The sequence below is a fragment of the Bombilactobacillus apium genome, assembly GCF_013385145.1.
Classification (GTDB): Bacteria; Bacillota; Bacilli; order Lactobacillales; family Lactobacillaceae; genus Bombilactobacillus; species Bombilactobacillus apium.
In genome coordinates, this window is the sequence record NZ_JABZEC010000004.1 from 115,344 (window position 1) to 173,014 (window position 57,671).

The 57,671-nt window shown below is 40.6% G+C and carries 54 protein-coding genes and 2 pseudogenes (1 of these 56 only partly in view); 23 read left to right on the forward strand and 33 right to left on the reverse strand.

The genetic code is table 11. The features are described from left to right. Positions 1-849 carry the 5' portion of a hypothetical protein gene (locus tag HU830_RS05355; RefSeq protein WP_176942752.1) on the reverse strand. Its footprint begins 36 nt before the window's first position, so the window shows 849 of its 885 coding nt (coding positions 1-849); its start codon is at positions 847-849; its stop codon lies off the left edge, out of view. A gap of 753 nt (positions 850-1,602) precedes the next feature. Between HU830_RS05355 and HU830_RS05360 the strand changes: the two genes are divergently transcribed. Genes HU830_RS05360 through HU830_RS05375 form a run of 4 tightly spaced genes read left to right on the forward strand, consistent with a single transcriptional unit; the run spans position 1,603 to position 4,094 of the window. Then, a complete protein-coding gene (locus tag HU830_RS05360; protein ID WP_176942753.1) occupies positions 1,603-2,418 on the forward strand; it encodes a hypothetical protein in 816 nt (271 codons plus the stop codon). A gap of 2 nt (positions 2,419-2,420) precedes the next feature. After that, entirely contained in the window at positions 2,421-3,002 is a 582-nt protein-coding gene (locus tag HU830_RS05365; RefSeq protein WP_176942754.1) for a hypothetical protein, read from the forward strand. 11 nt (positions 3,003-3,013) lie between these two features. After that, positions 3,014-3,613, forward strand: coding sequence for an ATP-binding cassette domain-containing protein (locus HU830_RS05370; RefSeq protein WP_176942755.1), 600 nt, complete (start codon positions 3,014-3,016; stop codon positions 3,611-3,613). Further along, positions 3,606-4,094 (forward strand): hypothetical protein, encoded by a 489-nt coding sequence (locus HU830_RS05375; protein WP_176942756.1) that lies wholly within the window; start codon positions 3,606-3,608, stop codon positions 4,092-4,094. Before HU830_RS05370 ends, HU830_RS05375 begins: the two co-directional genes overlap by 8 nt. 169 nt (positions 4,095-4,263) lie before the next feature. On the opposite strand, the gene HU830_RS05380 is transcribed toward HU830_RS05375, so the two are convergent. The 12 genes from HU830_RS05380 to dnaA form a co-directional block, all read right to left on the reverse strand. Next, the gene (locus HU830_RS05380; protein ID WP_176942757.1) at positions 4,264-4,377 is read right to left on the reverse strand and encodes a type I toxin-antitoxin system Fst family toxin; all 114 of its coding nucleotides are present in this window, start codon (positions 4,375-4,377) and stop codon (positions 4,264-4,266) included. A gap of 297 nt (positions 4,378-4,674) precedes the next feature. Next, on the reverse strand, positions 4,675-4,770 hold the full coding sequence (locus HU830_RS09200) for a type I toxin-antitoxin system Fst family toxin (RefSeq protein ID WP_176942859.1): 96 nt from the start codon (positions 4,768-4,770) through the stop codon (positions 4,675-4,677). A 653-nt stretch (positions 4,771-5,423) separates the two neighbouring features. After that, on the reverse strand, positions 5,424-6,101 hold the full coding sequence (locus HU830_RS05390; protein WP_176942758.1) for an ATP-binding cassette domain-containing protein: 678 nt from the start codon (positions 6,099-6,101) through the stop codon (positions 5,424-5,426). Next, positions 6,091-6,591, reverse strand: coding sequence for a stage II sporulation protein M (locus tag HU830_RS05395; protein WP_176942759.1), 501 nt, complete (start codon positions 6,589-6,591; stop codon positions 6,091-6,093). The genes HU830_RS05390 and HU830_RS05395 overlap by 11 nt, the downstream gene beginning before the upstream one ends. Next, the gene (locus HU830_RS05400; RefSeq protein ID WP_176942760.1) at positions 6,592-7,863 is read right to left on the reverse strand and encodes a hypothetical protein; all 1,272 of its coding nucleotides are present in this window, start codon (positions 7,861-7,863) and stop codon (positions 6,592-6,594) included. Between the two features lie 919 nt (positions 7,864-8,782). Continuing rightward, on the reverse strand, positions 8,783-9,112 hold the full coding sequence (locus tag HU830_RS05405; RefSeq protein WP_176942761.1) for a hypothetical protein: 330 nt from the start codon (positions 9,110-9,112) through the stop codon (positions 8,783-8,785). A gap of 84 nt (positions 9,113-9,196) precedes the next feature. Further along, entirely contained in the window at positions 9,197-11,695 is a 2,499-nt protein-coding gene (gene gyrA, locus HU830_RS05410; RefSeq protein WP_176942762.1) for a DNA gyrase subunit A, read from the reverse strand. A 20-nt stretch (positions 11,696-11,715) separates the two neighbouring features. Next, positions 11,716-13,632 (reverse strand): DNA topoisomerase (ATP-hydrolyzing) subunit B, encoded by a 1,917-nt coding sequence (gyrB, locus tag HU830_RS05415; RefSeq protein ID WP_176942860.1) that lies wholly within the window; start codon positions 13,630-13,632, stop codon positions 11,716-11,718. 47 nt (positions 13,633-13,679) lie between these two features. Further along, the gene (gene recF / locus HU830_RS05420; RefSeq protein WP_176942763.1) at positions 13,680-14,786 is read right to left on the reverse strand and encodes a DNA replication/repair protein RecF; all 1,107 of its coding nucleotides are present in this window, start codon (positions 14,784-14,786) and stop codon (positions 13,680-13,682) included. Between the two features lie 2 nt (positions 14,787-14,788). Further along, complete coding sequence (gene yaaA, locus HU830_RS05425) at positions 14,789-15,001, reverse strand: S4 domain-containing protein YaaA (RefSeq protein ID WP_176942764.1); 213 nt, start codon at positions 14,999-15,001, stop codon at positions 14,789-14,791. Between the two features lie 172 nt (positions 15,002-15,173). After that, positions 15,174-16,313, reverse strand: coding sequence for a DNA polymerase III subunit beta (gene dnaN / locus HU830_RS05430; RefSeq protein ID WP_176942765.1), 1,140 nt, complete (start codon positions 16,311-16,313; stop codon positions 15,174-15,176). A gap of 177 nt (positions 16,314-16,490) precedes the next feature. After that, a complete protein-coding gene (dnaA, locus tag HU830_RS05435; RefSeq protein ID WP_176942861.1) occupies positions 16,491-17,834 on the reverse strand; it encodes a chromosomal replication initiator protein DnaA in 1,344 nt (447 codons plus the stop codon). A 493-nt stretch (positions 17,835-18,327) separates the two neighbouring features. Between dnaA and rpmH the strand changes: the two genes are divergently transcribed. The 8 genes from rpmH (at position 18,328) to HU830_RS05475 (ending at position 26,350) form a co-directional block, all read left to right on the forward strand. Continuing rightward, entirely contained in the window at positions 18,328-18,468 is a 141-nt protein-coding gene (gene rpmH / locus HU830_RS05440; protein ID WP_046317949.1) for a 50S ribosomal protein L34, read from the forward strand. Between the two features lie 64 nt (positions 18,469-18,532). After that, entirely contained in the window at positions 18,533-18,883 is a 351-nt protein-coding gene (rnpA, locus tag HU830_RS05445; protein ID WP_176942766.1) for a ribonuclease P protein component, read from the forward strand. Next, a complete protein-coding gene (locus HU830_RS05450; protein WP_176942767.1) occupies positions 18,884-19,720 on the forward strand; it encodes a membrane protein insertase YidC in 837 nt (278 codons plus the stop codon). Positions 19,721-19,747: 27 nt separating this feature from the next. Further along, complete coding sequence (jag, locus tag HU830_RS05455; protein ID WP_176942768.1) at positions 19,748-20,440, forward strand: RNA-binding cell elongation regulator Jag/EloR; 693 nt, start codon at positions 19,748-19,750, stop codon at positions 20,438-20,440. A 30-nt stretch (positions 20,441-20,470) separates the two neighbouring features. Further along, positions 20,471-21,820, forward strand: coding sequence for a phosphoglycerate transporter protein PgtP (gene pgtP / locus HU830_RS05460; protein WP_176942769.1), 1,350 nt, complete (start codon positions 20,471-20,473; stop codon positions 21,818-21,820). A gap of 142 nt (positions 21,821-21,962) precedes the next feature. Beyond that, positions 21,963-23,348, forward strand: a complete 1,386-nt coding sequence (gene mnmE / locus HU830_RS05465; protein ID WP_176942770.1) for a tRNA uridine-5-carboxymethylaminomethyl(34) synthesis GTPase MnmE — start codon at positions 21,963-21,965, stop codon at positions 23,346-23,348. Positions 23,349-23,368: 20 nt separating this feature from the next. Continuing rightward, a complete protein-coding gene (gene mnmG, locus HU830_RS05470; protein ID WP_176942771.1) occupies positions 23,369-25,276 on the forward strand; it encodes a tRNA uridine-5-carboxymethylaminomethyl(34) synthesis enzyme MnmG in 1,908 nt (635 codons plus the stop codon). A 48-nt stretch (positions 25,277-25,324) separates the two neighbouring features. Beyond that, positions 25,325-26,350 carry an NAD(P)H-dependent glycerol-3-phosphate dehydrogenase gene (locus tag HU830_RS05475; RefSeq protein ID WP_176942772.1) on the forward strand — a complete coding sequence of 342 codons (1,026 nt, stop codon included), beginning with the start codon at positions 25,325-25,327 and terminating at the stop codon, positions 26,348-26,350. A 194-nt stretch (positions 26,351-26,544) separates the two neighbouring features. Here HU830_RS05475 and HU830_RS05480 read toward each other — a convergent pair whose 3' ends face one another. After that, positions 26,545-26,961: a winged helix-turn-helix transcriptional regulator gene (locus HU830_RS05480; protein WP_176942773.1), complete on the reverse strand. Its 417-nt coding sequence runs from the start codon at positions 26,959-26,961 to the stop codon at positions 26,545-26,547. Between the two features lie 116 nt (positions 26,962-27,077). Between HU830_RS05480 and HU830_RS05485 the strand changes: the two genes are divergently transcribed. The 6 genes from HU830_RS05485 (at position 27,078) to HU830_RS05510 (ending at position 31,893) form a co-directional block, all read left to right on the forward strand. Next, positions 27,078-28,037, forward strand: coding sequence for an NAD(P)-dependent oxidoreductase (locus HU830_RS05485; protein WP_176942862.1), 960 nt, complete (start codon positions 27,078-27,080; stop codon positions 28,035-28,037). A 221-nt stretch (positions 28,038-28,258) separates the two neighbouring features. After that, entirely contained in the window at positions 28,259-28,585 is a 327-nt protein-coding gene (locus HU830_RS05490) for a GyrI-like domain-containing protein (RefSeq protein WP_176942774.1), read from the forward strand. Positions 28,586-28,747: 162 nt separating this feature from the next. Then, positions 28,748-29,203: a hypothetical protein gene (locus HU830_RS05495; protein WP_176942775.1), complete on the forward strand. Its 456-nt coding sequence runs from the start codon at positions 28,748-28,750 to the stop codon at positions 29,201-29,203. Between the two features lie 625 nt (positions 29,204-29,828). Continuing rightward, on the forward strand, positions 29,829-30,494 hold the full coding sequence (locus HU830_RS05500) for a hypothetical protein (RefSeq protein ID WP_176942776.1): 666 nt from the start codon (positions 29,829-29,831) through the stop codon (positions 30,492-30,494). Positions 30,495-30,561: 67 nt separating this feature from the next. Beyond that, positions 30,562-31,017 (forward strand): hypothetical protein, encoded by a 456-nt coding sequence (locus HU830_RS05505; RefSeq protein WP_176942777.1) that lies wholly within the window; start codon positions 30,562-30,564, stop codon positions 31,015-31,017. A 201-nt stretch (positions 31,018-31,218) separates the two neighbouring features. Continuing rightward, the gene (locus HU830_RS05510; RefSeq protein WP_176942778.1) at positions 31,219-31,893 is read left to right on the forward strand and encodes a hypothetical protein; all 675 of its coding nucleotides are present in this window, start codon (positions 31,219-31,221) and stop codon (positions 31,891-31,893) included. Here the strand turns inward: HU830_RS05510 and HU830_RS05515 are convergent. Then, complete coding sequence (locus HU830_RS05515) at positions 31,890-33,950, reverse strand: glycoside hydrolase domain-containing protein (RefSeq protein WP_176942779.1); 2,061 nt, start codon at positions 33,948-33,950, stop codon at positions 31,890-31,892. The genes HU830_RS05510 and HU830_RS05515 overlap by 4 nt on opposite strands. Before the next feature lie 266 nt (positions 33,951-34,216). On the opposite strand from HU830_RS05515, the gene HU830_RS05520 reads away from it, so the two are divergent. Both HU830_RS05520 and HU830_RS05525 read left to right on the forward strand, forming a co-directional pair. Then, the gene (locus HU830_RS05520; protein ID WP_176942780.1) at positions 34,217-34,543 is read left to right on the forward strand and encodes a helix-turn-helix domain-containing protein; all 327 of its coding nucleotides are present in this window, start codon (positions 34,217-34,219) and stop codon (positions 34,541-34,543) included. Continuing rightward, positions 34,536-34,928 (forward strand): ImmA/IrrE family metallo-endopeptidase, encoded by a 393-nt coding sequence (locus HU830_RS05525; protein WP_176942781.1) that lies wholly within the window; start codon positions 34,536-34,538, stop codon positions 34,926-34,928. Before HU830_RS05520 ends, HU830_RS05525 begins: the two co-directional genes overlap by 8 nt. Before the next feature lie 136 nt (positions 34,929-35,064). Here HU830_RS05525 and nagB read toward each other — a convergent pair whose 3' ends face one another. Further along, entirely contained in the window at positions 35,065-35,766 is a 702-nt protein-coding gene (nagB, locus tag HU830_RS05530; RefSeq protein WP_176942782.1) for a glucosamine-6-phosphate deaminase, read from the reverse strand. Between the two features lie 137 nt (positions 35,767-35,903). After that, complete coding sequence (locus HU830_RS05535) at positions 35,904-37,085, reverse strand: NAD(P)/FAD-dependent oxidoreductase (protein WP_176942783.1); 1,182 nt, start codon at positions 37,083-37,085, stop codon at positions 35,904-35,906. A 174-nt stretch (positions 37,086-37,259) separates the two neighbouring features. Here HU830_RS05535 and HU830_RS05540 point away from each other — a divergent pair, with 174 nt between their 5' ends. Next, complete coding sequence (locus HU830_RS05540) at positions 37,260-38,459, forward strand: acetate/propionate family kinase (RefSeq protein WP_176942784.1); 1,200 nt, start codon at positions 37,260-37,262, stop codon at positions 38,457-38,459. 136 nt (positions 38,460-38,595) lie between these two features. Here the strand turns inward: HU830_RS05540 and HU830_RS05545 are convergent. The 11 genes and pseudogenes from HU830_RS05545 to HU830_RS05595 all read right to left on the reverse strand — a co-directional run. Next, positions 38,596-39,082: pseudogene (locus tag HU830_RS05545) on the reverse strand (RNA-guided endonuclease TnpB family protein); the annotation flags it as partial. 229 nt (positions 39,083-39,311) lie between these two features. Then, positions 39,312-41,114, reverse strand: a complete 1,803-nt coding sequence (locus HU830_RS05550) for an oligopeptide ABC transporter substrate-binding protein (RefSeq protein ID WP_176942786.1) — start codon at positions 41,112-41,114, stop codon at positions 39,312-39,314. A 76-nt stretch (positions 41,115-41,190) separates the two neighbouring features. Further along, positions 41,191-42,126 (reverse strand): ABC transporter permease, encoded by a 936-nt coding sequence (locus HU830_RS05555; protein ID WP_176942787.1) that lies wholly within the window; start codon positions 42,124-42,126, stop codon positions 41,191-41,193. Between the two features lie 13 nt (positions 42,127-42,139). Further along, on the reverse strand, positions 42,140-43,099 hold the full coding sequence (locus HU830_RS05560) for an ABC transporter permease (protein WP_176942788.1): 960 nt from the start codon (positions 43,097-43,099) through the stop codon (positions 42,140-42,142). Positions 43,100-43,112: 13 nt separating this feature from the next. Next, the gene (locus HU830_RS05565) at positions 43,113-44,066 is read right to left on the reverse strand and encodes an ATP-binding cassette domain-containing protein (RefSeq protein WP_176942789.1); all 954 of its coding nucleotides are present in this window, start codon (positions 44,064-44,066) and stop codon (positions 43,113-43,115) included. Then, positions 44,063-45,064 carry an ABC transporter ATP-binding protein gene (locus tag HU830_RS05570; RefSeq protein WP_176942790.1) on the reverse strand — a complete coding sequence of 334 codons (1,002 nt, stop codon included), beginning with the start codon at positions 45,062-45,064 and terminating at the stop codon, positions 44,063-44,065. Before HU830_RS05570 ends, HU830_RS05565 begins: the two co-directional genes overlap by 4 nt. A gap of 558 nt (positions 45,065-45,622) precedes the next feature. Then, the gene (locus HU830_RS05575) at positions 45,623-45,766 is read right to left on the reverse strand and encodes a hypothetical protein (RefSeq protein WP_176942791.1); all 144 of its coding nucleotides are present in this window, start codon (positions 45,764-45,766) and stop codon (positions 45,623-45,625) included. After that, a complete protein-coding gene (locus tag HU830_RS05580) occupies positions 45,766-46,134 on the reverse strand; it encodes a hypothetical protein (RefSeq protein ID WP_176942792.1) in 369 nt (122 codons plus the stop codon). The genes HU830_RS05575 and HU830_RS05580 overlap by 1 nt, the downstream gene beginning before the upstream one ends. Further along, the gene (locus tag HU830_RS05585) at positions 46,131-46,418 is read right to left on the reverse strand and encodes a LytTR family DNA-binding domain-containing protein (protein ID WP_228765833.1); all 288 of its coding nucleotides are present in this window, start codon (positions 46,416-46,418) and stop codon (positions 46,131-46,133) included. The genes HU830_RS05580 and HU830_RS05585 overlap by 4 nt, the downstream gene beginning before the upstream one ends. Positions 46,419-46,683: 265 nt before the next feature. Continuing rightward, positions 46,684-47,330 (reverse strand): annotated as a pseudogene (locus HU830_RS05590) (type 1 glutamine amidotransferase). A 32-nt stretch (positions 47,331-47,362) separates the two neighbouring features. Further along, positions 47,363-48,277 (reverse strand): 1,4-dihydroxy-2-naphthoate polyprenyltransferase, encoded by a 915-nt coding sequence (locus tag HU830_RS05595; RefSeq protein WP_176942794.1) that lies wholly within the window; start codon positions 48,275-48,277, stop codon positions 47,363-47,365. A 71-nt stretch (positions 48,278-48,348) separates the two neighbouring features. Here HU830_RS05595 and HU830_RS05600 point away from each other — a divergent pair, with 71 nt between their 5' ends. Next, a complete protein-coding gene (locus tag HU830_RS05600) occupies positions 48,349-49,326 on the forward strand; it encodes a polyprenyl synthetase family protein (protein ID WP_176942795.1) in 978 nt (325 codons plus the stop codon). A gap of 63 nt (positions 49,327-49,389) precedes the next feature. On the opposite strand, the gene cydC is transcribed toward HU830_RS05600, so the two are convergent. From cydC to HU830_RS05625, 5 genes are all read right to left on the reverse strand, one after another. Continuing rightward, the gene (gene cydC / locus HU830_RS05605; RefSeq protein ID WP_176942796.1) at positions 49,390-51,129 is read right to left on the reverse strand and encodes a thiol reductant ABC exporter subunit CydC; all 1,740 of its coding nucleotides are present in this window, start codon (positions 51,127-51,129) and stop codon (positions 49,390-49,392) included. Beyond that, positions 51,129-52,859 (reverse strand): thiol reductant ABC exporter subunit CydD, encoded by a 1,731-nt coding sequence (cydD, locus tag HU830_RS05610; protein WP_176942797.1) that lies wholly within the window; start codon positions 52,857-52,859, stop codon positions 51,129-51,131. Before cydD ends, cydC begins: the two co-directional genes overlap by 1 nt. 3 nt (positions 52,860-52,862) lie before the next feature. After that, positions 52,863-53,876, reverse strand: a complete 1,014-nt coding sequence (gene cydB / locus HU830_RS05615; RefSeq protein ID WP_176942798.1) for a cytochrome d ubiquinol oxidase subunit II — start codon at positions 53,874-53,876, stop codon at positions 52,863-52,865. After that, a complete protein-coding gene (locus HU830_RS05620; RefSeq protein ID WP_176942799.1) occupies positions 53,876-55,330 on the reverse strand; it encodes a cytochrome ubiquinol oxidase subunit I in 1,455 nt (484 codons plus the stop codon). The genes cydB and HU830_RS05620 overlap by 1 nt, the downstream gene beginning before the upstream one ends. 420 nt (positions 55,331-55,750) lie before the next feature. After that, positions 55,751-56,530, reverse strand: coding sequence for a hypothetical protein (locus HU830_RS05625; protein WP_176942800.1), 780 nt, complete (start codon positions 56,528-56,530; stop codon positions 55,751-55,753). A gap of 162 nt (positions 56,531-56,692) precedes the next feature. Between HU830_RS05625 and HU830_RS05630 the strand changes: the two genes are divergently transcribed. Beyond that, positions 56,693-57,454, forward strand: coding sequence for a pyrroline-5-carboxylate reductase family protein (locus HU830_RS05630; protein ID WP_176942801.1), 762 nt, complete (start codon positions 56,693-56,695; stop codon positions 57,452-57,454). Positions 57,455-57,671 lie beyond the last annotated feature (217 nt).

A 57,671-nucleotide genomic window follows, 5' to 3' on the forward strand; every position in this document is an offset into this window, starting at 1 on the left:
CCAATTCGGTAAAAGCGACGGAACGACCACCCCTTGACCACCTATAGGTGCAGGTTTAAGAACGGGTAGACTACCACTACTATAATAGTAAGCTTGATAAACCAGCTTAGAACAATAATTAGGATCAAAAACTCTTAATTGTGTATTAATTAAATACCGAATATGTCGATCCTTAATCCAACCATGTGTCGAACTATAAAAACGCCAATCACCCCAAGTAGCGGCTTTACTTGCGATATCCTGATCTTTTAATCGATAAATACGCAACCAGTTATTTATATGACGAGGAGAACCATCTTCTCCGCGTAGCCAATCTTTAACAAGAAATTGATTATTATTATCTAGAATGCCCTTATACCAATCACTACCACCAGTCATTTCTAGAACAATATTATTGGTAGTGGCTATCGCAACGTGTCCAATAAAAGGTCCAGATGAACTAGTCCCTCCTTCAATTATGATATCCCCTTTTTGTACATCTTTTTCAAATTTCACCGCATTATCTTCCTGAGATCGCATTAGAGACTTTGGCTTATTATAATCATATACGGTTCCATCAGGAAAAGCGCCATAGTTATTTTGTTGAAGCCACTGCTCAAATGTAATATTACTGACATCAAGTTGTTTATTTTTCACTAAATTCTGATACTGCTGTTCAAACAAATAGATATTATCTTTAAAAACTTGATAACTATATTTGTAAGATACAACTTTACTGTTTTTCACCGCATCTTGATATAAATTATCAACTTCCTGCTCACTAATAGCTAGAGAACTATTTCGGACATAAATTAATCCGAAAAACAGGCCTAAAACACTTAAAAAAATGATCTGACGCGATTTTAACATGTTACTTCCCCTTTTAAAAATAAAAATACTGTAGTAACTTTAAATTAACTATTAGATATTTAATATTACATTATAAATTTCCAGCAGTAAATAAAAATCATTAAATTCATTTTTACACTTAAATAATCTAATAACAAAAAATATTTTTAATTTTTTATGATTAATTATTGACAAAAAAACTATTAATAAGTATTCTAAAAAACGGAGTTACATTTGTTCTAACATTTTAATTTTTTGGAGGAAAGAAGATGGATTTTTTTAATCTCAAAAGCGTCTGGGTAAAAGTCTTAGTGGGAGCGGCTGCTTTATTTTTACTAACAGAAGCAACAGTCACAGTTGCTTCTGCATCAGCCTACTGAACTATTTCTCAAGAATGGGTTTCAGGCCACGGGGAATGAAGTACTTTTGGTGCTTCTAATCGAGTTACTCTAGGTACACTTCCTTTAACGGTGACGTACAACCATGCACCTATGGATATAATACTCGATTGATTAATGGTAATGGTGCAAATAGATCAAATTGGGTAGGCTTATATGTTGACTACACTACAAGAGCTGGAAATAATACAGGCTTACCAGGTTACAATTATTTTGCTGATGTTCGTTCTAAGTGGTATGAACCCAATGGAAGCACTGTCAAATTGCACTTTAACTCTGACTGGCACTAGTTAAAAATTTAAAAATATTGTTTTAATAGGAGTGCAGATATTATTCTGAGCTCCTTTATTATTCTACGAAAAAAGGTAAATTAAAAATGCTTACACGCAAAAAATGGCTAACACTTGTTAGTATCGGCATTTATATTTTAGTTATCACGGGATTAACTCTTTATCAAATCAAGAAGAATATGGGTGCAGGGGTCGATGGAACAACTCCCTTAACTAATTTTTGGTATTTCCAATTTGGCGGCGTCGGTGATTCTCTGATATCAGCAACCTTAACTTTAATTTTGTTCACGACAATTGCTTCAATGGAAAGTATCTATCTGAAAAATAATAATACTTTCTACAACGTTCAAACTAGAATTGGTTTCGGGGAATTTTTACGTCGGAGCGTTGGGAAGGTTTTAGCGTTAACTTTCTCCCTAACAGTAATCATCAAGCTTTACCAATTAGGGCTGATTAGTTTAATCTTTGGCCAATTACCTTCCAATATTATCCTTCCCGAACCAATTAGATATGGCTTAGGTCCTTTTGATGATAATTTACTGACTAGCTGGTTAATATTCACTCTCTTATCTGCTTTAGGTTGGGGCATCTATGCGATATTCGTTTTTGCAGTGGGCCTCTTTGTTCCCAAAAATAGTGTTTATCTGGTTCTGGGAGTGGTTTTGGGAATCATAGCTTTAACTATCCCAGGGATCTTGTCGAGAATTAATTCAATTCTCACTTATCTGATGTATTTTATTTTTATTCCCACTTTAATTGCTCCAGGTCAGGCTACTTTTGGGGTTTGGGGTGGAAAATTCCCTCCAGTGTATCTGACATTTTCTAGTGCAGCTTTAATTTATCTAGGAAGCGCCTTTCTTTTAATGCGAGTTTGGGTTAGCCGCCAAAGAAGAGGAGGCTAAAGATGCAATCAAGTGCAGTTCGCAAACTTGTCTGGCGCCAATTAGGAATAGTTATGCTTTTGGCGATGGTGGTCAGTATTTGGGTGGGAACAATTAACGGTGATCACCACGACATCATTCGAGTTTTAATAAAAAATAATTTACCGGTTCTTTTACCACAAAGCTTAATTTTAATTGTAATCTTACGACAAGTTTTGACTTTTAAGTCCGCTGCTCTTTTAATTGGCGTTCGTCAGCAGAGTGATCTAATTGAAAAACAATTATTACTTTTAGCAATTTTGAGTGTCAGCCTTTACTTTGGAGTTTATTATGGCTCTTTTCTCTTGAGTGGAAATCAACTTTTCCAAGATGGTTCAATCGTTTTAGGCTGCCTGATCTTAGGATTACGTTTTCTATTCTTGCTTATCTTAGCGATCCTACTTATAGGCGGCTATCGTTTCTTTAATCCGGGTTTGATTCTAGTAATTACGCTTCTAGCTAATTTTATTTATCACTACAGCTTTGAGATGACTTATCTGTTAATTAAGTATGCCCAGATTTATGATCCTGTCTATCGCGCCATTCACCATATCTATATGACCTAAAGGAGAAAACTATGCTCACTCTGAAAAATATTGCCAAATCATTTCAACAACAAACTGTTTTGGTAGATATCTCTCTAACCGCATCAACTGGCTGCCTGATTCACATTGCTGGACCTAATGGTTGCGGAAAATCAACTCTTTTCAAAATTATTACGGGTCTCTTAAAGCCAGATCAAGGGACAATTGCCTTGGCCGAAGGAAGTATTTTAGGAGCTCTAATTGAAAATCCGCAATTTTTAGAATATGAAACAGCCCTCACCAATCTGCGCTTTCTAGGTGATCTAAATCAACGTTTTAATCTGGAACGGACCCAGAAGCTACTACAACAATTTGGCTTAGATCTGGAGAACCGGCAACGAGTATCTAAATATTCTGTTGGTATGCGGCAGAAGTTAGGCATCATTCAGGCCGTCATGGAGGAACAAAACATCATCTTATTGGATGAACCAACTCGCGGATTAGATCCAGAAAGTATTCAGCAGTTTATTCAACTCTTAGAAAAGCTAAAGCAAGAACAAAAATTAGTGATCGTCGCTAGTCATGATGAAATTCCTGGTTTAGTTTATGACCGGGCGCTAGTTTTAAGAAATGGTCAATTAAACGATGTCTAAAAAGTTGGGTTTTGGTGGCTACTTTTTGCTGGTTCTACTTTTATTTTATCTGGTTCCCACTATTGTCCCGCAGATTTCTGTTCATGATCACGCTAGTCTTGTCTTAGGTTATCAAAATAGTCCTTTTCTAATCGCGATGATTGCTGTCTTTAGTTTTTTCTTCGATTACCTCTCCTTAGTCTTACCTCAAAGTGAGCTGTTGGCCATCCGAACCTCCTTATTAGTACGTCGCCCTTCACTTTGGCGCCTCTATCGGGGGTATGGTCGTTTCTTGCTCCCATATTTACTTTCTTTTATGATCGTCAAAGGGGTCTCCCTGTTCCTTTGGCCACAAACAATAACCGTCTTTTGGTTTAGCCTTTACTTGTTAGAATGGCTCTGTTGGCTTGCTTTGAATTTAAATCGGCGAGTAACTTTGCCCAACGGATTGATTTTACTGATGTTTGGTCTGACAAGAATTTTAGCGCATTATTTATTTTAACTTTTGGGCAAATTTTGGCTTGGTAACAATAGACTTTTATTCATTGGATATGCTACAATGAACTTGTAAAAATCAAGAATGGATCCATTTAGACATCACAAAAGCCATACCTACTAACGATAGGTATGGCTTTTTTTATCATCTATAATTAATAGACGTATGGGTTAAGTCAACTGCCCTTATTATCGTGATCACTTAACCAACGATCGAATAATTTCACCAAAACTCCTGAAATAATATTCACGAGAATTGGGACGACAATAAGTATCAAGAATGAAGCCATAATTAGACACCACCTTTCGAGGCAGTTGCCACTATTTAACTTACCATAACTATCTTCTCGATAACAGCAGGTCTTTAATTAAATAAATTATAAAAATAACAATAAAATGATACAAACTAAGAGATTATATTAAGCGTTTTGGCTTTTATTATTTAGTTAATAATCCACGAAATACTTATCCAACAAATAATGACTTATTGCCCATGATTAAGCGTTTTTTCAGTTGCTATCAGCAAGTCATTCCTCTTCTTTTCCCCTGACAAAAACAATAATTTTCATTATTAACTTATGGGTAAATCAACTGCCCCTATTGTCACAATCATCCAACCAATGATCAAATAGTTTTACCACAATTCCCGAAATAATATTCGAAATAGTAAAAACCAGCTTAATCCGGAATTCCGGAACTAAGCTGGTTTTTGTTTGGCTAACTTTTAGTCTTCACTTGTGTCAGACTGATCCGTTTTTATAGAGCCGATCTTGAATGAAAGTTTTTCCCGCTAAAGATGTTTTGTCCCCCACAAGTAAAACTTGTGGTTTATTCGATCATATTAAAACAAAAAATGAACTCTACTTTTGTGTAAAGTTCATTTCTAGCCATCAATACGATTTGACTTAGACCCGAGATTAATCTCCAAAAAGAGAAACCGATATCAGATTTTATAGAGCCATTATAACTCATCAATACCAGAAAATTTAGGCCCAATAATTTATGAATCATCAAGCTTTAAGAAAAAATTCCAGTACGCATGTTATTAAAACTGATCACACATAACTGGTAAAAAAATTTTAACTATAGGTTGAAGATGGCAACAGCTTTGTTAATTTTAAACCTTCCCCAATATATCATTTTGGTTAGCAAGTTATATACAAATTAGATACTAATGCCGGTGTAACTTTATAGCATTCAGTAAAGGCTTCCCAAATAAAAAAATTAACACTGTAAGAATCAATGCAATAATTGTTGCAACCCAGAAAGACATAAAGAACCTTAAAATGAAAGATAACCCAATATAAACAACCATAAAGAAAAATGTAAACATTTATCACATCTCCTTATTTTCTAACATTAAATCTCTTAAATATCTTTCCAACATGTGAGGAGATTCAAATTGGGAAGTACGCGCACTAATGATTCTATTGCTTTCCAAATATAAAATTTGTTCACTATATTGAATAGCTAATTCAGCAGTATGAGTTGAAAAAATAATTGTCCCAATACTACTGGAACCTAGTAACTTTGATAGTTGCATATTTGTCTGTAAATCAAGCGCAGTAAAGGGCTCATCAAGTAATAACAACTTTGGTTTTGCCAAATATACGCACACCATAAGAGTCTTATATTTCATACCTTCTGAATACGTATCAACGTATTGCTGCAACTGGTGGTGACTCAGTCCTAGTTCATCAGCCACACTAAAAATAAGCTGTTGCTGGCATTCGATTTTTTTTAAGAAAAGTATATATTCTATAAATTCCAATCCAGAAAGATAATTAAATGGAATATCTGACCCTAAAATAAACATTCTTGATTTTGGAATATTAATAAAATTTCCTCTTCCAGGCTCAAGATCACCGTTTAATAAACGTAGTAAGGTTGTTTTTCCTCGACCATTTGGACCAAACAGTGCGAATATTCTCCCGTCAGAAAAATTAAAGTCAAGATTAGAAAAAACGGGAGTTTGATCATATGAGAATGATAAATTAGATATTTTAATTTTCATGATTAATCACCATTGTTTCAACAAGTGCACCACATATAAGTAATAACAAAGTAAGGCAAGCACATACAACTAAAATAAGCTTTTGGATATCTTTTATTTTTTTTAATTTTGTTCCAATAGAAGCAGCTAAACAGTACGCAAGAATTTCTAGCCAACAGAAAGGCATGAGCTGAGTGACAATTGAAACCCAAGAATACGTTGCAATAGATATGAGTAGTGGAACTACGAACCTGATTGCGACAATTGCAATAGTTACGTATGGAAATTTTTGGTGCAAAACTCCAGAAACAATTATGATGCTAGCAACTACTAGATTATTTAAAAATATTGCAATCCAATTAACATTTCCAGGTGGAATCGTCCGTATATTTTGAAGAAACTGTCCTTGATCAATCAACATATAAATTGATATGGCTGAGAAGACTACGCCCATAAAAATAATCAATGAATAGGTAGCTTCGCTTAATAATACACGTTTAAAAAATTTCATTTATTGCAATCCAATCCATAATCCAGCAATAAATTCAACAGCGGTAATACCACCACTTAAAATTTCGATTTGATGCATTTTTGTACTAGTGGGTATCCTAAAAGAAAGTATAATACTGTATGCTGCCAATTGAAAAAGCACTGTCATCAAGAAAGCGGAAACTATTAATACCGTCCATACTATATTTCCACTCACCATAAGACAAGCACTAATTATTACCTGAGGTAGCTGAAGTGGCAACAATGACAAAGTAATGCTTGAAAGAGATCGGTTTTTTATCGCCGGGAACATATTAAGAAACTCGATATATTTTATATTTAATAAATATCGCTGATTAAATTGAGTGTAGAGAAAAGTAAACATTGAGATAAGTATCAAGACTTTTGATGTAGGGAAGATCGGAATTTTAGCTAATATAATGGCGATGTATATCGGTAAGAAGAGGCGATACTTTATTTCACGATTGAGAAAATCTCGAGCTATTCCTCGTCCCTTTGTGATATCCAGTACAAGATGCTGTGTACTAGATTGATGATGGATTATTCTTCCAATTATTGGAGAAGCTAATAGAAAAAAAACACTTAACAATACAATTAGTAAAGTACTTGAATTTTCGATATATCCAACGAATTCATTTAGGTGAATACTCTCGAAGTTTGGGACCTTATAGTATATGAATATAAATACAAACATACACAAAAGTTTATTGACCAGATTGAAGGATGGTTGTTGAGACGACCTATATAATAGGTTTAAAAATATTTGCGTTGGAAGTATAGCAATTGCGCAGATAGAAAGGATGACACTTCCCACTGTTATATATATAGGAACTTTTGCTGTTGCTACATATACTACATTTAATAATTCTAATGGTACCAGATATATAAGCTTCTTAATTGCATAAACAGATGACAATTCTTTAATATATTGGGCAAATTCTTCAATAGTTAATATTCCCATTTTAAAAAAATCTAAATGATGAAGCTTTGTATTATCACTCAGGGCCTTGAAATCTCCTGTTTTCACTACTACTAGTAAAAGTATAGTATTAAAAGATTCTATAGAGTAAATCGAATTCTGTGGAATAAATTGATACACTAATTCTAAGTAACACGTAAATAATGTAATTAAACCGCTAATTACAAATACAATATACTTTTTCCATTCGAAAATTTTTTGAATTAGCCCTGAACTAATAAATCCATTTAGAGACCAGATTCGTTGCCTAAGGAGCAGATAGTCAAGTGTTCTCGCTGATTTACTTGAATTCATTTGAATCACCTCATTTATATTAATGAACTAGGTGAATGTATCTCATAACACGAATGTTTCATCATTCCTCAAAACCCTCCTATTTAACTAAAGTCTGACAACCAAACCTCGCTCACTGATGTAGAAGTTTACTGCTGATTCAGCATTGCCGGTTTCCTTTGCCGAAGTCAAATTTTCAAACTGTATTCATGTTTTCTACACGTTTATTAATATGATTGTTAAGAGGATTCATGAACATAAGCAAGCTAGAAGACAATTGTAGAAAAACATAAACGAACTTAAAAATCTTTTAAACAGTAGTTTAGCATTATATAAAGTTACTTGGCATATACCATATACCTATAGATTCCAATTACTGTAACTTTTTATAAAACAATTACTGTAATCACTGATAATATAATTGCAAGAATCTCATTTACAGAAATACAAAGAGTAACAATACGCCGAGAAACATTGAAACGTTTTAAAAATATATATATAGCTATTTGACTAAAGGTGAAGACAACCATAGATACCAATTGCTGTACCATAATACTACTTGAAAAAAACGAAGTTAATACCACTGATACTAAAATGCTGAAACTGTATATTACCCTTATTCCACTGTTTGTTTCTTTTCGTCTAAGAAATATATGCGCAACGAAAGAATAGAAAATTACGTAGAATACAAATTGCAAACTTGAGGAAAGTACAGCAGTGAAAATTGAAATAGTTATTACTGCTGACTCATAGTCACCACTATACGTTACATGTTGAATTTGCAGAAGCGTAGTCCAAATAATTAATAATACATAGGTAAGTAATAAATATATATTGTACTTTCGACTATGCATGTTGGTACCTCCTTCGGAAAGAAAAAGAGAAGAGGTCATAGGGGCCATTTTGACCGCAGTGATCTCTCCTCTAGTGCCGAGTTAAATTACATACCCTTCAACCAAGCTGAACCTAATACTCTGTTAACGCCCCAGCCGAGAATAAAAGAAACTGCAATGCCAACAAGGCCAGCACCTGCTGCCGCACCAACGGCTGCGCGAATACTTTGGCCGGCTCTCCAAGCATCATAAGCTGCTTGAGCAATAGCCGCCGCTCTCCCAACACTAACGCCAAGAGCAGACGCTAATAGTGCTGAATGTATAAAAAGGCTAACAACTAATACCGAAACGATTGAAATCGGAATTATTTTCTTTAATTCCTTAGAAAATCCGCTGAGTTGGTAACCAACCACAAAACGAGAAATAACTGTATTCATAATTTATCACCTCTTGTGGTCTAGCCGAGTAAGATAGAGCTCCAAAAAGGGAAACCAAGATCAGATTTTATAGAATCCTAACTTTTAGTCTTCACTTGTGTCAGACTGATCCGTTTTTGCTGGTTCAGGATCATCTTCTGGAGTTTCTTGGACAATCGCCATTGTTGAAACGACGGCATCATCGTTGGTCTTAATTAAGCGGACTCCCATCGTTGCCCGACCCGTTTGGGAAACATCTTGGACTGCGAAACGAATCAAGACACCTTGATCAGTAATCACCATCACATCTTCATCCCCTTCAACAGTCGCTAAACCGGCCAAGGGGCCATTTTTCGAAGTAATGTTTAAGGTCTTAACCCCTTTAATACCCCGCCCCTTAATCGGGTATTCTGTGGCCGCTGTGCGCTTGCCATAACCGTTCTCTGAAATTGCTAGGACTTCCCGGTCGGGAGCTAAGATTGCTGAACCAACAACATAGTCGCCAGAACGAAGGTTGACCCCACGAACTCCGCTCGCCGTCCGACCCATGACCCGAACTGCAGTCTCCGAGAAGGAAGCGGCGTAGCCTTGATGGGTTCCCAAGATGATATTTTGATCACCATTGGTCAACAAGACATTGCTCAAGCTGTCGCCTTCGCGCAAGGTCAAAGCTCGCAAACCATTCTTGCGAATGTTCTGGAATTCGCTAATCGCCGTCCGTTTGACCGTTCCTAACTTCGTCACGAAGAAGAGGTTCTGGTGAGGAGCAGTTTGATTGACAATCTCTTTTTGGAGATGAATTACGGCTTGAACCCGTTCTTGATCTTCAATTCCCAACAAGTTGATAATCGGAATTCCCTTGGCGCTGCGGCCATATTCGGGAATTTCATAACCTTTAGCCCGATAAACCTTGCCGACATTGGTAATGAACAACAAGGTATCGTGGGTCGAGGTGTAAATTAAACGTTCGATGAAGTCATCATCGTTGACCCCCATCCCCCGGATTCCCCGGCCACCGCGGTTTTGAACTTTAAAGTCGGCCGCCGGGAGACGCTTGATATAACCGTTATGGGTCAAAACAACTAAGATATTTTCTTCGGGAATTAGGTCTTCGTCTTCAATACTCAAGACTTCGCCGACCATTAATTCGGTCCGGCGTTCGTCGCCATATTTCCGTTGGATTTCTAGTAATTCTTCATAGATAATCTGATCGATTCGCTCTGACCGGGCCAAAATATCCCGGTAATCGGCGATTTTCGCCATCAAATCTTGGTATTCACTTTCGATCTTGTCGCGTTCCAAACCGGTTAAGCGAACTAAACGCATGTCCAAAATTGCTTGAGCTTGCTTATCCGATAAATTATAGCGGGTAATTAAGGTACTCTTGGCAATTTCGGCGGTTTTAGAACTACGAATAATATTAATCACGTCATCAATATGATCAAGAGCAATCCGCAAACCTTCTAAGATATGGGCTCGCGCTTGCGCTTTTTTCAATTCGAATTCGGTCCGGCGACGAATTACGTTTTCTTGGTGCTGCAAGTAATAACGCAAAATATCTTTTAACGATAGAACTTGAGGAGCCCCTTTGACAATCGCCACCATATGGAAACCAAAAGAAGTCTGCAAGGAGGTTAATTTATATAAATTATTTAAAATTACATCGGCACTCATATCCCGACGCACATCAATCGCAATCCGCATCCCGGTTCGGTCAGATTCATCAATCAAGTTGGTGATTCCTTCAATTCGATGGTCCCGGGCCAGTTCAGCAATATGCTCAATTAATTTAGCCTTATTGACCATATATGGCAATTCCGTAATCACGATTTTTTCGTGACCAACCTTATTGCTTTCGATGTTCACTTTACCCCGTAAGGTAATGTTTCCGCGGCCAGTTTCGTAGGCTTTTTTAATTCCGGACTTGCCAATGACGACACCGCCGGTTGGAAAATCTGGTCCAGGAATAACTTGCATCAATTCCGGAATTGTAATATCCGGATTTTTCATCAAAAGATGAATTCCGTCAATCACTTCTTTTAGATTATGTGGCGGGATATTGGTGGTCATCCCTACCGCAATCCCAGTAGCCCCATTGACTAAGAGGTTGGGGAAGCGGGCCGGCAAAACGACTGGTTCGCGTTCCGTCCCATCGTAATTATCAACGAAATCAATCGTATCTTTATTGATATCCCGCAACATTTCGGTCGCAATTTTGCTCATTTTAGCTTCGGTATACCGCATCGCCGCTGCGGGGTCGCCATCAACGGATCCAAAGTTTCCGTGACCATCAACAAGGACGTTGCGGTAACTAAACTTTTGGGCCATCCGGACCATGGAGCCATAGATGGCAGAATCCCCGTGGGGGTGGTACTTCCCCATAACATCCCCCACAATCCGGGCGGATTTCTTATAGGGTTTATCAGGAGTTACCCCTAGTTCGTTCATCCCATATAGAATCCGGCGGTGAACCGGCTTCAAGCCGTCGCGGACATCTGGCAAGGCCCGAGCCACGATGACACTCATGGCATAATCTAGAAACGAGCTTTGCATGGTTTGTGATAGATCTACTTTCTGAATCCGATGATCCTGCGTTTCACTCATTAACTACCAACTCCTCTACCCTAAAAGTCTAATTCTGCATATTGTGCATTTTCTTCAATAAATTGTCGCCGCGGTTCAACCTTATCGCCCATCAACATCGAAAAGATTCGCTCAGCATCAGCCGCTTCTTCACCGCTAACTTGATCTAAACGCCGGTTTTCCGGATTCATGGTCGTATCCCACAATTGTTCCGCATCCATTTCTCCTAAACCTTTGTAACGCTGAATCGCCGGCTTCGGACTTGGTTGTAAGGTCACTAAGAAATCTTTCAATTCTTCGTCAGAATCAATATAGCGGGATAATTTTCCTTGGCGAACTTGATATAGCGGTGGCTTCGCAATATAAACATAGCCGGCTTCTAAGATTGGCCGCATATAACGATAAATTAAGGTCAACAATAAGGTCCGAATATGGGCGCCATCGACATCGGCATCGGTCATGATGATTAGTTTATGATAACGCGCTTTGGTCACATCAAAGTCGGAACCAAAGCCAGTTCCCATCGCGGTAAAGAGCGTTCGAATTTCGTCATTGGCTAAGATGCGATCCATTGAAGCTTTTTCGACGTTCAAAATTTTGCCCCGAATCGGCAAGATGGCTTGGGTCAAACGGGCGCGACCTTCCTTAGCAGAGCCACCGGCGGAGTCTCCCTCGACGATAAATAATTCGGAAATTTCTGGATCCTTGCTGGTATTATCGGCTAATTTTCCCGGTAAATTACTAATTTCTAGACCGGATTTCTTCCGGGTAACTTCCCGGGCTCTTTTGGCCGCTACTCGGGCTCTAGAAGCTAACATCCCTTTTTCCACAATCTTGCGAGCTTCACTCGGGTGTTCCAACAAGAATTGATTGAAGTGGTCACTAAAGGAACGATCGGTCACGCTGCGGGCATCGGAATTACCCAGTTTGGTCTTAGTTTGACCTTCAAATTGAGGATCCGGGTGCTTGATGCTGACAACCGCGGTCATCCCTTCCCGGACATCATCACCGGAAAGTTTTTCGTCTTCTTTTAAAATCTTATTGCGGTGGCCGTAATCATTAATTACCCGTGTCAAAGCCGACTTAAAACCGGATTCGTGGGTTCCACCTTCATAAGTATGGATATTATTGGCAAAGGTCAAGAGATTGGAATGATAGTCATCGGTGTATTGAAGCGCAACTTCGACAGTAATTCCATCTTGCTTACCTTCGACGTAAATTGGTTCTGGGAAAATAACAGTTTTATTTTCATTCAGATATTCAACGTAACTCTTAATCCCCCCAACGTAATGGAATTCTAGCTTTTCAGCAGTTTCCTTGCGTTGATCGGTAAAGGTTAGTTTTAAGCCTTTATTTAAGAAAGCTAACTCGCGAATTCGCGTTTCCAAAGTATGATCATCGTAAACCGTGGTTTCGGTGAAAATATCGGGATCAGCTTTAAAGTGAACTTTAGTTCCATGGGGATGACCAGCCACCGGGGCAATTTCGTGCATGGGATGGTTGACCTTGCCACGCGTAAAGTCCATATAGTAACGGTGGCCGCCCCGAGCGACTTCAACTTCCAAACTTGTACTCAAGGCGTTGACAACGGAGGCCCCAACCCCATGCAAACCACCAGAAACCTTATATCCGCCACCGCCAAATTTTCCGCCGGCGTGTAAGACGGTAAAGACGGTTTCCAAAGCAGATCTTCCTGTTTTAGCCTGGACATCGACCGGGATTCCCCGTCCGTTGTCGGTAACTACGACACTATTATCAGCTAAAACCTCGACATTGATTTCGTCGGCAAAACCGGCTAAGGCTTCGTCAATCCCATTATCAATAATTTCCCAGACTAAGTGGTGCAGTCCTTGGCCACTAGTGGAACCAATATACATCCCGGGACGCTTACGAACAGCCTCTAGTCCGGAAAGAACTTGGATTTGACTAGCATCATATTCTTGGGCTTTTTGCGCCATGCTTTCGCCAGCAGCCTTCTGGTCCTCTAAATTCATATCTTCTGCACTCATACTATGCCTCCCGCTTTGATTTTAAAAATTCGTGGTTGTTCAATTGCTTGCAAGTTAACATTATCCAAACTCGTCGTCGTAATAAAGGTTTGAATTCGATCTTCGATTGTTTTCAGTAGCTGGGTTTGCCGCTCTTGATCTAATTCCGACAAGACATCATCCAATAAAAGTAACGGGTAATCCCCTACCACTTGTTGAAAAAGATCAATTTCGGCCAATTTCAAACTCAAAACGGCGGTGCGCTGCTGCCCTTGAGAACCAAATTTTTGTAAATTATTGGCATTAACTTGAAATAAAAAATCATCTCGATGAGGCCCAACAGTTGTCGTTCCTAAACGCAAATCATGCTCTTGTTGGGCTTGCAATTTAGTCAGCAATTGTTGGTATAACTGCTCAATGGAGGTGGTTGTCTCTTCTAGACCACATTGATAATTCAAACTTAAATGTTCGCTTTGCGCCGTGATTTGTTGGTGAATCGGCTGGATTAAGCTTTCCAGTTGCCCCAAAAATTTTTGCCGCGCCCGAATTACTTCTGCTCCGTAACCGGCCAATTGGTCCGTCAAAACTTCCAAATATAAACGATCTTGACTTTGATGCTGGCGTAATTTCTTGAGATAACTGTTGCGCTGCTTGAGGACTTGGCGATATTTGGCACTATTTTGTAAATAGACGGGGTCAATTTGACCGAGTTCCATATCAATAAACCGCCGCCGCAGATTGGGCGAACCTTTGACCAAATTCAAATCTTCGGGAGCGAATAAGACAACATTTAACTGCCCGACATATTGTGATAGCCGGGGTTGTTCTAGGTGGTTGATCACCGCGTGAGGTCCCGCCGCACTTAAAACTAATTCTAGAGTTAAACGCCCTTGGGCCCGCTTAATTTGGGCTTGGAGACGGGCAAAATCTTGCTCCCAGCGAATAAGTTCTTGATTATTATTGGTGCGGTGCGAGCGCACTAAAGCTAAGACATAAATTGCCTCTAAAAGGTTGGTTTTGCCTTGAGCATTAGCACCGATGAAAATATTTGTCCGCGGAGCAAACTCCAGTTCTAGCTGGTCGTAGTTGCGAAAATTTTGTAATTTAAGTCGCTGTAATTCCATTGTTAGACAAGGCTAACAAGTGTGCCATCAGCTAACAAAACTTGATCGCCTACCCGCAATTTCTTCCCGCGGCGGGTTTCACGCGCCCCATTAACTTGGACGGTCTGATCTTGTAAGTACCATTTAGCTTGACCACCGGTTCCGATAGCTCCGACTTCTTTAAGAACTTGAGTCAAAGTTAAATATTCCCCGTGAACTTGTATTGTTTGCTCCATAAGTTCTTCTCCATACTCTCTGAAAAGGTTCAAATCATAGTTTAATTATACTTTTTTTAGGGCCAATAAGCAATTTTACGACCGCTGAGCCATTTTTATAGGCTTGAGACAAAAGTATCAAGCAAGCTCCAAAATGCGAAAAAAAAAGAACCCTGCGGTTTGAGGATTCCTTTTAGAAGGTGCGAACGGGGGTAATTAATTGAATGAAATCTTCCGTAGCTGGCTCGGGCTTCAAAGTGAAAGGATGTAAAGCTGAAGTGAATTCCATTTGAATTTTGGTCTCTCCAAAAGCCCGCAGAGCATCTTTCAAATAGTCCGGATTGAAGGAAATTTCCAGATCTTCGCCAGTCACAGCCTGAGTTTGGACATTTTCTTCCACGGTTCCAATTTCGGGAGAATTACCATATAAAGTAACTTGCGCTGGTTCAGCCTTGATGGTCATTTTGACCACATTGTTGCGGCTAGCATGCGAAAGTAAGGAAGCCCGTTCCACGGAGGCCAGCAAAGCCTTAGCATCAAAAGTTAATTGGGTTGTGGAGTGATCAGGAATTAAACGATCGGTGGCTGGATAGTTTCCCTCCAAGAGTCGTGAATAAAAGAGAGTTTGCGCGAATTTGAAGAGCACTTGGTTTTCCGAAATCGCAATCGTCAATTCGGTATCCGTATCATTGAAACAACGAACTAATTCGGCCAAGCTCTTAGCCGGAATCACAAGATCGTAGTCATTTTGGCTAGCGTTTTTAACCGCAACTTGGCGTTGAGCTAGCCGGTGACTATCGGTGGCGACGGCTAATAATTGATCCGCACTAATCTTGAGATGGAGTCCAGTAAGGATGGGGCGATTTTCCTGAGTAGAAGCCGAGAAGACGGTTTCTGTAACTAATTGTTGCAAAATAGCGCTAGAAATTTGGAGTTGATTGCTGCCGTCAACTTCTGGTAAATGAGGATAGTTGTTGGCGTCAAGTCCGTTAATTTTGAATTCGGAGATCCCAGAAGAAATAATCGCTTGGCGGTTATCTAAAACTTCCAAGGTGAAATCACTATCTGGTAATTTTTTGATAATTTCATTGAAGAAACGAGCGGGTAAGACAATGGCTCCGGCGGATTCAATTTGCAATTCATTATCCGCATCTTGTTGATCAATAAAAGTTTGGACGGAAATATCAACATTACTGCCCGTAACGGTGAGACCCTCTTCTCTTAGATCTAATTTGATCCCGGTCAAAATTGGAATGGTGGATTTAGTTGAAACGACCCGTTGGACATTACTGATTTGGTGACTGAATTGGTTACGGTTCATTGAGAATTTCATAGTGTCAACTCCTAATTAATTAATAAGAAAAAATAGTAGTAATAGTAGTAGGCCCTGTTTAAATTGTGGATTCCGGGGGAAATTACTTTTAAGAATAGCAATTATGCTGTGGATAACTTGTTGAAAAAATGGGGGATAACTCGGAAACTTTTCCTTTTTTATCCACAAGGGAAAACTTTAGGATTTAAGTCCGGCCCGCAAATTCGTCAAGTCATGTTGAATCGTTAGATCCGATTCTAAGAGTTTGGTGATTTTTTCGCAAGAATGTAAAACAGTTGTGTGATCTTTGCCGCCAAATTCTTGCCCAATTTTCGGCAGGGAACTGTCGGTTAATTCGCGGGCTAGATACATAGCAATTTGCCGCGGAACCACAATCCCCTTGTTGCGTCGTTTCCCCTTGAGATCTTCAACGGTGACTTTGTAGTATTTAGCAACGTGCATTTGAATTTGGCTAATACTTAACCCCGCTTGATGTTGCGATTCTTTGAGATCTTTCAGGGCTTCGGCTGCTAAACTAACGGAGATATCAGCATTTTTCATGGTGGAATAAGCTTGCACTCGCACCAAGGCCCCCTCGAGTTCCCGGACATTACTATCAATTTGACTAGCAATATAAGATAAGGCATCGTTAGGAATTTCTAATTTCTCAGCGATGGCTTTTTTGCGTAAAATAGCGGTCCGGGTTTCCAGATCAGGTGCCGTAATATCTACGGATAGGCCCCATTTGAAGCGGGAAACTAGCCGTTCTTGGAGTTTGGGAATTTCGTTAGGCAGGCGGTCGCAAGTTAAGACAATTTGTTTCTTATTATTATAGAGAGTATTGAAAGTATGGAAAAATTCTTCCTGCGTTCCTTCTTTATCCGCAAAGAATTGAATATCATCAACTAAAAGTAAATCAACGGTGCGATATTCATTACGAAATTCTTCTTGAGTGCGATTTTGAATGGAATTGATGAAGTCGTTAGCGAAAGATTCGCTAGAGATGTATTTGACATTGGCATTGATATTGCGTTCGAGGAGGCGATGACCGATGGCTTGCATTAAGTGAGTTTTACCTAAACCGACGCCGCCGTAAATGAAAAGCGGATTGTAGGTTTCTCCGGGTTCTTCAGAAACAACCAAAGCCGCGGCATGGGCCATTTGATTACCTGAGCCGGTGACAAAGGAGTTAAAAGTATATTTACTATTTAAATGGGCCTCGGCTAAAGGAGAAGGGGTCGCTGCCGCAGTCGGGTGGGGAGATTTTTGCAGGCGTTGTTTTTGCAGATCACTAGTCAATAAAATAACGGGGACAATTTCTTGATTGCCGTATTCGTAAGCCGCCTCGACCACCTTGGTGCTGATGTTGCGTTCCCAGTATTCTTTATGTAAAGAGGAAGGAACGGTAATGTAGATTTTTTGGTCTTCTAACTTCAACGGATGGGCACTTTCGATCCAAGTTTGGTAGCTGACGGCTGCAAATTCTTGTTGGAACTTCTGTTGTAAAAACTTCCAAAATGAATCCAGCTCACTGTTGGTAATTTCCTCCACAAATTTTCCTCCGCTAAAATTTTCCTGTCGATATTAACTGGAATATTTTAGCATGTTTAGAAAAAGTTTTCCACAGATAAATGAAGTAATTATCAACATTTTCCCGCTTCACGGGATAACTTTCTTTAGAGTCGGTGGAAAAATAGAAGAGAAAACCTACTTTTAGACTTTTCCACAAGATAAAAGATCGTGAAAAAGCGTTGAGAAATAAGAAAAGTGAAAGAGTTTTCCTCAACTGTGCATAAGCTGTTAACAACTTGTTAAAAAGTTAATTTCGCGGGGATTTCCTTGTGGATAAAAAAAGAGCTATGAAAACGAATTTGGTTATCCCCAACTTTGTGCACAAGGGGATAACTAAAAAGTTTGGTCAAAGAGGGAAAATTTTAGTTGCTTTCAATAGTAGATATGCTAAACTAGACAGGTGATTGTCATTTAATAATAAATAGTATTCTTTGATAAGATGAAGTCATGGAGGTGTAATTACATGTCTACAAAGAGAACTTATCAACCCAAGAAGCGTCATCGTGAACGTGTCCATGGATTTATGAAGCGAATGAGTACCAGTAACGGTCGAAAGGTTTTAGCACGTCGTCGCAAGAAAGGTAGAAAAGTTTTATCTGCCTAAGACCACTGAATAGTTCAGTGGTTTTTTTATTGTGGTGGGAACTCTAAGTAATTGAGGCTTATTTATGAAGAAAAGTTATCGGGTTAAGAAGGAAGCAGAATTTCAGGCCGTCTTTGATTATCATCATTCGGTCGCTAATCGAGCCTTTGTCTTGTATCAAATGCCCAAACCCCAACAAAAGCACTTTCGGGTGGGCTTGTCGGTCGGAAAGAAAATTGCCCATACGGCGGTTTTGCGTAATCAAGTAAAACGATATCTTCGTCAATCCATCTTAGAATTACGGTCGGAAATTCAGCCTGAATGTGACTTTTTGATTATTGCGCGCCCCTTGGCGACCCAACTAGATTTTCACGAAACCAAACAAAACCTGATTCATCTCTTAAAGTTAGGTAAAATTTTGATTGAGGATAAATAAATGGTAAAAAGAAAACGTTCGCTCTTACTCTTATCAGCTCTACTCCTAGTCGTTTTGGTGGCCAGTGGTTGTTCTAATCTGAACGAACCGATCACCCAAAATAGCTCTGGTTTTTGGAACCACGCGGTTTTATATCAATTTTCTCGTTTCATCTTATGGTTGGCGAGCTTAGTCAATAATAGTTATGGTTGGGCAATTGTCCTCTTTACAATTATTGTGCGGATTATTTTGTTCCCCTTAAACTGGTGGCAAATTAAGAGTATGCGCAAGCAGATGTCAGTCCAACCACAAGTTAAGGCACTCCAAAAGAAATACGACTCTAAAGATGTTGAAACTCAACAAAAATTACAAGCAGAAACCAAAAAGTTATATGCCGAAGCGGGGATTAATCCGATTGCTGGCTGTTTACCGATGGTGATTCAATTACCGGTGATGTGGGCTTTATACCAAGCCATTTTTCGGACCGCCCAATTGCGGAACGGAAGTTTCTTATGGATGGAATTAGGCAAGCCGGATCCAATTTATGTTTTACCAGTTTTGGCCGCGGTCTTTACTTTCTTAAGTACTTGGATTGCGAACTTATCGCAACCGGATCAACCCCAAGCTACCAAGATGATGATGTGGTTTATGCCAATTGTCGTCTTTATTCCAGCAGTTAGTTTCCCGTCCTCGATTAGTGTTTACTGGGTAATTTCCAACGCTTTTCAAGTTGCCCAAACCTTGATTTTACAAAATCCATTTAAGTTCCGGCGGGAACAAAAAGAAAAAGAAGCCGAAGCAAAACAAAAACAAAAGGCCCTACGTAAAGCCCGGAAAAAGGCCTTTAAAAAACGGTAAGATTATTGAAGGAGTTTTAGAAGAATTATGACACAGTTTCAAGGGGCAACCATTCAAAAGGCTATTGCAGCAGGATTGCAGGAACTCCAAGTGGAGCGTGAGCAAGTTGCAGTTGATGTGATTGAAGAGGGTCGTGGGGGATTCTTAGGTTTTGGTCGCCGGGCCGCGATTATAGATTTGAAATTACGGAAGACGGCTAATTTTGCGGTGAAAGAACCGGAACCAGTAGTTGAGTTGCAACACTATTTGGAACAGATTTTAGCGGCCTTAAACTTGGATTATCAACTGCAAGTTCAAGTGACGCCGACTAATCTTTATTTTGAAATTCAAGTCGATCCCGAGTTACAGTCGCGGATCATTGGGCATCATGGCAAGCATATTAATGCCTTACAAACCTTAGTCCAAGAATATGCCTACTATTTAAATTTTCGTAATCAGCCAGTTTTATTGGATTCCGGTCAATACCGCAAGCATCGGCAAGAAGCTTTATTAGCTTTATCGAACTTTAAAGTGGAGCAAGTTAAGGCAACTCATAAGCCAGCTTATCTAGATCCGATGCCGGCTTTAGAACGAAAGATTATTTACCAAAATTTGGCTGGTGAACATCAAGTGATTGTCCGCACTCAGGGACAGGGTCTGCGGAAGTATTTAGTTTTACGACCGCGCCGAAGTCGGCGGCGACCGCAGCAAGTTAAATCAAGCTGTCCCGTAAATAGTTAGTCTAGTTTTAAAAGGTCAGGGGGAAATCTTATGAATTTTTTGCGGCCACCCAAGGCTTCAAAAACTTTAGCAGCCGAGCAAATTGATCCGACCTATCGACGTTTACGTGGCCAAGTCTTTGTCGGTATTTTTATCGGTTATGCCGGTTATTATTTGCTGCGGAACAATTTCTCGATTGCGATGCCGCAATTAATGCAGGCCGGTTTTACAAAAACTCAATTAGGCAGTGTCTTTGCGGCAGTCTCAATCGCCTATGGATTCAGTAAATTTGTCATGGGGACGGTCTCAGATCGCAGTAACGCACGGATTTTTTTGCCACTGGGTTTGGTCTTAACGGCCGTCATCAATTTGGTTTTCGGCTTAATCCCCCAAGTCAGTCAATCTTTAAGCTTGATGTTTTGTTTGTTATTCTTAATCGGTTGGTGCCAAGGAATGGGCTGGCCCCCGTCAGGCCGAGTTTTAACTCATTGGTTTTCTTTAAGTGAGCGAGGGAGCTGGACTTCCCTTTGGAATGTGGCTCATAATGTCGGTGGGGCCTTGATGGCGCCGCTGGCGACTGGGGGAGTTGCTTTCGTAGCTTGGGCTGGTTGGCAGTTACCATCTTTTACCGGAGCATTCTTGATTCCCGCTTTAATTGGAATTGTTTTGGCAGTTGTTGCCTGGCTTTTGATTCGGGACACGCCGGAGTCGATGGGGTTGCCCCCGATTGAAGTTTACAAAGATGATTATCCTAGCCAAGATCACCATCTCTACGAAGAGGAACTTTCGACCAAGGAAATTCTCGGTCACTATGTCCTCAATAATAAATGGGTTTGGTTGATTGCTTGTGCCAATATTTTTGTTTATTTCGTTCGCTATGGCGTCGAAAATTGGGCTCCAGCGTATTTGACCGAAGTACAACATATTTCCTTAGCAGCTTCCAGTAATTCTTATTTCTTATATGAAATTGCGGGAATCCCGGGAACGATCTTTGCGGGCTGGGTTTCCGACAAGATTTTCCATGGCCGGCGCGGCCCAGCTGGGGTCGTCTTTATGCTGGTGGTCAGCGTCTTTGTCTTGTTATACTGGCAGGCGCACAGCTTGATTTTGATTAATTTTTATTTAATTATGATTGGCTTTTTGATTTACGGTCCAGTGATGTTAATTGGTCTGCAAGCTCTCGATTCGGTACCGAAAAAGGCCGCGGGAACCGCAGCTGGGTTAACGGGCTTGTTTGGTTACCTCTTTGGCTCCGTGGCCGCGAATGCGATTATGGGCCTGATTGTCGATCATTGGGGCTGGGGCGTTGGTTTTTGGACGATCTTTGCGGCTAGTCTTTTAGCTGCCGGAATTTTCGCCTCAACCTGGAATTTACGGGGACAAGAGACGGTTAGCAACTAGTTTTGACAAAAGTTATTAAAAAATTTATATTAGCTTATTAGTTATTAAAAAGTAGTCAAAGTGCTTTTTATCAATTGAATCCCCTTAGGGGGTGGTGGTTGATTAATCGCGCTTTTTTTGTACTTTCAAGGAGGTTGGCTTAATGCCCGAAATTACAGAGTTTGATACGATTGCCGCTATTTCCACGCCGGCGGGTGAGGGGGCAATTGCGATTGTTCGCTTGTCCGGACCGTCAGCCGTCGAGATTGCTAATCGAGTGACCCGGGGAGTCAATTTGACCCAGGTGGCTAGTCACACCATTAATTACGGACATGTGATTGACCCGCAGACGCAAGCGGTGGTCGATGAAGTGATGATTTCCGTGATGCGTGCTCCGAAAACTTTCACCCGCGAAGATGTGGTCGAAATTAATACTCACGGGGGAATGGTTGCCACTAATTTAGTCCTACAAACGGTCCTCAGCCACGGAGCTCGGCTGGCAGAACCGGGTGAATTTACCAAGCGGGCTTTTTTGAACGGCCGGATTGATTTAACTCAAGCCGAATCCGTGATGGATGTGATTCGCGCCCAAACTGATCGAGCGATGCAACAGGCTTTAAATCAGTTGGATGGATCCTTGCAGCGCTTGATCAAACAATTACGGCAAGAGTTGATGGATTTATTGGGCCAAGTTGAGGTCAATATTGATTATCCAGAATATGATAATGCGGAAGTGACCACCAAGCAGCTTCAAGCAGCCGTTCAAAAAATTATTCAGCAGCTCGATCATTTACTAGCTACGGCCCAAGAAGGTCAAATTATTAACGAAGGTTTAAGAACGGCAATTATTGGTAAGCCTAATGTTGGTAAGTCAAGCTTGTTGAATCTCTTGGCCCACCAAGATCGAGCGATTGTGACTGATGTTGCCGGAACGACGCGGGATGTCATTGAACAAGCCGCGAACGTGCACGGAATTCCTTTACAACTGGTCGATACTGCCGGAATTCGCGAAACCAGCAATAAAGTTGAAAAAATCGGGGTCGATCGGAGTTTACAAGCCGTTCAACAGGCTGATTTAGTTTTACTAGTTTTGGACGGGAGTCGGTCCCTAACAGCCGAAGATCAAAGGCTCTTACAATTAACCGCTGACCAAAAACGAATTATTATTATTAATAAAAATGATTTAACGCCCGCTTTTGCCCCCCAAGATGTCCCGGAGTTAGCTCAACAAGAAGAGTTGATTTTTATTTCGGCCCAGGAACAAAAAGGGATTGAACAGATTGAAAAACAAATCCAAAAATTATTCTTCCAAGGAATTGCGACGGCGCAAAAACAAGCCGTAGTCACGAATGCGCGCCAAGTTGGTCTTTTGAAGCAGGCGAAAGCTTCCTTGGAATCAGTCTTGGCCGGAATCGCGGCCCAGATGCCGATTGATTTGGTCCAGATTGATTTAACTAATTGTTGGGAGCAACTCGGGGCGATTACCGGGGAAACAGCTCCGGATGAATTAATTACCCAGCTATTCAGCCAATTTTGTTTAGGTAAATAAAGGTATCAGAGGAGAAAAGTATGCGTGAGTATGATGCAAAAGAAAAATATGACGTAATCGTCGTTGGTGCCGGTCACGCCGGTTGTGAAGCGGCCTTAGCCGCTGCGCGAATGGGGTCAAAGACCCTCTTGTTAACTTTAAACTTGGATATGGTGGCTTTCATGCCTTGTAATCCTTCAATCGGGGGGCCGGCTAAAGGAATCGTGGTCCGCGAAATTGATGCTTTAGGGGGCCAGATGGGTCGCAATATCGATGCTACCTATATTCAAATGCGGATGCTAAATACCGGCAAAGGGCCGGCAGTGCGCGCTCTCCGGGCTCAAGCCGATAAGAATGCCTATCATGCCGTGATGAAGCAGACCTTAGAAACGACGCCCAACTTAACTTTACGGCAGGGATTAGCTCAACGTTTATTAGTTGAAGATGGCGTTTGTCACGGAATCGAGACCAACACTGGCGCCCGCTATCAAGCGCAAGCCGTCATTTTAGCTGCCGGGACTTCCTCGCGGGGAAAGATTATTATCGGAGAATTAATGTATTCTTCGGGCCCTAATAACTCTTTGCCTTCAGTCCAACTTTCGGAAAACTTACTAGAAAATGGTTTTCACTTAACCCGTTTTAAAACCGGGACGCCGCCACGAGTGGCTAAGGATTCAGTTGATTTTTCAGTGATGGAAGAACAACCGGGAGATCGCACACCCCGTTCCTTCTCCTTCACCACCGATCCAGCTAGTTATTTGAAGGATCAAATTTCTTGTTGGATGACCTATACCAACGCGCAAACGCATCAAGTAATTCGGGATAACTTAGATCGGGCGCCCATGTTTTCCGGAATTATTAAGGGGGTCGGTCCACGTTACTGTCCTTCTATTGAAGATAAAATTGTCCGTTTTGCCGATAAGCCGCGCCACCAAATTTTTATGGAACCCGAAGGCCGTCATACCCAGGAATATTATGTTGGCGACTTTTCGACTTCGATGCCGGAAGAAATTCAACAAAAGATGTTGCACACGGTTGCTGGTTTAGAGCACGCGCAATTAATGCGGCCCGGTTATGCGATTGAATATGATGTTGTGGAGCCTTGGCAGTTAAAACAAACTTTGGAAACCAAGGTGGTGGACCATCTTTATACTGCTGGACAGATGAATGGAACTTCCGGTTATGAAGAAGCTGCTGGGCAAGGTTTAATGGCGGGAATTAATGCGGCTTTACAGGCCCAAGGCCGCAAGCCCTTTATTTTAGGGCGCAATGAGGCTTATATTGGAGTAATGATTGATGACTTGGTCACTAAGGGGACTAATGAACCTTATCGCTTGTTAACCAGTCGGGCCGAATATCGCTTAATTTTACGCCATGACAATGCTGATTTGCGTTTAACCAGTAAAGGCCATGCCTTAGGCTTGATTGACCACCAACGTTATCTGGATTTTCAAACCAAGGCCGGGGAAATTTCCCGGGAAATGGAACGTTTAAAGACGGCGCGAGTTAAACCCAGTCCACTAGTTAATAATTTCCTAGCCGAGAATGGAATGCCACCTCTACAAGATGGCGTTTTAGCAGCCGATTTCTTGAAGCGACCGCAAGTTCACTATAGTGATTTGGAACGTTTTGTTCCCGAAGCCGCTCCCGAACTAGATTCATTAGTGATCGAACAAATTGAAATTTCCGTTAAGTATGCCGGCTATATTAAAAAACAAGCCGCCCAAATTGCCCATTTACAAAAATTAGAAGCTAAGAAAATTCCCGAACATTTGGATTATGCGGCTGTGCCCGGTTTAGCGACAGAGGCGCGGCAAAAGTTGGAAAAAATCAATCCAACGACGATTGCCCAAGCAAGTCGGATTTCGGGCGTCAATCCCGCTGATATTAGCATCTTGATGGTTTATATTCGGCGCGGACAGATTGCTAAAACCCAGCCGGAGTCCTAAAAAGCCTGTGTTATAATAAAGGCAAAAAGTGGAAGTTAGGATAAAAAAATGACAACGACAAAAATTGCGGTTTTGGGAGCTGGTTCTTGGGGAAGTATTTTGGCGAGCATCTTAGTCCAAAACGGGGGCCAAGTTCAGTTATGGACGCGGCGTCCGGAACAGGCTGCCGAGATTAATGAGCAGCATACTAATCAGCGCTATGTCCAAAATTATCATTACCCAGAAGAATTAACAGCAACCAGTGATTTAAGTCAAGCCTTGGCCGGGGCACAAGTGGTCTTATTCACGGTACCCACGCCGGTAGTTCGTTCAGTAGCCCAACAAGTTTCGCCACTGTTGGGGACGGGAGAAGCGGCGCCAATTATTGTCCATGCCAGTAAAGGATTGGAGCAAGAAACACACTGTCGGATTTCAGAAATTTTAGCAGCAATGATTGCCCCAGAAAAACGTCAAGGAATCGTTGTTTTGTCTGGTCCGAGCCATGCTGAAGAAGTGGCGCGGCAAGATTTAACTTTAATTACGGCGGCAAGTGCGGACCTAGCTTGTGCGCGCCAAGTCCAAAAATTATTTATGAATGATTATTTTCGAGTTTACACCAACACCGATGTTATTGGGGTTGAATTAGGAGCCGCCTTTAAAAATGTGATTGCTTTAGGAGCCGGGGCTTTAGCTGGGCTAGGCTATGGTGATAACGCCAAAGCCGCCTTGATGACCCGGGGATTGGCGGAGATTAGTCGTTTAGGGATGGCTCTCGGGGCTAAGCCAGAGACTTTCATTGGTCTCTCCGGAGTCGGTGATTTAATTGTCACTTGTACCAGTGTCCATTCCAGAAACTGGCGGGCGGGCCAGCAGTTAGGTCAGGGCCAGTCTTTAGAAGCCGTGGTTCAAAATATGGGCATGGTGATTGAAGGCGTCAAAACCTGTCAATCGGCCTATGAATTGGCTCAGCAAGAAAAGATTGAAATGCCAATTACCGCCGCTATTTATCACGTTTTATATGAACAAGCGGAGATTAAAAGCGAGATTGCGGCTTTAATGCGTCGAGAAGGCAAAGCAGAATTATCTTGGGACTAAAAGTTAGAAATTAAAAAACGAGCTTTTACTTGCAGGACTCTCAAAAGTTTAACTTTTGGGGGTCAAGACAGGTGGAGGTCGTTTTTTTGAATTTTGGAACAAGCTGACTTTTAGCTTAAACTTAGGAAAGCTATTCAGATAGTAAATTTTCGGATAATTAGGCTGGAAAATCGACTTGCTGCCGAAACTTTTTTCTAGTCATTTTCGCTGGGATGTCCGTGGGTTTTGCCCAAAGCAAAAGCAGTAGCGTCTAATTGGAGATCTTTTAGGCGTTTGCTGCCCCAAGTGTACATTTGATCAATAATCGGGATTAAAGTTTGTCCCAAAGGGGTAATTGAATAATTAACTTTGACGGGGCGAGTGGATTCGGGAGTTCGGGTAACCAAGCCATCGGCGATTAATTCTTGAAGTTTAAGATTGAGTTCCTTGTGGGAAGCCTGCGGCAGTAATTCTTGAAATTCATGAAAATAATAATCGCCGTCGTGGCTCAAATGATAGAGGAGATTAATTTTCCATTTACCATTAATCATCGCCAAAGTGATTTCTTTGGGACAATTATATTCTTGGCGTTCTAATTTTTCTAAGACAGATTTTCGAAGTTCATCAGTCATGATGCCAAGCCTCTCTTTCTAGGTTACTAAAAAGTGCCCTATTGCTTCTTGAGGAAAAGGCTTCCATAATAAAGAAGGTAAAGATAAATTTTGTTATGGAGGCCAGTTTTATGACAATGCCCAAAGTTTTCATTACAGCTCAAGTACCGGATAATCTCTTGCAAAGCTTGCAGGATGCTGGCGCCAAAGTGCGCGTTTATCCTCAAGAAGGCGCTATTTCCCAGGCCGAATTGTTGGCGCAGATTCAGGATGCTGAAGTTTTAATTCCATCCTTAAGTACTAAAATTGATCGGGAAATTATGGATCAAGATCCGAATTTAAAAATGATTGCTAACTACGGGGCCGGTTTCGATAACTTGGATCTCGTTGCGGCCAAAGAAAAAGGAATTAAGATCACCAATACTCCCGGAGTTTCTACCAATGCGGTTGCTGAGTTGACTCTTGGCTTGATGCTGGCTTTAAGTCGCCGGGTGGTTGAAAGCGATCATTTGATGCATGGCCAAGGCTTTGAGGCCTGGTTGCCTTTGTTCTTGTTAGGTCACGAACTGAAAGGAAAGACTTTGGGGATCGTGGGCTTAGGAAGTATCGGCCAAGCGGTGGCCAAATTAGCACAAGCCTTTGAAATGCAAGTTAATTACTACAAACCAACGCCTTTAGCTCCCGCCAAGGAAACTGAATTAGCTGTACACTATCAACCTTTGGATCAACTCTTGGCTCAAAGTGATTTCGTCAGCCTCAATGCTGCTTTGACGGAATCTAGTCGGCATTTGATTAACGCTGCTAAATTAAAGTTGATGAAGCCAGAAGCCGTTTTGATTAATGTTGCCCGGGGACCAGTTGTTGATGAAGCCGCCGTTTTGGAGGCTTTGAAGAACAAACAAATTGCTGGAGCTGCTTTGGATGTTTATGAACACGAACCCCAAGTTGCCGCAGGTTTCAAGGAATTAGATAATGTAATCTTGACGCCCCATATCGGCAACGCCACCGTCGAGGCCCGGGAAGCCATGGCGGCTTCAATTGCCGATAGCGTTTCGGATTATTTGAATGGTCAAACGATTCGCCATTTGATTAATTAACCCTTCTAGAATCGAAATAGTGTTGGTGCAATAATTGCGCCAACGCTTTTTTTATGCTTGAAAAGCTACTCCCTCTAAAGTCGATTTTAGTTAATGAACTTGAAAAAGCAAGCAGTAATTGCGACTGGGAAAAATTATTTAAAAAAAGAGCTGAATTTCATTTTAACTGAGGATAGTCTAGAACCAGTAGTAATTCAAATTCAAAGTAAATGAGGAAGAAGATGAAAATTAAGTATTTACCAGGGCAGCGAATCGCTTATCGGCGACAATTAAGAGCTTATGGGCCTCAGAATCGGACTTTCATGACCGATTTTAAGGCTTGGGTAGAGGCAAAAAATTTATTTCTCGGGTCGACAATTTTGGGGCTAGCCTTAGATAATCCCCAGCAGACACCAGCGTCAGCTTGCCGTTATGAAGTTGGTCTAGTTACTAAACGGACTGATTTTTTATTGCCAATAAAGCAGCGAATTATCCCGGGAAATAAATATGCTATTTTTTCAATTGCCCATACGGTTGGACCTTCTATCGTAATTTGCCAGCTACTTTAGACCGCTATCAACTGGGGCTATTAGATCAACCAATAGTTGAATGTTATCAGCAGGAATTAGTGGCCCAAGGTTTTTGTCAGATTTTGCTGCCAATTCAATGATAGATCAAATTACTCTAATTTTAATTTATTTACTATACTTCAAAAGTGGCGAGGTTTCTTAATGTTAATTTGGCTCATTGTTGCTGCACTAATTCTCTTTATTTTATTAATTGGGGCATCTTTGATAATTATTTCTTTGATTAATAAGAATGTATTGTCAAAAATTTCTTCCGAACAATTACAATTTAAAATGGATGCTAAGGGTTATCCGCGAATTATCCATAATCTGCGAATAATTAGGCGAGTCTTTTTGGCGATTTATATCGGAGGCTGGATTATTTGTTATTTGACGAAGTATTGGCTGGGACTGCCTTTATTATTTGCTGGGATGGGAATTTATTTGATCATCTTCAGCCTGTACGTTATTGGAGTCTGTCAAAAAGAAACCCAACAAGTGAGACGGCAGTCGTGGGCTAGAAAAATAATTATCCTTTTGCAGGTGATCATTTTCCTGATAGCTTTGAGTGGGAGTGTCTTTAGTTTTGGAACGGCCTATCTGATTTATGAGAATGTCTAAAATTTGGGAGTTCGGTTGATGTCGCTGTCTTATTTAACTGAAAAGTAAAAAGATGAAATTTTGCAATTAACTGGGCTTTGGATCTGGCGGGGGACTCTAAAATAAAAGTCTTTTAGAGAAAATTGATTTTCAAGACCGGAGGGTTACTTAGTGCTAGATTTAGTTAATAGTTTAATTTTGGTGATTTATCTTTTAACTGGCTTCCTCTTCTATCTAATTTTTAAAAGTTTACCCTCAAAATATTCCAGGTCGCAGATTCGGTCTACGATCAAACAAAATAGAAAGTCTAGGCAAGTACGTAATTTTTGGAAATTATGTATTTTACTCATTGTAGCAATTATTTTTTTGGGAATTGGCGCTTGTTTATTAGATTCAAGCCTCTTTATTGCCTTGATCTATCTGATTATTGGCCTATTTTTTATATTTTCATTACTGTTTTTATTATCTGCGCGCGATAAAATGGCGCTGAGGATTAGGGTATCATTCAAAACTAAAAGAAGAATTGTGTTTTTACGAAAAATAATTTTTATTCTAATTGTTTTGGAGAGTCTAGTTAGTTTTTGGGGTGCCTATTTGGCATATGAGTTGTTTTGAAATAATTGTATAAAGTTTAGGAGTTAAGTTGATGTTAGTCTCTTATTTAACTGAAAAGCAAAAACGAATCGTCCTTAAATTGGTTTGGCGCTATCACATGCTAAATAACTTTAAATATTTGTTGGGGATTATTGATCTTTTAATCATCTTTTGGGGCGGCGTCGATTGGTCTTTATTTAATAATCACCATCTTTATTTATGGTTAGTTGTCGGTTTGTTAGGGATAGTAGCTTTGCCGCTTGTCCTCGAGCAAGTTTATTTGCATAAGGCACTGCAAGGCCCGCAATTTAAAGGATGTAAAAATTTTATTTTATTTTTGGATAATCAGCTATCGATAAAACAAAAATACTGCCAATTGGTTAAAGAAATTCCTGAAATCTTACAAATATATCGTCAAGAAGATCTTTTAGCTCCGGGGGATGAAAATTATCAGTTTGAGCAAGATTTTGTTCTACGTGAATTATCCCAAAAATTGAGTGTTCTCGCGCCGACCCGTAAATATGATGCTGTAATTATCACCACACAATATTATCTCCTGATTAAAGATCAAAGCTTTCCGAGACGATTAAAGTGGCGCAATATACCTGAATTATTTATTATTAAGAAAACGGCTGAAAATATGAAAATCCTAGCAACTGATAAATCTTTCGAATTGGATTTAAAGAAGCATACATCTCGATATTTTGATTTAAATTAGGATTTTGTGTTTAGTGGAAATTACTTCTTCTTTATTTTTAATTAAAGCCAAGGTGTGTGAGATATCAATGTTAGAACTGATTAGTTTTATAGCCGCAATTTTGTTGCTTTTACTTTTGGGAGTAATTCTAGTAATTAATCATTTTATTAAACAAAGTTCACCAGGAGAAATTCCCCCAGAACAGTTGCAATCTTTCTTAAAAACCGAGGGTTATGATAAAAGTATCCATAATTTCAAAATTGTGAAAGTTTGTTTTTTCACGGTACTTATATTAGGGAGTGTGATTTCTATTTTAACTGATTATTGGTTGGGAATTCCTTTACTTTTTGTTTGGATTGGAATCTATTTAATAGCCGCCAATATTTATGTTATTAAAATGAGTCGAAAAACAGTTCGTCGATTACAAAATCAATCGCGAACTGAAAAAAGAATTGTTTTTTGGTATAGGATTAGCTTAGTTTTAACTTTTCTACAAAGTATGATTTGTTTTGGGACAGCGTTTCTTGTTTATGAACTGGTTTAAAATAAAATTCAACCTTTAAGTTACTCGAGTTTGCCAGAAAAAAGCCCAACAACTGCAGCAGCAGTCGCGGGCTAGAAAAATAATTATCTTTTTGTAGGTGGTTGTTTTGCTGATGACTTCGAATAATAGTATCTTTAGTTTCGGAACTGTATATTTGATTTACGAGCTAGTTTAAATAGACAACATTTAGGAGTTAGGAGCATGTTAATATCATATCTAACCGAGAAACAAAAAAGTGAAATTTTACAGTTAGCGTGGCATTACAGTATCATGAGAGGATTGAAATATTATATCTTTTTTTATGATATTATGATTGTTGCGGTGGTTGCTTGGGAAATAAGAGATTATCCCAGATTAACTTGGTTTTACATTTTTATGGGAACCGTTTGTATAGTTTTTGAGATTTGGTATTACGGATTTTATACTAAATCTTATTATCGACAACATACACTAGAACGATCAGACTTAGTAGATCAAGATTTTGCGCTAGCCTTTTTAGATTGTAGTCCTTCAACTCAGGAAAATTATTCTCAGTTAGTAAGGCAATCTCGAAAATTACAGCGCCAATACAAAATGCAAGAACAACCGCTACCAGGAACTGCTGAATACAAAATTACCGATGATCGAATCTTCCAAAAAAGATTTATAAAGGATAATATTTTTCAAGGGGCACACGCTTATAAAATGATTATTAGTACGCAAGACTATTATATTTTGGCACAAGATGATCATTCAGAAAATTTCTTTCAGAGAAGGATTAATCGTTTAACAATCATTGCCAAAACGGCTGAAAATATCGCAATTTTGGATAAATACCCTAATTTTAATAATAGTTTAAAATCTGTAACGAATCATTATTTTAGAGTTGATATCTAGGCAATCTTTGAAATAATTAATTGAATGATTTCTAATATACCGGAAACTGCGGGGAGTCCTCCATTAGTTACAATTATTATTCCTGCTATAATTAATACGCTTATAGCCACAGAATTAGTAATTTTTTCTGGGTTGATACCTTGGAAAATATTATTATTGATCTTTACTTTAGCCTTATAAACAAGTGATAAGGCATCCGATAATGGGCCTTGATCAGTTTCAAAAATATCAATAGTGATGGTTACAGAATAGCTTCGATCAGTGTTTACAGCGGAACTAATTGTCATCAAACCTGATTTGATTTTAGTAAAGAGTGAATTGGATCCAGTTTTATCTAACACAATATCTAAGACTCCACTAGGCAAATTAGAATGGTGCCGAAGCCAGGCACCTAAGTCTACACTAGATATACCGTTTTTATTAATTGTAATTGAGCCTGATCCTCCTTGAGCAGACAAGGAATTTCTGGCAGTAACACTTAACTCTAGAGTATCATCTTTATAAATTTTTACTGTTTTGCCAACGCTTAAATTAAAATCTCCGAGTAATTTTTTCAAAGCTGAATTAGGGCTAACAAAATCAGTACGAGGAGCAAATTTATTGGTCCCCAAATCACGTCCCGAAGAAGCTCCTTGGTCAATATCGACGCCCCCGATTCCGTATTCTACAAATTGATCAAAAGCCCAATTATGAGGCATTTTGAAACCAAGATTGCCACTCCAGCCGTAAGACATGTCGGCAACAAAACTGTGAGTAACCAGTGATTTAACTGCCTGACAGGCATTTCGGGTTCCATAAATACCAACTTGGTATTCCAAGTTTTGACAATATTGGGCAATGCTTTGGAAATAAGGAACAACGGTCCCGGCTAAATCTCCGGCTTGAATATCGACATCTACCGCGAAGTAAATTGTAGAAGCTCGAGGAAAGCCCAGTTTGCGAGCGGCTAAGACAGCTGCTGCAGCGTCGTTGATTCCTTGGGTAGCTGTAAAGTAGCTAACTTCGTAACCGCCATCTTCATAAATTGGAAAAATTTTGAGACCAGCAGCCGTTAAATTTTTAATTTCCGCTGTGGTTAGATTTTTATTGCGTCGATTGGTTCCAGTTCCCACCGAACCAGTTAGATAGCGACCAACAATCTTAAAGCCATAGTTTTTAATCATCTGCGCTTGAGCGGCACTTAACTGGGTTGCGGTGTCGAAGGTATCTGAATCGCGATTGGTATTTCCATTACTGGTTAAGAGTCCTTTAATGACCGTTAGGTCAGCTGTAGCAGTATATGGTGGCAATTTCATGAACTTCCGGAAATCGACAATGGCGGTGCTAACGCTTGTATCAAAATTTCCGTTAAAGCTGCCAGTATAAAAGCCGTTAACATATAGACCGTACTGGATTAATTTTACGATTGCCCCTTGGGCTCCGGGGTTGACTGTGGGAGTTCGACTAATTGTGCCGGGGCCATAAACCCCATTGGCCGTTGAACCTAAACCTTCAATTCGTTGGAGATAGTAGATTAAAGCTTGGTTGGTATCTCGTTGGTAGATACCATCACAAGGAAGAACACCTAACTGTTCACTATATTGACTATTTAAAGCTTGTTGCATTTCCCGGATTCGGGCATCTCCTTTCGCTAATAAAGTAAAAGCACTCATGTCAAAGAGGGCCGCGATTAGATTGACAGTTAAAACTCCATTAGCAGTCAATCCAGCATTCTTTTGTAAGTTTTTAATTGCGGATCCTAAATAAACATCATATTTTTCAGTAAAACTTTGAGGATTGATACCTTTGCACCAAAAGGCCCCTTTAATTAATTTGACAATTTTGCTGGAAGAATTAAGTTGGATTCTACCTAATTGAGTTGCCAGTTTAGACTTAGTCAAGGGACCAAAGCCATTGGCTAAGGAAGTAATCCCTAATTCATGTTGTAATCCTTCTCGCAGGCTGTAAATTGTAGCCCAACCTGTTTGGCCGTTTTCTGGTGCTCGGTCGAAACCGGCCAGAGAACCATACGTTTTGTTTAACCATTTTTGAGTTGCTAAAACCATTTGATCTGCCATTTTTGCAAATCCTCCTTTAATTATTTATAAAGCTAAGTTGGAAATTGTGACCTCCTTTTCGTCTTTAGTTATCAAGTAGTTGCCTTTTTTTAGACTATATTCTAAAATAAAGGTGGACTAAAGAAGCGCTCTAGATGCTTAGCTAACGTCCAGGAGCGGTTCTTAAATTTCTTGATGGACTCATTATTACACTAAAGTCTAATTATGTAAAGAAATAATTTCACTTTAGTCTAAAATAAATCTGCTGATTGGAGGAAAATCCTATTATGGCGCTCTTAGATAATATTAAAAGAATTGCGAAACAACATGGATATAATTTGACGGAGGTTAATGATCGAGCCGGCTTGGGCAAAAATACGATCTATTCATGGAAGTTAAAAACACCTTCTACCGAAAATTTACAAAAGGTGGCGCAAGTTTTACAAGTTTCATTAGAGGAACTTTTAGGGGAATCAAAGCCAAAAGAAGAGACAATTGATATTACCCAGGCAATTCAAGCAGATAAGCTGCTGGCTTATGAAGGTCGCCGGATTCCCCCCGAAGAGATTGAAATGATTCGGCGGATTATTGAAGGACGTCGGTACCATGGATGATCTAATTACTTATTTATTAAATTACGCTTTTGATCATGGTTATGGTTCAGAAATTCTCAATGATGCTCCGGCGGATTGGCCCTCGGTGGCTTCACCAGAGTTGAAATTAGTCTTTATTAACTTAAATTGGTGCCGACCACGGGAGATTCCTTTTCAAATTGCGCATGAAATTGGCCATTTGTTGTCCGGGGATGTTTGTCAGCAGAATGACTTGTATCATCTCCAACTGCAAGTTGAAAATCGAGCCGATCTCCAGGCTATTAAAATATTGCGTCAGTATTGCCAAGATTGTGCGATTGAAATTACTAATCCGCTTGTCTTTGCGCAACAGTTTGGGATTCCTTATCGTTTATATAACTTAGTTGAAGCTAAGTGGTCAGCGTAAAATAAAAACGACTCTTACCGTTAAGATAAGAGTCGTTAGGGACCTGAAGTCCGCGTAAATATTAACTTATAAAAAAAGCCGTTGTAACTTTCTAGTTAGAAAATTACAGCAGCTTTTATTGATTGGAAAGTAATTTCTAAAGGTTGGCAGCAGCAGCTTCATCCACAATGATCGTTGCATTAGGATGATTTTGGAGAACGCTGGCTGGGCAATCTTCACTAACTGGGCCATTGACGGTTTTAGCAATCGCGTCAGCTTTGTTAGCACCAAATGCCAACAACAAGATGTGCTTACTCTTCATGATGGAAGCAATTCCCATGGAGATTGCTTCCCGAGGAACATCGTCTTCGTTAGCGAAGAAACGAGCATTGGCGTCGATTGTTGATTGGGTCAATTGAACGCGGTGAGTTCCACAGTCGAAAGGAGTTCCTGGTTCGTTAAAACCGATGTGACCGTTTTGACCAATTCCTAAAATTTGGATATCGATTGGATTGTCGTCAATCAATTGATCGTAATGCTTAGCTTCAGCATCCAAATCGCTAGCGTTACCATTAGGTACGTAGGAATTCTTGAAAGGTTTGTATTGGAATAAATGTTGGTTCATGAAATAGTGGTAACTTTGATCATTATCAGCTGTTAAGCCGACATATTCGTCGAGATTGATTGAAGTCGTTTGTGAGAAATCAAGCTCACTATCGACCATTTTTTGGTAGAGGGTTTCGGGTGTACTACCGGTAGCTAAACCTAAGACTTTCGCATTGGCTTGCATTCCGGTGGCAATAATTTCAAATGCTTTTTGACTTCCAGCAACTTTATCAGCAACTTTAATAACTTGCATAATTTGTGCGCCCCTTTAATATTGGTATAGTCCAATTATAGCGCACCGCTTTCAAAAGTCAACTCTCGTCCTTAAAAAGCCTAATCTTGAGACTAAAAAAACGCCCCTTCCTTTCGGAAAGAACGCCATAATTAAAACTATTTCTTTAATCCTTTAAAGCCTCCGACTTCGAAAAGCACCTGTTCAAAGGAGAATTTCTTGGCTAAAGCTGCAGTCTTGCCCTTGAGCTTCAAGTGTGGGGTAGTGACTTCGGCAATTCCGTGGCTGGCACCAAGAGAAGCAATTGTTCCCTTAGATTTGTAGGAGAATTTCTTTTGCGGAGCGTCTTTCAAGGCAGCCGCAATATTTTGGGCTGCAACGTTAGCTTGTGCAATGGCTAGTTGACCAGTTGTTGGTAACGGACGGCCGGAATTAGGATCCATGGAAGCTGAATCATCACCAATGACGTACATTTCCGGATGATCTTCAACATTCAAGTAGTCAGTTACGACAATCCGATTTCGCTTGGCATTGAAGCCGGAATCCTTGATCACATCACTTCCGCTAACTCCAACGGTCCAAATAATTGAACTAGCATAAACCCGTTGGTCTTCTTCTTGACCATCAGTCGTGTAGACAACAGCGTTAGGTTCAATCTTCTTGATTTTAGCCCCAGTTAAAATCTTAATTCCGTTCTTGCTCAAGAAGTCAACGGCGTATTGAGCTAGGCCAGCATCAAACATTGGTAGAATTTGGTTCGCCATTTCGATACTGGTAATCTTAATTTCGGGAACATTGTACTTCGCTTTTAAAATTTTGGTCGTTTCAATTAATTCTCCCAATAATTCAATGCCCGTAAAACCGGCACCACAGACGGCAATGCTGAGGTCGTTAGGGTCTTGGGAATTCTTGTAATTACGAATATTAGAATTAATTACTTGATAAATTTTTTCGGCAGAAGGAATGTCTTGAAGCTTGTAGGAGTAATTGTCAGCTCCTTCCATTCCGAAGTTTTCGGAGCGGAAACCGAGACCTAAAACGATGTAATCGTAGTTCATGCTTTCGTGGTCGGCAAAGTCGACTGTTTTTGCTTCAGAATTGATTTTAGTAACGTTAGCTTGGATAAAATTGACCCGGTCGGGAATAACGGCACGAATATCGAAACTGATATCATCCGGTTGGGCAGTTCCAGCGGCAACTTGATACAATTCGATCGATTCGACGTGCTTGGTGTTGCGATCGATTAAGTCGATTTGGGTATCTTGAGGAGCCAGTTTAGCTAACTTTCGAGCGGCAGCTAAACCAGCATAACCAGCACCTAAAATAATAATGTGAGCCATGTAAATCGGATCCTTCTTTCTGATTAGTATAATTACCATCATTATAAACTTATTCTTAAATCCTGAAAACTAATATTGTTTAATTTATCAATATTTTTAATAGCAGAACCTTTTGTGGAACCGATTGCACTAGCGTATAATAAAATGTGATAACTGAAATGAGGTGCAAATAGGATGTTAATTATTTCAATTAATGCTGGTAGTTCAAGTTTAAAGTGGCAATTATTTCAAATGCCGGCTAAAAAAGTGATTGCGAAAGGGATGATTGATCGCTTAGGAACCGAACAGGCAGAATTTAAGGTTAGTTATGGTCAAGGACAGAAGTTTAAGCAAACGGAAGCAATCTTGACTAAGGAAAGTGCCGCAACACTGGTTTTAACCCGGCTTAAATCCCTCAAAATAGTGGAACATTTGGAAGCGATTAAAGGAGTTGGCCACCGGGTGGTTTCCGGAGGGGAAGTTTTTGACCGTTCAACCGTAATTGATGACCATGTTTTGTTGCAGATTGAGAACTTTTCTGAGTTAGCACCGTTACATAATCGAACGGAAGCTTACTTTGTCCGAGTTTTCCGAGATTTATTACCCCAAGCTTGTCAGGTTGCAGTTTTCGATAATGCCTTCTTTGCGCACTTAGATCCGATTAATTATTTATATCCGATCGATAAGAAATATTATGATCAGTATCAGGTTCGTAAGTATGGTGCTCATGGGACTAGTCATCGTTATGTTACCTTGCGGGCGGCTGAATTATTAGACAAGCCGGTTACAGAAACCAGTTTGATTACTTTACATTTGGGAAGTGGCGCCTCGGTTTCCGCCATTAAAAGCGGTCAGGCTTTAGATACTTCGATGGGCTTTACTCCCTTGGCGGGAATCATGATGGGGACCCGGTCGGGAGATATTGATCCATCAATTATTCCTTATATCATGGAAAAAGAACATCTGACTGATGTTCGCGAAGTAATTAAAGCTTTGAATAATCAGTCTGGTCTTTTAGGCGTTTCCGGGCTCTCCAATGATAAACGCGATATCGATGCTGCTGCCGCCGCTGGCAATCAACGCGCGCAATTAGCGCAAGAGATGTTTAACAACCGAATTGTTAAATATGTGGGTTCCTACTGGGCGCTATTAGGGAAAACACCTGATGCCTTAATCTTTACGGCGGGAATTGGGGAAAATGATCAAGGTGTTCGTTTAGCTGTCGGTCAAGCTCTAGCTCATCTGGGGGTCAAAATTGATCCGCAAGCTAATGATATGCGCGGTCAGGAACGCTTAATTAGTACGCCTGATTCTCAGGTTAAAGTCTATGTAATTCCGACTAATGAAGAATTGATGATTGCGCAAGATACCTATGACTTGACCGCTAAAGAATAATTCTTAGCCCAAAAATTGGGGGGATTTGCTAAAGTTAAGTGTCAAAATTCACAGGGAAATAAAATTGAATTGCTCCTAATAGTTAGCTAGACGTCTAACTATTAGGAGCAATTTTTAAATGACTAAATATTCAACTATTAACGACCCGCTTATGAGCAAGTTGCTTTTGATAAAACTTAATGCGTTGGTAAATCTTTTTTAAATGCTTAGGCAAGGTATTAATGACCCCGGCGGTGTAATTTAAATGACCGACATTGACGTCAACGGCGGAATACTTGCCAGTCTCAGGCTTAGGATTAAACTCAACTTCAAAGGGCAGACTGGCCCAATATTTACCATTCTCACGGTATACACTGATAACCTTAAGCACACCTGATAAATCAACGTGTTTACTTAACTTGATGTCAGCCCAGTTTTTAGCTCCATGTGGTTTGCCCCAATCGGGCTGCGCCTGATCGATCAAAGAAGTTTTTCCAAGCCTTTCCCAAGTCAGCAATCGCTAGTTGTAGCGTTCTAGCTGACAATTTATATTGCCAATCAGCTTTATTTGTGACTAACTCATTCCGGACAGAATAAGTATTTAGTTGCAGGCTGCTGGAAGCAAGCATGTGCAAATCATACATGTCGTTCCAAGTAGCTAGACCTTCATTCCAACAGTATCTGCGATAATCACAGAGATTATCGATCACTTTTTCAAACGACTAATTTGTGGTGAATTAGCTTCCAGAAAACAACAAATCGGATGAGAATCAAATTCTCATCCGATTTGTTGTTAGTTGTACTGTCCTTTATTATACTTTCGACTCAATAAGATTTATTGATAAGCAATCTACTCAAGTCCTTGTCAACCAATTATTTAGGATTAGGTGCCGTTAATTCTAAATCACTCCAAAAATTGGAGCTATTTTGAGGCAAATCGTTAAAATTCTTGACCCGATGATTGATCGGCGTCCATTGTAGGTTGAAGCTTTCCGCTACATAAGCCGCTTGGTCATTCATATAAGCCTGCCATTTCTGGAATTGCTGCTTACGATAATTGTCGTTCCAAGCTTGATCATTATTAATCTGGTTTAAGAGCTTGGAGTTTTCCTTAGTAACAAAATGTCCCATGTTAAAGGTTGATTCTGCACCATAAATACCATCCGGACTTGGCTCAGTTCCTGTCGCCCAAGCTGCGGTGTAGACATCAATTTTGTTTTGCTTTGGCTTTTGTAAAGTATCATAAAAACTGTTCATTTCCATCGGCTTCCCCGTCGTCATCTTGACGTTTAAGCCTACTTTTTGCCATTGTTGAATATAGTAACGATAGGTGGATTCTGTCGCTGCCGAACTTTGCATCCCGCCAAAGTAAATGGTCAACGCTTTGCCATTCGGTTGTACCCGCCATTTACCACTCTTTTTATAACCAGCTTCGTCCAAAAGCTGTTTGGCTTTTTGTAAGTCATATTTATAACCGGTTAATTTTTTGTTATTATATTTTTCAAAAATCGGTGGTATTAGACTATTGGCCTGCCAAACTAACCCATTACCGAATTTATTATTAACTGCTTTGACATCCACTGCATACATCATTGCTTGCCGTAACTTCTTATTATTCATCTTAGCCTTCGAATCCATCACATTTACTTGCTTTTGGGCATCGTAATGGCCAAGATTAAATCCAAAGTAACTATAGTTGGCTGCGGGTTTTCCGACCCAAGTATAATTTTTAAGTTTCTTAACGCCTGGGTACTGACTGGCCGGGACACTGTGGTCTCCAGTGGTAAAGTCATACTTACCAGCTTTCAGAGCGGCAGCAATATTATGCTGGGAAACAACTTGAATATTAATATGCTTAATCTTTGGTTTAGCCCCGTAATAGTAAGGGTTAATCGACCAACTGGTGGATTCGCCTTGAACCATCTTGTCAAGCTTGTACGGTCCTGTAAAAATCGGATTCTTCCGAATTTGTGGAGCAGCGGCTAATTTAGCAATCGGCACATCTTTGATATATTCATAAGGTTCAGGACATTGGAATAAGAAATTATTGCCCGCGTACTGCATGGCCGGAGACATCTTAGTGTAATGAACTACGACTTTCTTGCCATGATCCCCCTCCGGATAAGTAAAGCCAGAAATCGTTTGGGCTTTGCCGCTGTGGTAATCTTTCATCCCCACAATACTCCCCATTTCGGAACTGTAATGGGTTGAAGTACTGTTTTTATTAGCGATCACTTCATGGGCGTATTCAATATCTTTAGCAATTACTGGCTGGCCATTAGACCATTTCCCGTTGGGGCGAATGGTCAAAGTGATCGTCTTAGCTTGCCGGTCAATTTTTTGATTAATTAAACCACCATCAATTATTTTATAATCCCGATCGGTTTTAAAAGTCGTAAAGTCAGCACCGCCCGGGCTAAAAACATCGGCGTCTTCTGCATTATCTTGTAAAGCACTCGAACTAATTCCTTTAAAAGGCGACGGTGCGACTTCCGCTAATTTTAAAGTACTGTCGTTACTTGTTGCCTTCCCAGAAGCACTATACGTTTTCGCCAACTTTGCCTGCGGACCTTGTTTTTGACTTTGATTAGAATCACTATTGTTACCACAAGCGGCTAAGGCAGTCACGGAAAGTAAGGTAACTCCCGCCGCTAGCCATTTTTTAATTTTTGCCATCTTCTTTTCTCCCCTAATTATCTGAATTAAATGATCTGTACTTAAGTCCCCTCACCTCCTTTAAGTCTTGCTAGACTTAACTGCGTTGTTGGCCCGCCATGGTGGAATGGCGAATTACTTGACCAATGTAACTAATTGCAAGACATAACAGAATAATAATGACCGCTGCTGGCAGCCAAGTCCACCAATACTGGGTAATATTTTGCGGATCGTTGGCATTAGCAATCAAAGTTCCTAATGAAGGTGTACCTAAGGGCAATCCGAATCCTAAATACGATAAACCCGTTTCTACACCCATATTTTCAGCAAAAGAAAGGGTGGTATCGACAATAATTAATGATGAGACATTTGGTAATATTTCCCGGAAAATAATTTTTAAGTCCCGACTTCCCGAGGTCTTAGAAGCTGCTACGTAATCTTTTTGCGTCTCCGCCAAAACCCGAGATCGAATCAAGCGTGAGGTTCCCATCCAATAAAAGACCGCCAAGATAAAGGTCAAACTGAACGCATTATAATTAGGAATAATGGTCACCAGCACAATAATAGTCATTAACATGGGAATAATCATCATAAAGTCATAAATTCGCTGCAAAACTAAATCAACTTTACCGCCGTAATAACCGGAAATTAGTCCCCAACAAATTCCCCAAGTGGAAGAAATTACTGTTAAGCCTAAGGCAATCCCAATTGAATTGCGCGCGCCAACAATTAATTGTTGTGCAATTGAGCGCCCTCCAGAATCTGCTCCCAGCCAAAGCCCGTCTTGAAAAGGTTTGCTGTAATAATGCATAATACTTGTTTCCATCATCCGCGGTACATTAATTAGAAACGAAGCGAGGATAACTATTACAATAAAGCCTACCACTACGATTAACGAGCCAAAGGCCGGCCGATTAGCTTTAAATTCTTGCCAAATAGTTTTCAAAGTCGACGGTGGGGCTTGCGTAGCCGCCGTTGCCATTAAATCAGCTAACTCGGGGGTAAGTTTGTTAGAATGCTTTTTTCTTTTCATCAGACCTTCCTTTCTACTCGACACGAATCCGGGGATCAACAACACTTAAAATTAGATCCGACAATAAGGTACCTAACAAGTTCAGACAGCCGTATAACAAAACTAGCGCCGTAATTACGGTGTAATCACGATAACTAATTGCGTTTAAAAATAAGAGTCCCATTCCCGGATAAGAAAAAATCATTTCAGCAAAAATGGAACCACCTAATAACCCGGTAATCGAATAACCGGCAAAAGAAGCAATTGGCAACAAAGAATTTCGAAAAATATGATGGCGATAGATAGCCTTAGTCGGGACTCCTTTAGCTCGAGCAGTTTGAACATAAGCTGATTTTTGGGCATCAATAACTTCGGACCGTAAATACTGGACAATATTAACGGTACCAAACAAGGCTCCTAATAATCCCGGTAACAAAATGTGCTGGAAACGAGACCAAAGATTGCCACTCCAGCCACTTACATTAGCGGCTACTGACCCACTAGTCGGAAACCAGTTCAACTGATAGCCAAAGATCCAAACTCCGAGCACTAAAATCACAAAGTAAGGCATTGCCATTGTGACGTAGGTGTAAATTCGAATCAAAGTATCCGGCCATTGTCCTTCGTGCCGACCAGCATACATTCCTAACGGGAGACCAATCACGTAAGTCATGAGCATTGTAAATAAGGCTAACCAGAAGGTATTTAATCCGCGTTGAGCGATTAAGGTGGTTACCGGTTCTTGATATTCATAACTCATACCTAGATTACCGTGAAACAAATGTACCAGCCAGTTCCAATACTGCTGATACCAAGGATCATACAAGCCATTAATCTTCATCAAATGGTGTAATTGATCCGGACTTGATTTGGGATTAATCATCCCCGTAAACGGATCTCCCGGCATGGCTTTAGCTAAGACAAAAACTAAAATACTTAAAATTATAATTTCGGGAATCATGATTAAGATTCGCCGTAAAATTGTTTTCCACATAAACTTGATCCCCTCAATTTCCTAGTTGTTGAATTTTAGTTGTGGGTAAAGCCACCCAATGTGTTGATGTCAGCGGCTGCAAGTCAAAAGCTCGACCCTCAGGATCATAATATTGGGCTTGCTGTTCTTGATAAATTCGCTCTATTTTTCGCCGCCGTTCTTGCTGAGCCGCCCGTTGAGCAACGTTAATTTCGGGGATTGCGGCTAAAAGGCGTTGGGTATAAATATGCTGAGGATGTTGATAAATATCCTCGCGAGTCCCTACTTCCACCAAACGTCCTCGATGCATAATACCAATCTTCTGGCACATATGCCGGACAACTCCTAAATCATGTGAAATAAACAAATAAGAAATCTGTAATTCCTGTTGAATTTTTTTCATAAAATTCAAAACTTGGGCTTGAACTGATAAATCTAAGGCGGAAACTGGCTCATCGGCGATAATTAATTTAGGATGCGTCGCAACCGCCCGGGCAATTCCGATTCGCTGCCGCTGTCCTCCAGAAAATTGATGGGGATACTTATACAAGGCGGTGGCTGATAAACCAACGGTTTCCAATAACTGCAATACTCGCAGTTTCTCCTCTTCTTGAGAAAGCTGGCTAAAGTTGCGCAAGGGCTCCGCAATAATCTCCCCAATTCTTTTTTGTGGATTCAAGCTGGAAAGTGAATCTTGAAAAATCATCTGCACTTCCCGGTTATAATTTAGCTGTCGCCGCTGTTTAGCCTGAGTTACTGCCTGTCCTTGATAGAGAATTTGTCCGCGGGTAGCGGTTTCTAATCCAACGATAGTCTTACCAGTCGTTGATTTTCCTGAACCTGATTCTCCAACTAAGCCAAAGCTTTCCCCTGACTCAATCTGAAAACTAATCCCATCAACTGCTTGCACTGTGTCCACAATTCGATTCCAAAAACCTGCTCGCAGTGGATAATAAACTGCTAAATCTTGCACTTCAATTAAACTCATGCTTTTGTCCCTTCTGGAAACTCAAATTGTTGATAACAACTGCAGCGAACATAATGATCCGTTTCTACCTCATGCAAAATAGGATTCGGTTCATGGGCTGCTGGATTCAACCACGGAATTCGGGGGGCAAATCGATCTCCTGTCAGGGGCATTTCTTGCAAAGAAGGCACCATACCCTCAATGACATAAAGTTCATCAGTTGGATTATCCCGCTGAGGCATTGAGCGCAACAAAGAACGTGTATAGGGATGCTGCGGCTTTTCAAAAATGGCCTGCACTGGACCCAATTCGACAATCTGGCCACCATACATAACGGCTACTCGGTCGGCGGTTTCCGCAACCACTCCTAGATCATGGGTAATCAAAATGATTCCGGTTTGGCTTTCTCTTTGAATTTGCCGCAATAGGTCAAGAATTTGAGCTTGAATGGTCACATCTAAAGCTGTTGTGGGTTCATCCGCAATCAATAAATCTGGTCGACAAGCAATCGCAATCGCAATAATCACCCGTTGCCGCATCCCCCCTGACAACTGATGCGGAAACTGATGCGCAGTCCGCTGGGGATTTTCAATTCCTACCTCCTTCAGCAACTCCAAAACTCGTTGATGGCGTTGGGTGGCAGTTAGATCAGTATGATAAAAAAGAACTTCCGCAATCTGGGCTTCAATTCGCTTTAAAGGATTCAAGCTAGATAAAGGATCTTGGAAAATCATCCCTAGTTTAGCGCCGCGCAAAGTATTATAGTGAGCCTCATCTAAGTCGGTTAATTCCTGTCCGGCAAATTGAATCGAGCCGGTAATTCTTGTTTCTTGGGGATCTTGCAAACCCATAATGGTGGTTGCCAGCGTGCTTTTTCCACAACCCGATTCTCCGACAATCGCTAAAATCTCATTGGGATAGACTTGTAAATTGAAATCCGATACAGCCGGGTAATATTGACCATTAATCTTAAATTCAGTTTGAACATTTTTCAGATCTAATAAAGGTATCTTAACCATAAATTTCACTTAGCTCCCTTATTTCAATTTAAAAATTAATCATTTTCTAATATATAAGTTATGGAATAATTCTTTAAGTAGTTTGGGATAAATCAGCTAATTCTAATTTAAAAAACTTATTAAAGGCCAAACTAATTGGCAATTATCCTGATTGTAAATCTTTCTTTTTCTGAGAAACGTAATATTTCAATATGGAAATTTTTTAATCTTAATCTCAGTTTGTTAGTGCAAGAATCGAGCCGCTGCGAAAAATAAGGCGTCTGATTAACGAAATTTCCTTAACTTTTTAGCCTCCACAAGAACTTATTTACGTAATAAAAAACCGCCTCTATTGCTCGAGTGGCGGTTAAAATCTGTAAAAGTGATCGTTCCAAAACTTTATTTTCTAGGAAATGTTTAGAGATAATGTAAATTGACACTCCCCAAGGCTACATCTCCTTGTAAATACAAACCCAGTCCTTCCGTTTGCGAATATGAATACTCAGTCCAAGTTACACTAGCTAGAACTGCTTCTGTCTGATCTAATACCGGAGCTCCCCGGGGAATAAAAAGGTCTACTCACCCCATAGTAACATCTAAATCAACCTTTACATCTTGCTCCCAAGTACCTTCCGACCAATAAATTTTAAGTTTGGACATCGTAGCATTAATGTTCATTTCCGAAATTTTATTATTGGGCAAATAGCGAATACTGTTCATCATTACTGCCTCGATTTTAAGAACTCGTTTAGACCCTGGTGCTGGCTTCCACCAATACTATTGATTCTTCCTAAAACTAAGGATAAACCAATTTGAAAGAGAACTGCCACAAAGAATAAGAAAACGAGTGTAAACCGATTCAGAATTGAGAAGTGATCATAATTGACAATGATTGTCATAACTGCTGCATAATAACAAACTCCAAAGATGCGGCGATTCAATCCCCAAATAAAAGCAAACAGGAAAAATAAACTGGCTATTGATTGCGGTAAATTTAAGTCCATTGGAAAATTTGTAAGCTGATTCAAAATTAATAATAGTGCCCCTAACATAAAAGCTAATCCGAGAAAGGATCGGTTTCTTTTCTTCATAAACTTGATCCCCCTGTTAAGTATTGTCTTAGTTGTTGGTAATATTTGCGCGAAACGTAAACTTGTTTGGCGGTTTCTTGAAAAGTAATCCGCGTACTGGAAACTGTATACTCAATACCATAGATCGCATTCAAATTAAGAATTGTTGATTTTGAAATGCACATGAAAGATCGAGGCAGTAATTGTTCCAATTCATATAGATGCAAGCGGGTTTGATAGATCTCATGCTGAGTATGGGCCTGCACTTGCCGATTATCGGTTTCAAAAAAGAGAAATTGGGTCATTGCCAAATAGTATTCTTTTCCCGCATTATTCTACATTTTAATCAATGATTATTTTCTCCTCGGATGATCAAAGTTGGGGATCTTATGAAAGATATTGGCATAATTTTGCAGAAATATTTTTAGGTAGCAGCAATAGTTTTTCGTAATTTTGCCATGAAGCTTGAGCTTCTAAAATACCTCTAGAAACTGAATCTTTAGTGATAAAAAAGCACTCTTTAATAGTGTTTAACTATTAGGAGCACTTTAAAATTTTCGCATAGGTTTTTTATTGAGCAGTGATATAATCTAAGACCTGAAATAAGAATTGGCGGCCGGCCTCAGGAATCGGAGTTTGTAAAATACTGGTCGCATCTTGCTGGAAAATTGAACCAGCGAAATAAGGGTAATCGTTGACGACCATTTCCCGGAGATTATCAGCTTGAAGTTCACAATGAAATTGGAAACCAGCTATCCGATGCTGCCAGACGAAAGTCTGATTGTCGAGAGCAGCGCTGGAAAAGAGTAAGGCTGCCTCAGCAGGTAAGTAGAACATTTCTTCATGCCAATGTAAGGTCAAAAATTCTTCTGGTAAGTCAGGAATTAAGGGACTTTGCCGCTTAACTGGGGCCCAGCCAACTTCTTTGGCTGGAGCTTTTTGAACCGGAAGGCCCATTGTTTTGGTGATTTGTTGCGCCTCGAAGCAAGCCCCAAAGGGGGTTTTTTTTGCATAAGGAGCTCTTGAATTAGCTCTCGTTCGGCGTGAATCCAGTCTAAATCATCATTGGGGCTCATCGGCCTGCCTAAGATGGCTAAGAAATCAGTCTCTTTAGCGCGGGGAAGATGGCCAAATTGATAGGGATGGTAAATGTAAGGATCATAGTGGCGTGCATGAGCCCAGTTAAGAATGGTCCTGGGAAGTATGTTGGCGAATATTTAAACACATCAGTTCAGCTTCTTTTTGGATTTTAGAACCAAGCTTGCCAAAGTAATCCCAGACCAAAACTAATTACTTGGACGAAAGTAATCAAGAAGAGATTTTTAACGGCATAGATAAAAGTTTTGGTTTTAATTTGGGCGTGGAATAATTCCCGGGTATTGCGGTAAATGATCGGCAAGATCAGGAAAGTAAGGATGAAAGTCCACGGTAAAATGCCAACAATCATTACACTCAAAAGTAAAAGGTAGCCGCCAATTAACAAGGCAGCGTAAAAATAGAGACTTTTGCGCACCCCGAGATAGCGAACGATGGTATGCCGTTTTAAATCTAAATCTTCTTGATAGTCGCAAATATTATTGGCCAGTAATAAGGAGCCAATGGCACAGGCGCTGAGTCCGGAAGCCCAAAGAATGGGACCGACGAATTGCCAGTTAAAGGTGACTAACGAAGAAACATTAATGTAAACTGCAATCAGAAAAATCATGAAGCCCATCGTGAAACCGGAACAAAATTCCCCGACCGGCAGAGAATCGAGCGGATAGGGGCCGCCGGCATAGAGAAAGCCAATCGCGAAACAAAAGATTCCCAAAGCTAGGAGGATCCAACCGGTTCGACTAACCAAAATGATCCCTAAAATAGCTGCTAGGAACATGAAACCGTAATTAAGCCAGGCAATTTTGTGAATATCGAGATGGTTGACCCCGATTACGTTAGTTTTTTCGCGAAATTCGGAATGGTGGGCCGCGTTTTGATAATCCCAATAATTATCGTTAATATCAACCGCCATATTAAATAAGAGCATGGCGATAAAAAAAATTATCGAGTTGAGGGCGTTCAGGTGCTGAAAATGATATTGAGCGTAAGCAATTCCTAGTAAACATGGGAAAATGCTGGCGGTTTTTGCTTTGATTTCAATTAATTCCAAAAAGACTTTCACATTCAATTTATCAAAAATCCTCCGCTATTTTTTGCTATACTTGTATTTGATTATAATACATGTAAAGGTGGCAAGCGATGATTAATCCGATTTGGAAGCCCTTTCCCAAAATTGAAGCCCAGTTACAAACAGTCCAAACGCTAATTTTAGAACAAATTCGGCCCTTACCGCAGCCGCTCGATGACTTAGTGCGACAACAAGTTTTAAGTGGTGGCAAGATGTTACGTCCGGCCTGCTTATTGTTATTTAGCCAATTGGGTCCGGATCGTGATTCGCCTCAAATTCTCCCGGCGGCGGCCGCAATTGAAATTTTACACCTAGCAACTTTGATTCATGATGATGTAATTGATGATGCTGACTTACGCCGCCACGTTCCCACAATTCAACGGCGCTTAGGTGATCGGAATGCTATTTATGCGGGAGATTATTTAATGACGGCCTATTTTAGTTTAATTGGTCAAGTAGCTCAAAACCGGGAACAAATTTTACTTAATGCTCAGGGGATGCGCAAGATTTTATTGGGCGAATTAGATCAACTCCAGATTAATCGCAATCTTGACGCCACTGTCAAAATGTACTTACACGAAGTGAGTGGGAAGACAGCGCAATTACTGGAATTAAGTGCGCAATTCGGGGCTCAATTAGGGCACGCCGAAGCTCGGTTGATCCATCATGCGCGTTTTATTGGGCATAATCTGGGAATGGCTTTTCAAATTGAAGATGATATTTTGGATTATCGTGGTCAATGGCAGGTCGGAAAACCCCATCTGGAAGATTTAAAAAATGGGGTCTACACGATTCCCTTAATCTATGCTTTACAAGCTGATCAAGATCAAAGTTTACACAATTTCTTGCAGGAACATCCCGACTTGACCAGCCAAGAGTGTCAACAAGTAGCTCAATGGGTTGAAGATTTGGGCGGATTGACCGCTGCCCAGGAGTTAGCCTTCAAGTATACGCAAAAGGCGCAAGTCTTAATTCAAGATTTGCCCCAGGGACGGATTCGCCAAGAGTTAGCTTATTTGACCCGGAAGTTGTTGAAACGCCAACAATAAATGAAATCTAAAAAACGCCGAGATAATTTTCTCGACGTTTTTTTGTTATTCCGACCTTTTATCTTAGGTGAGATTCTCTGGAAGACCTTGATCCATTTGGTAGAGCGTCTGGAAGTGCTGATTAGTACGCATTAATTCTTGGGGACTACCGGCCATTTCAACTTGGCCGTGCTGCCAGAAAATAACTTGGTCGACATGTTTAACTCCTTGGAGATGATGAGTGACCCAAATAATCGTCTTATCAGCTAAAACTTCGAAAATAGTTTGCAGTAAGGCATTTTCGGTAATTGCATCTAAGCCGACAGTGGGTTCGTCCAATAAGACAATAGGCGCATCCCGAAGTAAGATCCGGGCCAAAGCGATCCGTTGCCTTTCCCCCCCCGAAAAACGCGCCCCAGCTTCCTGAACGTAAGTGTCGTAGCCTTGCGGGAGGGCTTCAATGGTCTGGTCGAGGCGGACCGCTTTCAGGGCCGCTTTCACTGCCGCATCCGATTGAGCTTCATTTCCTAGGCGAACATTATTCAAAATGGAAGTGTTGAATAAGAAGGGTTTTTGGTTTAAAAAGGAAAAAAGGGGTTCGGAGTTTTCTTGTAATTGGCGGACATTGATCCCATTTAATTCAACTTGGCCGCGTTGGGGGACGAGATCCCCGTTGATTAATTGCAGAATTGTTGTTTTCCCACTGCCACTGGGACCAATCAAGGCTAATTTTTCTCCGCGATGAATTGTTTGAGAGAAGTTGTGGACCAAAGTGGGGGTATCAGTCCCGTATTCAAATTCTAGATTACTTAATTCCAAGGTCTGAAAGTCAGCTACCGCTAACTGTTTTTGGGCTGGTAAAGTGAGAGCAGTTGGCTGGAGATTATTTAAGCGCCGCACGGAATCTTGATAAGCGGGGTATTCTTCAAAACCTTGGCTAATAGCGACAATCGTTTCTCCGACCGGTGCCAGGGCGAGGACAAAAGCCGCAGTGTAATTGGCGGCTTCGGTATTTTGGGTGAAGTAAAGGTTGGTAAAAACCAACAAAACTAGATAAATAATTCCTAAACCAATCTGTAAAGCCCAATCACGTTGCCAGCGAAACTGGCGGCTGCTTAATTTAGAAGTATTAAGTTCTTGAACTGTCTTTTGGGTGGCAGTTTGAAAGTCTTTCTTTCGTCCCGAAAGCAGCCAGTCATTAGCGCCCAAAATATTATCAGTAAGATTAGTGTAGAGTTGATCTTTAAATTGTTTTTGCTGGGTTCGGCGTCCAGCTTCGACCGCAGTCGATAATAAGGGCACTACTAAAGCTTCAAAGAGTAACAAGATTCCGACCAACAGACCAAATTGCCAACTGAAATAGCCAATTCCCAAGGTCACAATGACGACTAAGAGCAGACCGACAACCGTCGGGAAGACCGTGCGCAAATAGAGATTTTGTAAATGGGCAATATCTTCGGATAAGAGGCCCAGAAGATTGCCACTTTGGTATTTTTCTTCAAAAAAGGCGGCGTCTTGTTCGACAGTTTGATAAAGACGTGTCCGTAATTTAGAGGTTACTTTCAAGACCCAATTATGGCTGCGTAAACGTTCGATATACTTAAAAGTTGGCCGGCCAATTCCAAAGGCTCGAGTCATTAAAATTGCCGGGTAAATCATCAGAATATTATAGGGATGGGTCGCTGATTTGTCGATTGTATAACCCGAGGTGAACATTAAAGCGCCCCCACAAACGGTGGTCAAAACTCCGAGCAGCAAGACCGTCGCGAGGAGAAATTTATATTGTTTGAGATAGGGTTTCACCCAAGTATCTTGTTTCCACATTAGAAGTCACCTCGCATTTGCGTGATTAGGTCAAAGAAGGGACCTTGTTTTTCTTGCATCAAAGTCGCCCGCGGACCTTGAGTCACAATTTGACCGTGATCCATAACGATAATATAGTCCATCTGTTGGAGCCAGTGGAGACGATGAGTCGCAAAGAGAACTAAGTGTTGCTCCATTAGGGGCACTATACTTTGTTTCAAAGCATACTCAGTTTCAATATCTAAGTGAGCTGTGGGCTCATCAAAGATTAAGACCCGCCGTTCTTGGGCGAGAAAAGCGCGGGCCAGCATAATTCTTTGGGCTTGGCCGCCAGAAATTCCCCGTCCCCCTTCGCCGACGACAGTTTCTAATCCTTGGGGAAGGCTGGCTAAGAAGGTTTTCAAACCGGCTTGGGCAGCAGCTTGTGCGACTGCTTGTTCGGAAGCTTGGGGTTCATAGAAGCGGATATTATCGGCAATTGTTGCTCGGAAAAGATAAGGATTTTGCGGTAAATAAGCGAATTGTTTTTGCCACTCTTCTTGGGCGAGATGGTCCAAAGAATGGCCGTTTAACTTAATGCTGCCCCCTTGGGGAACTAAAAAACCGCTCAGAGTTTGGAGGAGGGTCGATTTACCGGCCCCCGAAGGACCAATAATTCCGACATGTTGAAAGCCGTGTAAAGAAAAAGTTAAATCCTGTAAGTTAGCTGAGGCAGTCCGGGGGTCATATTGAAAATTGAGATTTTTAATTTCTAATTGGCTGTCAGCTTGCCAGGGGCTCGCCGGTAATTGTTGGCGATTAGTAATCGTTGGAAGATGAAGCAGTTCCATAATTTGAGTAAAGGCATTTTTACCATTAAGGGTGGCGTGATAATCTCCCGCGAAGTCGCGCAGCGGTAAGAAATATTCCGGTGCCAGAATTAAGGTAACTAACGCCGGATAGAGGGGGAGGGAACCTTTCATCAGAGCCAATCCCAGGAAAACCGCCAATAAAGCGATGGAGAGGGTTGTGAACCAATCCAAGGCGAAAGTCGAGAGAATGGCAATCCGTAAAGTACTCATGGTTTTTTGCCGATACTTCTCACTAACTTGATAAATGTTTTTGGTATAGCGTTTGCTGAGGCCCAACATTTTAAGAGTCGTCAGACCCCTTAGAGCATCTAAGAAATGGTTGGATAAAACCACATATTCCGCATATTGGGAATCTGCTTTCGCTTGAGCAGCATAGCCGAGAATAATCATAAATAGGATAATTACCGGAAAGACCAGAATTAAAATAATCCCTGAAGTTACATCTTGAAAGAAAACGTAGACTAAAATCACCCACGGAATAATCATCATATTCATAAATTTCGATAAAATCAGATTAAGATAATTATCGACTTCGTCTAAACCATCTAAGGCCACGGTTACTAAATTCCCGGTTCCTTGACTAGCAGCTAATTGAGCCCCATTAGTGTAAATCTGGTCCAGTAATTGTTGCCGCAAGTTCTCGCTGGTTTGAGTCGCAAAGCGATCTAAAAGGCGACTTTTGATCCAAGTTAGACCGTGACGCAAAGCCAAAGCGATAAAGAAGGCAAACATTGGTCCAAGTAAAGTGGCCAGTGGTTGGCGTTTCCAAGAATTGACGAGAGCGGTGGTTAAGAAGCTAGCTTGGAGTAAAATCATAAAAGCTTGCAGGAGGGTTAATCCTGCAAGCAATTTAAAGAGTGATTTTACACCTGGTAATTGAAACAGGCGTTTATCAATCATAGTTTATTCTACAACTTTCTTATCTGACGGTACTCGGTGAGCAAAAATGACGTAGGACCAGATGAAGTAAATTAGGACAATTGGCAGTAAAACACAAACCACAATGGTCATAATTTGTAAGGCCATCGGTGAAGAAGCGGCATCTTTGATGAGAATATTGTGGGCAGGATTAGTCGCAATCATCACCCGTGGGAAGAGACCGTTAAAAATCAAAATTACCACAAAGGCGAGGGAGAGACCGCTCCCCAGTAAACTGGAAATTTCGCGATCTTGGTAGACTCCCCAAGCTCCGACAAGGGACATAACCACGATTAATAAGGTAATAATCGTGCTGGAAATTGGTTTAGCCGTGAAGAAATCGGTTTGGAAAATAACCAAAAGGGCAAAAACTACTTCGCCAACAAAGAGAACCGGATATAAAATTCGATTTAACTTTTGGGCCCGTTCCCGTAAGATCCCTGTGGTTGTTAGCCGCGTGTAATTGAGACCATGAATCACGGACATCAAAACTCCGGCAACCCCACCGACAATTGATAACCAATTGACGAAGTCAAAGAACATCAATTGTCCGTCGCCATTGGCATCAAGAGGTACTCCTTGAATCATACTGAAGAAAATCATGCAGAGAATGAAGGGAGCAAAGAAACTCCCGAAGACGAACATGTTGTACCAAAAGTGCCGGCCTTTTTGAGTCTCAGCATGACCGGCAAACTCAAAAGAAACTCCTCGAAGAATCAAGCCGGTTAAGACTAATAAGAACATAATATAGTAACTGGAAAATAGACTAGCATACCACAGGGGGAAGGAAGCAAACATCGCCCCCCCGGCGGTTACCAACCAAGTTTCATTAACGACCCAGTGGGGACCAATAATGTGTAACATGGTGTCTTTTTCTGCGTCAGTGCGGGCAATAATCCCTGACGCCATACCGACCCCGAAGTCGAAACCTTCCAGAAAGAAGAAGCCGACAAAGAGAACACAAATTAAAAGGAACCAAACTAGTTGTAAAGTAGTCATTAGTTAAAAGCCTCCTTCATGAAGGGATCCGAACTAACGGGAGCCTTTTTAGGACCATCCAAAGAGTCTAAACCGTGGTGCAAGGTTTGCCGAGAATAGTAAACCATTATTCCCCCTAAGAGGGTGAATAATAAGAAGTACAAGATATTACTGAACCATAATTGTCCCGTAGTGGTTGCCGGCGAAACCGCATCGGCGATCGTGTACAAACCGTAAACAATCCAAGGATAACGTCCTAATTCAGTGACAAGCCAGCCACAAGTATTGGCGATAAATGGTAGCCAGATCATGAAACCTAAAATATACATAAACCAACTTTTATCGAGTAAAGTATCGTGCTTTTTGCGCGACCAGAAGAGGCCCAAGAGGGCGACTAGAACAAAGAGGGCGCCAAAACCAGCCATGAAGCGGAAACTCCAGAAAATGCTGGTTGTTGGGACATAGAAGTCTTTCAAATCGCGAATACTCTTACTGGAATTGTTATCGAACTTAGCTTTTAATTCTTTGTTGAGGGTATTCATCCCCTTAATCCCACCGTCGAATTTGTGGTAGGTCAAAAGGCTCAACATATAAGGAACGGCAATCTCGTGATCGACTTTATGATTCTTAGTATCAAAAGTAGCTACAATTTTCCAAGAAGCGGGTGAACCGGTATCTTGATACTCCCCTTCAGTAGCAGCGAATTTCATTGGTTGATCTTGAATAATTTGTTGAGTTTGGAAGTCGCCAGCAATGACCGTTCCTAAAGCGGCAACTAAACCAAACCATAAACCAAAGCGTAAGGAACGTTTAAAGAACTGGTGATCTTTTTGCTTCCGAATTAAGGCCCAAGCGCTCATTCCCGCAATCACAAAAGCAGCTGTTGTAAAGGCCCCCAAGATCAAATGGGGGAAAACCCGCCATAACTGGGGATTGCCAATGATGTCCATGAAGTTGGTCATTTGAACCCGATGGGTGCTGCTGTTAATCGTGAAGCCAGTCGGATGCTGCATGAAACTATTGGCCGCTAAAATCCAGATGGCTGACAACATCGTGCCAATGGAAACTAACCAAATAAAGGCGGCATGAATTCCTGGTTTGAAGCGATCCCAAGTAAACATCCAAACGCCAATAAAGGTGGACTCCAAAAAGAAAGCCAGTAAAGCTTCAATCGCTAAGGGGGCGCCAAAAATATCGCCCATAAAACGAGAATAATTCGACCAGTTCATTCCAAATTGAAACTCTTGGATTAAACCGGTGACAATCCCCACCGCAAAACTAAGTAAAAAAATCTTCCCCCAAAATTGTGCCATTTTCTTAAAGATTTCATCTTTTTTGATGGCATAGAGAGTTTCCATAATTGCCACCAGAAAACCCATACCAATAGAAAATGGGACAAAGAAGAAATGGAAAATAGTGGTCATCGCAAATTGAAATCGCGCTAGCGATAACAAAGATACCCCTATTGTTAACATTTCTTTCACACTCCTTCAATTAACTAATATCTATCCAACACCATGATACGTTTATTGCCCGTTAATTACAATAAAAAGAGTGACTATTATTGTAAGAACTAAATTTTATTTTATATAAACGATGGCTACTAATTTAATTTTATTAATAAATTTCAAGTGAAAATTAATTTTTAGCAACTATGAAAAATAGGAAAACTTTTTAAAATTAAAAAGTCTAAGTCGCCCAAACTTTCCACACGGCTGAGCAGGTAATTAAAAACAAAAAAAGAAATGACAACATAATTGTCATTTCCGGGAGGAGTAAGGATGTGAATAACATTTATATAGTGTAGCTAATTTAAAAATAACTACACTTATATGGTAAGCAAAAAATGTGACTAAAATGTGAAGGAAAATTAATTAAAAAAAGTTTTTCAAGCTTTAGTGCCGTTTAGTTTTGAAACTCCGTTTACCAGTTTTTTTAATTGGTACGGTGGGAGCAGTTTCGTCAGGCGCCGTAGCTGCCATTTTTTTAGTTGCTGGGGCCGGGCTTTTTTTAGGTCGCCGCCAAGAAGATATTTTGGAATCTGGAGAGTTCGTTTTTTTAGGGGTGGGAGTCGGTACGGGTGCTAGTGCTTGACTGTCTTTTTGGGGAGCTGCCTTTGCGGAGCGTGCCGAGATGGCCTTTTCTGCTGTAGGAACAGTTTTCGTCGGCGCCGAAGTCTTCTTTTGCCGCGTAGGCGTCGGTTTTTTTTGTGGGTTTGTCGCAAATTGAGCGATAGTTTGATATTTCACGTCCGCTGAACTGGCATCTTTTTCATAATAGCTTGTACTGTGGGCTTGACCGTTGGGGCCAATCTTAGGCCGCAAGAAATACTGATTGATGAAATTAGCCAGACAAATAAAGATCCCAATTGCCAAGCCAGCACTAAGCCAAAGAACGAGACTAGGAAAATTAGCCTGATTGAGAAAGCCGAGGCAAATGCCTAGAGCAATGACGATCAGGCTCACGAGGCTAAAATTAAATCTTTTTTGATTATAAAAAATAATGTTAATCAAGCCCGCAATCCAGAAACTAAAAGCCACCACGGCCGGTGTTGCGTTACTGATATCGGCATAGCCAGTTAAAACTAAAATTAATCCCGTCAGTTGATAATCAATTAAAATTCCGATCGCCATGATGATTAAGGCGAAGCCACTAATTAAGTTGGTTGTTTTCATCGCGTAAGTCCCCCTAGAGAAATTACCATAATTATTGAATTAAATATCTTTATTTTACCGCAATCTGAAATTAGAGACCATTGTTAATCACTTATCTTCTATTATGGTAAGCTTTTAAAATGTGTTATCCTCAAGTCAAGAATAGTAGAGGAGTGTTCAAATATGAAAATTGCTTTTGTCGGCGCGGGCCGAATTGCCCAAGCCCTGATGCAAGGTTGGTTGCAGGCGGGAGTTCAGCCAACTGATTTACTGGTCAAAACGACCGCGCATCAATCTGCTCAGCGAGTCGCTCAAAAATATGGTTTAACTTTAGTTGAAAATTATTCCGACTTCCAAGCCGCGCAAATGGTGATTATTGCGGTTCCGACCCCTGCCTTAGCAACTATTTTTAGCGAGTTAGCTGGACAATACTCGGGAATCATTGTCTCTGTTTCCGGAGGAGATTTGGCCACGATTGCTCAAGAGGTCGCCCCGGCGCACTTTGTCAAAGCAATTCCCAATACTCCGGTGCAAATTGACCAAGGAATTACAGCTTTAACTTTTCCTAAGGAAACTCCGACGGCCATTCAAGAACAAGTTACGAAATCATTTAACCGTTTAGGGCAGACTTATGTCGTTAGCGAAGATTTGTTAGGAACTTATGGCACGGTTGCCGGTTGTACTCCAGCTTTTGTAGCGGTAATGATGGATGCTTTAAGTGATGTTGCCGTTCAAAATGGAATTGCTCGCGATCAAGCCGAAGAAATTATTAACCAGATGTTAGTTGGCACCGCTAGTCTAGCTCAAGAAAAAGGGCAACACCCGGCCCAACTCAAGGACCAAGTTGCCACCCCCGGTGGCTCGACTATTCGCGGCGTGGTAAAGCTTGAAGAAACCGGCTTTCGTAACGCTCTAATTCAAGCGGTCAATGCGGCGAATGCTTAAAAGTAACATTTAATATCAAAGAACTTTTTTCAATCTTTACTCCATAAGTTGGAACTAATAAGAAAGTTATTTAGGCAGTTAGTTACTGTTCATATTCGAATGGTGATTGACTGCCTAATTTGTTTAAATGCGGATTCGCAAACAATCAAAAGTTGTTTAATTACAGAGTATTCTAGGAAAAATAAAAAGGACTTGCTCAGAGAATTAAGATTTATCA

Excerpts from the sequence above, each read along its gene's own strand:
- HU830_RS05360 (WP_176942753.1), top strand. The coding sequence starts at position 1,603 with ATGCTTACACGCAAAAAATGGCTAACACTTGTTAGTATCGGCATTTAT.
- HU830_RS05365 (WP_176942754.1), top strand. The coding sequence starts at position 2,421 with ATGCAATCAAGTGCAGTTCGCAAACTTGTCTGGCGCCAATTAGGAATA.
- HU830_RS05370 (WP_176942755.1), top strand. The coding sequence starts at position 3,014 with ATGCTCACTCTGAAAAATATTGCCAAATCATTTCAACAACAAACTGTT.
- HU830_RS05375 (WP_176942756.1), top strand. The coding sequence starts at position 3,606 with ATGTCTAAAAAGTTGGGTTTTGGTGGCTACTTTTTGCTGGTTCTACTT.
- HU830_RS05380 (WP_176942757.1), bottom strand. The coding sequence starts at position 4,377 with ATGGCTTCATTCTTGATACTTATTGTCGTCCCAATTCTCGTGAATATT.
- HU830_RS05390 (WP_176942758.1), bottom strand. The coding sequence starts at position 6,101 with ATGAAAATTAAAATATCTAATTTATCATTCTCATATGATCAAACTCCC.
- HU830_RS05395 (WP_176942759.1), bottom strand. The coding sequence starts at position 6,591 with ATGAAATTTTTTAAACGTGTATTATTAAGCGAAGCTACCTATTCATTG.
- HU830_RS05400 (WP_176942760.1), bottom strand. The coding sequence starts at position 7,863 with ATGAATTCAAGTAAATCAGCGAGAACACTTGACTATCTGCTCCTTAGG.
- HU830_RS05405 (WP_176942761.1), bottom strand. The coding sequence starts at position 9,112 with ATGAATACAGTTATTTCTCGTTTTGTGGTTGGTTACCAACTCAGCGGA.
- gyrA (WP_176942762.1), bottom strand. The coding sequence starts at position 11,695 with ATGAGTGAAACGCAGGATCATCGGATTCAGAAAGTAGATCTATCACAA.
- gyrB (WP_176942860.1), bottom strand. The coding sequence starts at position 13,632 with ATGGCGCAAAAAGCCCAAGAATATGATGCTAGTCAAATCCAAGTTCTT.
- recF (WP_176942763.1), bottom strand. The coding sequence starts at position 14,786 with ATGGAATTACAGCGACTTAAATTACAAAATTTTCGCAACTACGACCAG.
- yaaA (WP_176942764.1), bottom strand. The coding sequence starts at position 15,001 with ATGGAGCAAACAATACAAGTTCACGGGGAATATTTAACTTTGACTCAA.
- dnaN (WP_176942765.1), bottom strand. The coding sequence starts at position 16,313 with ATGAAATTCTCAATGAACCGTAACCAATTCAGTCACCAAATCAGTAAT.
- rpmH (WP_046317949.1), top strand. The coding sequence starts at position 18,328 with ATGTCTACAAAGAGAACTTATCAACCCAAGAAGCGTCATCGTGAACGT.
- rnpA (WP_176942766.1), top strand. The coding sequence starts at position 18,533 with ATGAAGAAAAGTTATCGGGTTAAGAAGGAAGCAGAATTTCAGGCCGTC.
- HU830_RS05450 (WP_176942767.1), top strand. The coding sequence starts at position 18,884 with ATGGTAAAAAGAAAACGTTCGCTCTTACTCTTATCAGCTCTACTCCTA.
- jag (WP_176942768.1), top strand. The coding sequence starts at position 19,748 with ATGACACAGTTTCAAGGGGCAACCATTCAAAAGGCTATTGCAGCAGGA.
- pgtP (WP_176942769.1), top strand. The coding sequence starts at position 20,471 with ATGAATTTTTTGCGGCCACCCAAGGCTTCAAAAACTTTAGCAGCCGAG.
- mnmE (WP_176942770.1), top strand. The coding sequence starts at position 21,963 with ATGCCCGAAATTACAGAGTTTGATACGATTGCCGCTATTTCCACGCCG.
- mnmG (WP_176942771.1), top strand. The coding sequence starts at position 23,369 with ATGCGTGAGTATGATGCAAAAGAAAAATATGACGTAATCGTCGTTGGT.
- HU830_RS05475 (WP_176942772.1), top strand. The coding sequence starts at position 25,325 with ATGACAACGACAAAAATTGCGGTTTTGGGAGCTGGTTCTTGGGGAAGT.
- HU830_RS05480 (WP_176942773.1), bottom strand. The coding sequence starts at position 26,961 with ATGACTGATGAACTTCGAAAATCTGTCTTAGAAAAATTAGAACGCCAA.
- HU830_RS05485 (WP_176942862.1), top strand. The coding sequence starts at position 27,078 with ATGCCCAAAGTTTTCATTACAGCTCAAGTACCGGATAATCTCTTGCAA.
- HU830_RS05490 (WP_176942774.1), top strand. The coding sequence starts at position 28,259 with ATGAAAATTAAGTATTTACCAGGGCAGCGAATCGCTTATCGGCGACAA.
- HU830_RS05495 (WP_176942775.1), top strand. The coding sequence starts at position 28,748 with ATGTTAATTTGGCTCATTGTTGCTGCACTAATTCTCTTTATTTTATTA.
- HU830_RS05500 (WP_176942776.1), top strand. The coding sequence starts at position 29,829 with ATGTTAGTCTCTTATTTAACTGAAAAGCAAAAACGAATCGTCCTTAAA.
- HU830_RS05505 (WP_176942777.1), top strand. The coding sequence starts at position 30,562 with ATGTTAGAACTGATTAGTTTTATAGCCGCAATTTTGTTGCTTTTACTT.
- HU830_RS05510 (WP_176942778.1), top strand. The coding sequence starts at position 31,219 with ATGTTAATATCATATCTAACCGAGAAACAAAAAAGTGAAATTTTACAG.
- HU830_RS05515 (WP_176942779.1), bottom strand. The coding sequence starts at position 33,950 with ATGGCAGATCAAATGGTTTTAGCAACTCAAAAATGGTTAAACAAAACG.
- HU830_RS05520 (WP_176942780.1), top strand. The coding sequence starts at position 34,217 with ATGGCGCTCTTAGATAATATTAAAAGAATTGCGAAACAACATGGATAT.
- HU830_RS05525 (WP_176942781.1), top strand. The coding sequence starts at position 34,536 with ATGGATGATCTAATTACTTATTTATTAAATTACGCTTTTGATCATGGT.
- nagB (WP_176942782.1), bottom strand. The coding sequence starts at position 35,766 with ATGCAAGTTATTAAAGTTGCTGATAAAGTTGCTGGAAGTCAAAAAGCA.
- HU830_RS05535 (WP_176942783.1), bottom strand. The coding sequence starts at position 37,085 with ATGGCTCACATTATTATTTTAGGTGCTGGTTATGCTGGTTTAGCTGCC.
- HU830_RS05540 (WP_176942784.1), top strand. The coding sequence starts at position 37,260 with ATGTTAATTATTTCAATTAATGCTGGTAGTTCAAGTTTAAAGTGGCAA.
- HU830_RS05550 (WP_176942786.1), bottom strand. The coding sequence starts at position 41,114 with ATGGCAAAAATTAAAAAATGGCTAGCGGCGGGAGTTACCTTACTTTCC.
- HU830_RS05555 (WP_176942787.1), bottom strand. The coding sequence starts at position 42,126 with ATGAAAAGAAAAAAGCATTCTAACAAACTTACCCCCGAGTTAGCTGAT.
- HU830_RS05560 (WP_176942788.1), bottom strand. The coding sequence starts at position 43,099 with ATGTGGAAAACAATTTTACGGCGAATCTTAATCATGATTCCCGAAATT.
- HU830_RS05565 (WP_176942789.1), bottom strand. The coding sequence starts at position 44,066 with ATGAGTTTAATTGAAGTGCAAGATTTAGCAGTTTATTATCCACTGCGA.
- HU830_RS05570 (WP_176942790.1), bottom strand. The coding sequence starts at position 45,064 with ATGGTTAAGATACCTTTATTAGATCTGAAAAATGTTCAAACTGAATTT.
- HU830_RS05575 (WP_176942791.1), bottom strand. The coding sequence starts at position 45,766 with ATGATGAACAGTATTCGCTATTTGCCCAATAATAAAATTTCGGAAATG.
- HU830_RS05580 (WP_176942792.1), bottom strand. The coding sequence starts at position 46,134 with ATGAAGAAAAGAAACCGATCCTTTCTCGGATTAGCTTTTATGTTAGGG.
- HU830_RS05585 (WP_228765833.1), bottom strand. The coding sequence starts at position 46,418 with ATGACCCAATTTCTCTTTTTTGAAACCGATAATCGGCAAGTGCAGGCC.
- HU830_RS05600 (WP_176942795.1), top strand. The coding sequence starts at position 48,349 with ATGATTAATCCGATTTGGAAGCCCTTTCCCAAAATTGAAGCCCAGTTA.
- cydC (WP_176942796.1), bottom strand. The coding sequence starts at position 51,129 with ATGTGGAAACAAGATACTTGGGTGAAACCCTATCTCAAACAATATAAA.
- cydD (WP_176942797.1), bottom strand. The coding sequence starts at position 52,859 with ATGATTGATAAACGCCTGTTTCAATTACCAGGTGTAAAATCACTCTTT.
- cydB (WP_176942798.1), bottom strand. The coding sequence starts at position 53,876 with ATGACTACTTTACAACTAGTTTGGTTCCTTTTAATTTGTGTTCTCTTT.
- HU830_RS05620 (WP_176942799.1), bottom strand. The coding sequence starts at position 55,330 with ATGTTAACAATAGGGGTATCTTTGTTATCGCTAGCGCGATTTCAATTT.
- HU830_RS05625 (WP_176942800.1), bottom strand. The coding sequence starts at position 56,530 with ATGAAAACAACCAACTTAATTAGTGGCTTCGCCTTAATCATCATGGCG.
- HU830_RS05630 (WP_176942801.1), top strand. The coding sequence starts at position 56,693 with ATGAAAATTGCTTTTGTCGGCGCGGGCCGAATTGCCCAAGCCCTGATG.